We start from the raw sequence: 57,671 nt of genomic DNA on the forward strand, positions 1-57,671 counted from the left end.
GGGCTTCCCTTTAGTCAACATATCCAGCGTTTGCTCAAGCGAAGCGTCCTTGACAACAACTGATACCGGATCTACGGCCAAAATCCCTTCCTTGTCATAGAAGAAATCGACACCTGTTTGCTTACGGATTTCGACAAGCACATCAATTATCTTCGCGTTGCGCTTATCCAGGGTAATCTGCGCACGCGTCGTTAGCGCACTTACCTGTAGGAAGCAGGTTAACATCAATACAATAGTTTTCATAACTGCGAGTAATTCAAGCCGGCAGGTATAAACAGGTTGATGCGCCAGCATTGAAATCTGGTTAAATTTCATACATTTGTTTACGTTTGGGTAAAAGTTAAAAACTGTTCAATCTCTAATTAGCTCAGGCCCAACGCTATCTGGCCGAAGGTATTGGCGTACCTTTGGCCTTTTTCGTTGATGTAATAGATATGTATAGTTTCAATCCATAACAACTACCTCCTTTTCTGTTATCTTGAATTTGATTTTACCGGTAGACTCCAGCATCTGCAGCACGGCAGAAAGTTTCCTGCTGCGGGATATCATCCCGCCGAATGTCCCCTTATTGGCCAGATCGGTTTGATAGACAACTTCCACGTCGTACCATCGGGCGATAACATCCATGATTTCGGGCAGCGTTTCGCCGTCGAAATAAAAATCGCCGTTTCGCCACGCCGTGGCTTTGGCTAAATCGGCATTGCCCCTGCCAATCACATTTGGCACATCAGGTTCGACCTGAGCAAACTCTCCCGGTTTCAGGGTCACCTTACCCGCGGGATTACGGGCCAAACTCACATTCACTGAACCTGACACCAATACAGTTTTGGTGCTTCTACCTCCCGGATAAGCATTCACATTGAACTCCGTACCCAAAACTTCTACCAATTGCTCCCCAACATGCACCCTAAACGGCCGATTCTCATCCCGCGTTACATCAAAATAGGCTTCACCAACGACCGTTACCTCCCGCACATCATCAAAACGAACGGGATAGGTAATGCGAGAATCCGAATTGAGCCAAACCAACGTACCATCGGGTAATGTAAGCTTGTATTGGCCACCCCGTGGAGTCAGCAGCGTATTGGTTGGACTTGGCGCGTCACCATCATTTGTATATTTGGCATCACTGGTCTTACCGATTTGGTAAACGAGGCCACTGTCTGCGGTCTGCCTAATTTCATAATTGTTATGGTTGATGATATTGCCTTCATAGCCGTCGCCTAACGGCACCTGCCTACCGTTTTCCAGTACTAACACCGCCTTATTGCCGCCTGGAGCGTGATCGTGCTGTACAAGTTTCTCGGCGCTCACGTAAGGTCCGGCAACAAAATACAGGGCAACAGCCACAAAGGCCAAAACCACGCTGGCAGCAGCCCAATACCATGCTGGTGCAACGCGTCGTTGCCGCCGGATTGATCCTTGAACATAGGTTTCCAGTTGATCCCCTAAGCGTTCCTCAAGCGCAGCCAACTCGCTGTCAAACGAGTCGACAGATATATCCGAACGGTATTGATGAAACCATCTATATAGCAGTATTTCTTCTTCAGGAGAAATACGCCCATTCCGGAATTTATCCAAAAGCTGTCTTGCTTCTTCTATACGCTTGGGTTCCATCCAGTCTCAGTTAACTTTGGCAGTTAGTTAAGGTTAAGACACCTGAACGATAAAAACTGGGTACTCCAAAATAAAAAAAATTATATTCCCGGGAAATAACCGCTTTTAGCCCGCAGCAAACAGGAAAAGGTATAAGATAAGGACGGTAAACCTTATTTTACTCCGCAAAATCCGCAATGCGCGCTTCATGTGCGTTGCAACGGTATGTTCGGAGATCTCCATTTGCTGGGAAATCTCTTTATTGGAAAAACCATGGTGCAACCTCAATTCGATAGCCTCACGCATTTTCGGCGGGAGCGCCCCAACTTCTTTTGCGATGATGGCGTTGAACTCCGCGTCCAGGATTTTACTGTCTGCGCTTTTGGGGGCTGTTTCCATAAAATCGAGGAGGGAATGGAGGTGTGCTTCAGTTACTTTTTGGTGGCGGAAAACATTTAGGCAGCGGTTCAACGCCTGCCGATACAAATAGGCCGAAAGCGACGACTGGATTTCCAGCGTGGTGCGGGAATCCCAAAGTTTTGTAAAAATATCATGGACAATATCTCTTGAGCCATCTAAATCTCCCAGTTTCTTGAAAACATAACGGATTAAACCAGGGGACAACAAGGAATAAATTGCTGAAAACGCCGATTCATCACCTAATTTCAGCTTATCCACTAATATTTTCTCCTCATTTACGTCATACAACGACATCTTAAGCCTTTCAACAAACAAACTTAGCTAGGTTAACCTATATATACAAGCAACAACAAGTATTCAGCTAACTCTTCAATGACAAATATCAAAAAAATAACCCCGGTCCTTTATTGTAGTAAGCAACGGACCGGGGTTAAACATCTTCTCATGAAAAGACGCGCCCCTTTTGGGGATTCAGGGGCTTTCAACCTAAACCTGAGACTAAGATAGGCAATGAAATTGAATTCATCAAGAACTTCTACGATATCATGGAAAAATAAAAAAATCGTGTGACGCTGAAATCGAATGGTTCCGCCGCATTGCAGTACGGTTTAACGGGCAAAACCCCCGCTATTTTGGGCCAACCGAAAACAATTTGCCTCATCCGTTGTTAACGATTTGCATACACGTTAAAACAGCGAAATATGAAGGCAAAAATCTATGCGTTATTGACAGTAACAGCACTGGCATTCACATTTACATCGCCGGTAGCTGCCAAGGGAACCGATGAAGGCCCCAGAAAGAAGACGGAGCTGACCGAAGAAGAGGTAGCCGCTAAACTGGAAGAAATGCGGGCCCGGGTGGCCGAAATCAAAGCCATGGACAAGTCTGAGCTCAGCAAAACGGAACGCCGGGCGCTGAAAAAAGAACTCCGGGAAATGAACAAACAGGCCAGGGCCATGGGATCGGGCGGTGTTTATCTTTCTGTGGGTGCCATCATCATCATCATTCTGGTATTGATATTGATTCTTTAGTCGCTTAAAACAGCTTCAGTTGCACATCCCTCGCCCCTGATGCAATATCCTGCACTGCCGCGGGGGTTTCCATATTGGAAACCCCCACACCGAGCAGACGGACGCGCTTGCCGCTCAGGTCGGTTCTTTCAAGAATCTGCATGGCCGCATGCAGCAAGCGCTGCTCTTCATTAATCGGTTCAGGAAATGATTGGCTACGGGTGATGATGGTGAAATCATGGAACTTGAATTTGACAGTGACCGTACGTCCGCGTAGTTGGGCTTTGCGCAGCCGGGAAACTAACCTAACGACCAGTTTTCCAAGTTCACCGCGCATTTCTTCGGGCATGGTGAGATCTTCTTGATAAGTGTCCTCAACACTCAATGATTTGGCGGCGCGGTGTGGCTGCACTTCGCGGCGGTCTATCCCCCTTACAATCTGGTAATAGAACTTCCCCGTCTTGCCGAAACGCTGCACCATGGCCGCTTCTGACAGCTCCTTGAGGTCGGCCCCGGTGTGGAACCCCATGGATTTCATCTTTGCTGCCGTGACCTTACCGACACCGAAGAACTTCTCCACGGGCAATTGTTCCATAAAAGCCTCAATTTTTGATGGCCCGATAAAGGTAAGTCCATCAGGCTTATTCATGTCGGATGCAATCTTGGCTACAAATTTGTTGACGGAAACGCCTGCCGATGCGGTAAGTTGCAGTTCGTCGCGGATGGCCTGCTTAATGTGCTTGGCAATAGAGATGGCCGAACCTATCCCCTGCTTGTCATGCGTAACGTCAAGATAAGCTTCATCAAGCGAAAGGGGCTCGATAATATCGGTATAGCGGCGGAAGATTTCGCGGATTTGGCGGGACACGGCTTTGTATGCGTCAAAACGTGGGTAAACGAATATCGCTGCTGGGCAAAGCCGCTGCGCGGTCCGCGAGGGCATGGCCGACCGTATCCCGTACTTACGGGCCTCATAGCTTGCCGTGGCTACCACGCCGCCGCGCCCCTCGGGCGGGCCACCCACAACCAGCGGCTTGCCGCGGTATTCTGGGAAATCGCGCTGCTCTACCGAGGCGTAAAATGCATCCATATCGATGTGAATGATTTTACGGTGTTCTGCCATCCTGTTGAAGCTTCGTTAACCCCAGCCGTCCTTAAACCCATGTGCCTGCAATACGTCCTGCGGCACGCCATCCCACACACCGGGGCGGTTGCCCACATAACCGATGTCTTTTACCCCCATTTCGCTGGTAAAGAACCCGGAGGCCGTGAGGTTACGCATGAGGCTGAAAAATGCGACACCGGGTTCCATTCCGGGTTTGGCTTTGGCGGGGTAGGCAATCTCGTCCACCAGCGCCAGTTGCTCTTGCTCTTCACATTCGGCAAACACGGCGCCATACCGCCGCTGGCTCTGCACATCCAGCCATTTCAATCCGCCACGCAGGGGCGTTTGGTATCCCGGGATGTCTTTGGCCATAAATTCAATGAACTCCGGCACGCCCGCATCTGCGGCGCTGCCTGACACCTCGTCGGCCGGGATGATGATAGCTGCAAGTACCGAAATGGTCTTTAGCTCATGTGCGGTAAAAAACTGTTCACTGTCCAGACGGCTGTTCCGTTCGTGTTCGGTATCTGTGACACCGGGCAGCTTTTCCCGCTCATTGATAGCTTTCTTTGCTTCCGGGCTGGGCCTGCATGCGTCCACAGCCAATAGGGTGCTGCCAGCCGCTGCCAGCCCTAACGCCTTTATCGAGTCTCTCCTATTCATGTCCTTAACTGGTTGTTTCGTTAAACATTGAGCTTATTCCGTTGCTGAAGGATGTATTCGGCTGTGCGCATGGACAGTGCCAGGATGGTCCATGTCAGGTTCTTGTCGCCCTGCTGGACAAAAGGTCCGGCATCTACTACAAATAAATTGCGGCAGTCGTGCGACTGGCACCAGCGGTTAAGTACCGACTTTTTGGGGTCATCGCCCATGCGCGTGGTGCCCCCTTCGTGGATGATTTTGCCGGGGGCTTCCAGCCCATACAGCGTTTCAGGTCCCGGCATCGGGGAAGTGGCAATGGCTCCCATCCCATGCAGGATTTCCCTGAAGGTCTCCTGCATGTGCTTGGCCTGCTCCACCTCTTCGTTGGCCCACTTATAATGGAAACGCAGTACCGGAATTCCATATTTATCTACCCTTGCCGGGTCTATTTCACAGTAATTGTCGTAGCTCGCCAGGGCGGTACCGCGGCCAGCCATGCCGACGCTGGCACCATAGAAGCGCCGGTAATCGTCCTTCAGCGAAGCCCCATAGCCGCCCTGCTCCCGCGACTGTCCGTCTTTAGTGGGCACCAGGTGGTTAACGCGTGGCACCCAGTCCAGAAAGCCGTAAGACGGCATGTGGAGGCCGCCACCGTACTCAATATGGTAGCCGCGCGGGAAACTGAGTTTACGGTTGCCTAACCACCAAGGCGAGTAAATGTGCACACTTCCCACGCCGTCTTCGTTATACCGCTTTCTGTCAAGCAACTGGGGCAAAAAACCTCCCGCGCTTGCTCCCGTGGAGTCGTGAAGGTAACGCCCCACCAAGCCGCTGCTATTGCCCAAGCCGCCGGGATGCACGGCCGATTTCGAATTGAGCATCAGGCGCGCACTTTCACATGCACTGGCGCCCAGCACCACTATTTTGCCTCTCACGGTATACTCCTGCAGGTCCCGCGTGTTCACATAGGAAACACCCGTAGCCAGTCCTTCATCATTGGTAAGCACTTCACGGACCATCGCATGGTCAATCAGCTCCAGGTTGCCTGTACGCATCGCGGGCATCACCAAGCACGACGAAGAAGAAAAATCACCGTATACCCGGCATCCCCGGCCACACTGCCCGCAAAAGAAACAGGTGCCCCGTCCCTCCACGCCCGGCAGTGCTTCGGTCAGCACCGAACCCCTCCCCGGGATAACCGGCACCCCCGCTTTCTGCGCACCGCGTTTGATATACAGCTCATTCAGCCGGGGTTTAGGTGGTTTTAAGAAAATACCGTCCGGTTCATTGGGCAACCCCTCCACGGTGCCATAGATGCCAATCATCCGATCTACACGATCATAGTAGGGTTTTACTTCTTCATAGGTAATGGGCCAAGCGTCGGTTACCCCGTCTTTCGGCTTAAAGTCATCGGGCCCCATCCGCAGCGAGATGCGCCCCCAATGATTGGTGCGCCCGCCCAGCATCCGTGCCCTGAACCATTCAAATGCGGTGCCCGCAGCACGGGTATACGGCTCGCCCTCCAGCTCCCACCCGCCATAGGCGGCATCAAAATCGCCGAAAGGGCGCACCGTACCGGCACCGCGGCGGGGCGACTCCCACGGCCACCGCAGTTGCATGGCATCCTTCGCAGGGTCAAAGAAGGGGCCCGCCTCCAGCATCAACACCTTTAAGCCGGCGTTGGCAAGCACATAACCCGCCATGCCGCCCCCGGCACCGGAGCCCACAACAATGGCGTCATATAGCTCCGGATTTTCCTTAATCTGATAGGAAATCATTCGTTTCGTTTATTTGGTTGTCCTATATGTTGTTTACGTTCCAAACTTAGATAAAGCTGCAAGTCTCTCCGCTAACGCTGAGTGGCAATTTTCATAGCGGAAATATAAGACATTAATCCCAACTAAAAAAAAGTTACTAAAACGTTTAACGCAGCAACAAACTCCGAATTTCATTAAATTCGCGGATGGACTTATTTAATGACGAAGCAGATAGCACCGTCAATGTTTTGCCCAAAGATGGCATTGTAAATTACTACGGGAGTATACTGCCGCTACCGGAAGCCAGCCACTACTTGCAACGGCTGCTGGCGATCGTCCCGTGGAGGCCAGACGAGGCCTTCATCTTCGGCAAACATTACATTACAAAAAGAAAAGTAGCTTGGTATGCCGATGAACCTTACGAATACAGGTATTCCAACATCAGCAAACGGGCGCTGGAATGGATTCCCGAGTTACTGGAGCTGCGCGCGCGGGTAATGCAGTACACCGGCGAACGGTTCAATTCCTGCCTGCTGAACCTCTACCCCACGGGTAATGAAGGCATGGCCTGGCACAGCGACGATGAAAAAGACCTGAAGAAAGATGGAGCGATTGCCTCGCTGAGCCTGGGCGCAACACGCAAATTTGCCTTCCGCCATAAACAAACGAAAGAAACGGTATCGGTTATGCTGCCCCACGGCAGCCTGTTGGTCATGAAGGGCACCACGCAAACCTATTGGCTCCACCGCCTGCCGCCCACTAAACGGGTGACACAGCCTCGGATAAACCTTACGTTCCGGACCATGGTCCGCTGATTGCGGCCTGCGTTTTTGTACCCCCTATCCGGCTTGGTACCTGACTTTCAAAAAAGCTGTTAGCTTCTCCACCGCAATAGCGCGGTGGCTGATGGCGTTTTTTTCGGCTGCGGTCATTTCGGCGAACGTTTGGTCATACCCGTTCGGCGTGAACAAGGGGTCGTAACCGAAACCACCCGTGCCCTGCCTTCCGTAACCGATAACCCCTTCTACAGCCCCCTCAAAAAGGAATTCCTCCCGGCCCAGCCGCAGGGAAATGACCGTACGGAAACGGGCTTTCCGGTTGGGATGGTTGCCCAGCTTGCTAAGTAGCAAATCGATATTCTTCTCCATGTCGCGCGTGCCGGAGTAACGCGCAGAATAGACCCCCGGCTCGTTGTTGAGTGCCTCAACCTCCAAGCCCGAATCATCGGCGAAACAATCGTATCCATACCGTTCTTTAAGGTAGGCGCTTTTCTGGGAGGCGTTCGCCTCAAACGTATCGCCGGTTTCCGGGATATCTTCCGTGCAGCCAATATCGGCAAGGGTAAGCAGACGGATATTATCGCCTACCATTGCCTGCACTTCCTCAAGTTTATGCGCGTTATTGGTGGCAAAGACCAATTCAATCATATCAGTAATGTTTTTACAGTGCTCCAAAACAGCCGCTTCTTTTCGGCATCGGCCAGCATTTCATCAAACGAGAAGGTGTGGAAAACCGTAATGCCGTGATAGGTCAGCACGGTGTTGGGGGCAGGGGTCCCCAACCCCTCCCAAGGCAACGGCACGCCGAGCGAAACCATGATTCTCGGACTGAAAAAGGTGAAAATATCGTCTTGCTTTGGAGACGTGGAAAGCCTGCCGAGGTTCACTAACGCAATATCATCCACCGTCAGTTTCAAGGCAGCCAGTGTCTTCGCCAACGCGTCCAGCGCCGGTGAAGACAGCCATTCGTGCTGCGGTTCGCTGGCCAAAAACAGGTAGTTCCGCCCGTTTTTGCCATAAAACGGAAACTTCGGCGCCACAGCTTCCGCCGCCGGTGCAACCGGAGCAACGGCTAATCCATCACCGGTTTCCTTCACCGGGGCTTCTTCGCTTATACCGAAGAGCGTCTCCGTCATCAGGTAGCGCAGCGCTGCAGGGTCGGTGGTCTGGATGCTCGACATGGCCATGCTATTGTCCCAATACCCAGGCGAATATCAACGGCGCCACGATGGTGGCATCCGATTCAACAATGAATTTAGGGGTATGAATATCCAGTTTCCCCCAGGTGATTTTCTCATTCGGCACGGCTCCGGAATAAGAACCATAAGAGGTGGTGGAATCCGAAATCTGGCAGAAATAGCTCCAAAACGGAATGTTTTCCATCTCCATGTCCTGATAAAGCATGGGTACCACACAGATGGGGAAGTCGCCCGCGATGCCGCCGCCAATCTGGAAGAAGCCCACGCCTTTCCCTTCGGAATTCTTAACGTACCAATCCGCAAGGTAAGTCATGTATTCAATACCGCTTTTCATGGTCGATGCTTTCAGCTCTCCCTTGATGACATACGAGGCAAAGATGTTGCCCATGGTGCTGTCTTCCCAGCCAGGTACCACGATGGGAAGATTCTTCTCCGCTGCGGCCAGCATCCAGGAATTTTTAGGGTCAATTTCGTAATACTGTTCCAGCACACCACTATTGAGCATTTTGTACATGTATTCGTGCGGGAAATAACGCTCACCGGCGTCTTCTGCTTCTTTCCATATCTTATATATATGTTGCTGAATGCGGCGGAACGCTTCTTCTTCCGGAATACAGGTGTCCGTAACCCGGTTATAATGGTTTTCCAGCAACTCCCACTCATCCTGCGGACTCAGATCGCGGTAATTCGGCACCCGCTTGTAATGCGAATGTGCAACCAGGTTCATGATATCTTCTTCGAGGTTAGCTCCCGTACAACTGATGATAGCCACTTTATCCTGACGGATCATCTCGGCCAGCGAAATGCCCAGCTCGGCTGTACTCATGGCTCCGGCCAGCGTAATCATCATTTTTCCTCCGGCATCGAGGTGGGTCTCATAGCCCTTTGCTGCATCCACCAGGGCGGCAGCGTTGAAGTGCAGGTAGTTCTTTTCGATAAACTGGGAAATAGGACCTCTTGTTTTGCTCATCTCTTTTTCTGTGCTTGGTTTCGCTTACAAAGGTAACGTTTTCCACAGGAAGTTGGAAGTGGTTATACCTCCCAGCGTTCGCAGGTCTGCAAGAAAGCCTCATCAGCATCAGCGCCGATGCCAGAGGTATAAGGCAAGGAAAGGTGGAACCCTTCGTACCGTACACCGCCAACCACGGGGTCTGCCCGATGCCCAATCATACAGGTATCCAGGTCAAAAAATTGCACATTGGGTGCCGCGTATGCAAAATGGGCTTTGGCCGACAGGGCAAGACGGGTTTCCAGCATGCCGCCAATCATGCAGGGAATGCCGTATTCCGCCGCGGTTTGCTGGATGCGAAGGGCTTCAGCGATGCCGCCGGATTTGGAAAATTTGATATTGATGGAATCACAGGCACCCTGCGATGCCAACCGGGCGGCATCGCGATGGTCATAGCAGCTTTCATCGGCCATAAGCGGAATGGTGGTCTCTTGGCGGAGCTGCGGAAGCAAGTGGTCGTTATAGCTGCGCATGGGCTGTTCACAGAACTGGATGCCAAATGGCTCCAACCCCCGCAGGGCCGCCACGGCGGCGTCGTAATCCCAGCCCTGATTGGCATCGATGCGGATAAGGAGGTCTGAACCTACGGCGTCACGGATGGCCTTGATGCGGGCGACATCAGATTCGGGGGCCTTGCCCAGCTTTACCTTGACCATCGTTGCACCCCGCTCGCGGTATGCCAAAGCCTTGGCAGCCATTTCCTCCGGCGTGCCAATCCCCACCGTAATATCGGTAACAATATCGCGAACGGCGCCGCCAAGGTATTTATAGAGCGGCACACTGGCGTGCTTGGCCGCCAGGTCGTGCAACGCAATATCAAAGGCGCTTTTAGCCGTGGCGTTCCGGGCGATGAAGGTGTCAAGTTCGGCAAGCCGTTCATCAATGGCCAGCGGGTCCTTACCTTTCCAAAGCCGGGCAAAATCACGGGCAACGGCCAAACAGGTGTCCTGCGTTTCGCCCACAATCATCGGGAACGCGGAACATTCGCCCACACCATAAATCCCGGTATCGGTGTGTATACGGACAAGCATGTTCTGTGCGTAATCCATGGTCCCCGTGGCTATCACAAACGGCTCCATCGGGATGCTGAAACGGTAAATCTCGGTGTGGGTGATTTTCATATTCTTTAATGTTTTCGGCCCCGAAATTAATGTTTTTTAATGAACTACCTACGGATACAAGAAAAGAGGTGTATTTATAAAGTCGGCAACCCAGCCGGTTGTTTATTATCAATTTATCAAAAATAAATCTATATAATAGTTAATTATCAACAAAAGAAATAAAAATTTGAAAAAAAATTAATCAAACCAGAAATTATTACTAATTTAGCAAATTGAATACAGCTAACTAAATAGAATGACTGCTATATTGAGACAACAGGAGGGGCTTTATCAAGCTGATTTTGAACGCGATGCATGTGGCGTAGGCTTTATAGCCAACATCAAGGGCAATAAAACGCACCGGCAGGTCAGAGACGCACTCACCATGCTGGAAAACATGGAACACCGCGGCGCCTGCGGTTGTGATCCGGAGAGTGGAGACGGCGCGGGGATTATGCTCCAATTACCCCATGAGTTCCTTTGGGAAGAATGCATCGCATTGGGCATACAGCTCAGCGAACCGGGATATTACGGCACGGGCATGGCCTTTTTGCCGAAAAAGGCAGAAGCCAATAAACGTTGCCGCGAGATTATCCAGCAGGCAACGGAAGACCGTGGAATGAAATTCCTGGGCTTCAGGCGTGTGCCGGTTAACCCGGAAGGCATCGGCAGCACCGCATTGGGGGTGGAGCCGGAAATCGTACAGTTCTTTGTGTCGCGCCCGGCGGGCGTGACCAATACGACGGATTTTGAACGTAAACTATTTGTGCTGCGGCGGCTGATCGCCAAAATGGTACGGGAAACCAGCGAATTTGCCGACGAACTGTATATCGCCTCGTTATCCTGCAAAGTCATTGTATATAAAGGCCAGCTGACCACGTATCAGGTAGGTACTTATTTCCCTGACCTTGCGGACGAACGGGTTGTATCGGCTTTCGGCCTGGTGCATTCCCGTTTCTCTACCAATACGTTTCCGTCATGGCAGTTGGCACAACCTTTCCGCATGCTGGCACACAACGGTGAAATCAATACACTGACGGGAAATCTTAACTGGTTCTATGCAGGATTGCGATCATTGTCTTCGCCGTATTTCACGGAAGAAGAACTGCAGATATTATTGCCCGTGGTGGACGGGCACCAGTCCGACTCGGCGTGTTTGGATAACGTGGCTGAACTGTTGCTCCACAGCGGGCGGAGCATTGCACACGTCATGCTGATGATGGTTCCCGAAGCATGGGATGGCAACACCCAGATGGATCCGCTGAAAAAAGCGTTCTACGAATACCACGCAACATTAATGGAACCCTGGGATGGCCCGGCGGCGCTCTGCTTCACCGACGGCACAACCATTGGTGCCATGCTCGACCGTAACGGTCTGCGGCCGCTGCGCTTCGCCGTGACATCTGACGACCGTATCATCGTGGCGTCCGAGGCGGGGGCCTTACCCGTGGATGAAAGCCTGATCATCAAAAAGGGCCGCCAGCAGCCGGGTAAAATCCTGCTCATCGACATGGAAAAGGGTGAAATTTTATCGGACGAGCAGGTGAAGAACGAACTCGCCCGCAAACAACCTTATGGCGACTGGCTGAACCAGTATAAAATCCGTATGGAAGAGCTGGCCGAACCGCGGGTGACGTTTACCTACCTCTCCAAAGATTCGGTTTTTAAATACCAACAGATATTCGGCTATTCACGGGAAGATGTAGAAGGCATCATCACTCCCATGGCCCTTGACGGCAAGGAACCTGTGGGCTCCATGGGTACCGATGTGCCGCTGGCCGTGCTTTCCAATCACCCGCAGCACCTATCAAGTTATTTCAAACAATTTTTTGCTCAGGTGACCAACCCGCCCATCGATCCCATCCGGGAGCGCCTGGTGATGAGTCTGGCCACGTTTATCGGCAATGCAGGCAATATACTGGATGAAGACAAGATGCATTGCCATTGCGTGGCGCTGGAGCATCCTATACTCACCAGCCGCGAGCTGGAAAAATTGCGCAGCATCGATACAGGCATATTCCAAGCGAAAACGCTGCAATGCTATTTTAACGCCTCCGGCGAGCCGGGCGCCCTTGAAGACGGGCTGCAACGCCTCTGCCGTTATGCGGAAGACGCGGTGCGGGACGGTTTCGAGGTGATCATCCTTTCTGACCGTGCCATTGATTCGCAACACGCAGCCATCCCCTCGCTACTCGCGGTATCGGCCGTGCACCACCACCTCATTAAAACCGGTCACCGCGGTGCCGTGGGTCTGGTGGTAGAAGGCGGCGATGTATGGGAAGTCCATCACTTCGCATGCTTACTGGCCTTCGGTGCTACGGCTATCAACCCGTACATGGCGCTGGCCTCCATCCGTACGCTCAAAGAACAGGGCGTTTTGGACACGGAGCTGACATGGCCGCAGTTGGCCAAAAATTACGTGAAGGCCGTATGTGGCGGATTGCTCAAAATCTTCTCCAAGATGGGAATCTCCACGTTACAGTCTTACCATGGCGCCCAAATATTTGAAGTACTCGGCATCAACAAGGACGTGGTAGACAAGTATTTCTGCGGCGCGGTTTCCCGCATTGGCGGCCTGGATCTGGACGATATCGCCCGGGAGGTGCTGAGCAAACACAACCGCGGGTTCACCAGTTCCCGCAACACCAAAGATTTATTGCCGGAAGGCGGCATCTATCAATGGAAGCGGAGGGGCGAAGCGCATTTGTTTAACCCGCAGACGGTGCACCTCTTGCAACAGGCATGCCGCACGGGTGACTATGAGACTTATAAAAAATACGCTTCACTTATCAATAATCAAGATGAACGCCGCTATACGCTGCGCGGGCTGCTCGATTTCGCCCGGCACCGGACACCTATCCCGCTCAGCGAAGTGGAACCCGCCGAAAATATCATGAAGCGTTTCGCTACAGGCGCTATGTCTTTTGGCTCCATCTCGCATGAGGCACATAGCACGCTGGCCATTGCCATGAACCGCATCGGCGGCAAGAGCAATACCGGCGAAGGTGGTGAGGATGAAATCCGTTATAAGCCGCTTCCCAATGGCGACTCCATGCGATCGGCCATCAAGCAGGTGGCTTCCGGCCGTTTCGGCGTAACGTCAAACTACCTTACGCAAGCCGATGAACTGCAAATAAAAATGGCACAGGGAGCCAAACCTGGCGAAGGTGGGCAGTTGCCCGGTCATAAGGTGGACGAATGGATTGCCAAGGTGCGGCATTCAACACCGGGCGTGGGACTGATTTCCCCTCCCCCACACCATGACATCTATTCCATTGAGGATTTGGCCCAGCTTATTTTTGACTTGAAAAATGCCAACCGTGAAGCTCGGATAAACGTGAAACTGGTATCCAAAGCCGGGGTAGGCACCATTGCCGCCGGTGTGGCCAAAGCTCACGCAGACGTGATTCTGATTGCAGGGTATGATGGTGGAACCGGCGCTTCGCCCATCAGTTCCATCAAACACGCCGGATTACCCTGGGAACTCGGCTTGGCTGAAACGCACCAAACACTGGTGAAGAACGGTTTACGGAGCCGCGTGGTCCTGCAAACTGATGGACAGCTCAAAACCGGCCGGGATCTGGCCATTGCAACGCTTCTGGGTGCCGAAGAATGGGGCGTAGCTACAGCTGCCCTCGTTGCCGGGGGATGCATCATGATGCGCAAATGCCATCTGAATACCTGTCCTGTGGGTGTAGCTACCCAGGATCCGGAGCTCCGCAAGCTATTTACCGGCAAACCGGAAGACATTGTTAACCTGTTCCGGTTCTTGGCAGAAGAATTGCGTGAAACCATGGCCGAACTGGGATTCCGCACCATCAATGAAATGGTGGGCCGGGCGCAATTTTTAAAGAAAAGGGAAAACATTGACCATTGGAAAATAAACAAACTCGATCTTTCCGGCATCCTCTATGTGGCGCATAGCACCAATGGCGATACGCTATACCAGACGCAACCGCAGGATCATGGATTGGACATGGTATTGGACTGGGGCCTGGTAACTCAAGCCCGCGCCGCATTGGAAAGCAAAACCCCCGTTTTCGGCACGTTCAATGTGAAGAATACCGACCGTACCATCGGCACGCTCCTGTCCAACGAAGTATCTAAGCGCTATGGATCGGAAGGGCTGCCAGATAACACCATCAACTATAAGTTCACCGGATCGGCCGGACAGAGCTTCGGTGCCTTTGCAGCGAAGGGCCTTTCGTTTGAACTTGAGGGAGAGGCCAATGATTACGTAGGCAAGGGACTTTCCGGTGCCCAGCTGGCCATCTACCCACCGGAATCAAGCAGCCGGATCGCACATGAAAACATCATCATCGGCAACGTTGCGTTGTATGGCGCAACATCAGGCCACCTTTTCGTATGCGGGCAGGCGGGCGAACGCTTCGCCGTGCGTAACTCGGGTGCAACGGCCGTGGTGGAAGGCGTAGGCGACCACGGCTGTGAGTACATGACCGGCGGACGCGCCCTGATATTGGGTGCTACCGGCCGCAATTTTGCAGCCGGCATGAGCGGTGGCATTGCGTGGGTTTACGATGCAGAAGGTACCTTCCGGGACAACTGCAACACCGAGATGGTCGATCTTGATCCGCTCGATGCTGAAGATGAAACAGCAATCATTGCCCTGCTAAAACGGCACATTCACCTTACCGGAAGCAAACGGGCCACCGATATCCTGCAAAACTGGAAAACGGAAAAAACCTGCTTCATCAAGGTGTTCCCCCGGGAGTACAAGAATGTACTGCGGAAAAAATTAGTAGAAGCTTAAACAACGATATAAAACAGCAAGAAGATGGGAAAACCAACAGGATTCAAGGAGTTTGAGCGGATGCTTCCGCAGAAGGACGCTGTTGCGAACCGGAAGAAAACATACAACGAATTTGTACAACCCTACAGTGACGACGAACTAAACAAACAGGCGGCCCGCTGCATGAACTGCGGCATACCGTTCTGCCACTCGGGCTGTCCGCTGGGCAATGTCATCCCCGAATTCAATGACGCGGTATATGACGGCAAATGGGAAGAAGCGTATCGCATACTGGCATCCACCAACAACTTCCCCGAGTTTACAGGAAGGATATGCCCCGCACCCTGTGAGTCGGCGTGTGTACTGGGCATCAACCGATCTCCCGTAGCCATTGAAGAGATTGAAAAACACATCATTGAAATTGCCTATAAACGTGAATACGTAAAGGCTCGTCCCACCCACTTAAAAACCGGAAAACGCGTAGCCGTGGTGGGCAGCGGCCCCGCTGGTCTGGCTGCGGCAGCACAACTGATTAAAGTGGGCCATGAAGTGACGGTATACGAACGTGACGATAAACCCGGAGGTTTGCTGCGCTACGGCATTCCGGATTTCAAGCTTGAAAAATGGGTGATAGACCGCCGGATCAAGGTAATGGAAGAAGATGGTGTTATTTTCCGGTGTAATGCCGAGGTAGGAAAAAACGTGCCTGCCAGCGAGCTCGAGGCATATGATGCCGTGGTATTGGCCGGAGGGTCAACGATTCCACGCAACCTTAATATCCCCGGACGGGAACTGAAAGGGGTGCACTTCGCCATGGAATTTTTGAAACAGCAGAATAAGCGGGTGGGCAACTCGGCGTTCGAAGAGGAAGACATCCTGGCCACCGGCAAAAATGTACTGGTTATTGGCGGGGGCGACACTGGATCGGACTGCGTGGGCACCTCCAACCGCCACGGTGCCAAATCGGTTACGCAGTTTGAACTGATGCCACAGCCGCCGAAAACACGCACGGATGCCATGCCTTGGCCGACCTACCCGATGCTGCTCAAAACGACCACTTCGCACGAGGAAGGTTGTGAGCGCTTCTGGAGCATCAGCACCAAAGAGTTTATCGGCGACGGGAACGGCAACCTCAAAGCTGCCCGCGTAGTCGACCTCGAATGGGAATGCGACCATCTGGGCCGTCCGTTGAAGTTCACCGAAGTTGCGGGGTCTGAACGGGAGATTCCTTGTGAACTGGCATTGCTGGCTATGGGGTTCTTGCACCCGCAGCACGATGGGCTGCTGCAGCAACTGGGCGTGGAGCTTGATGAACGCGGCAATGTACGTGCCAAGGAAGGCGAATACAAATCGTCGGCCGACCGGATTTTCGTTGCCGGTGATATGCGGCGCGGCCAGTCGCTCGTCGTATGGGCTATTTCCGAGGGGCGCGAATGCGCCCGGAAAGTGGACGAATACTTGATGGGATATTCTGAATTGGAAAGCAAGGATGCCCTCGTGGATTATGCATGAGTCCAACAGGCGCTTGATAAGCTCCAAGGCCATCGTTTTGGTCGGCATTGAAGCTTATCAAGCCTTTTGTTGGTTGCCGCTATTTGGGAGCCTTATGGAGCAGGTAGAAAGCCAGCGCTCCGAAAATGAGGTTGGGAATAAACACCGCGATGATGGGCGGCAGCCCGCCCTTTAGCGAAAACATGGTAGCAAATTGGATAAACACGATGTAGGTGAAGCTCAATCCGATGCCAATACCCAAGCTCAACCCGATACCCCCCCGAACTTTTTTGGAAGACAGGGCTACCCCCATCAGGGTAAGCACATAAGCCGCCAGGGGCGTCACAAAACGCTTGTATTTTTCCAGAAGCAAATCCGTCATCATCCCCGTACCCCGTATTTTCTCCTTCTCAATCCGCTCATTCAATTCGGTCATGTTCATGGCCGTAAAAATATTGTCGTATACCTCAAAATCACGGGGTGTCATGTCCAGCAACGTATCCATACTCGTCCCCTTGATCATTTCTTCGTCCAAGGAATCTATCTTCCGGATGGTGTAATTTTCAATACGCCAATGGTTCTTCACTGAATCCCATGCAATGCGATCAGCCATAAGCTTTTCAATCATCTCATTGCCATCGAACTTTTCCAGCACAAAATTATATCCTACTTTCCGGTTGTTATCGAAATTATCGATATACACATAACTGTCGTCATCAATCTGCATGTGGGTAGAACTTTTGGTATTGTTCTCCACAGGCTTCACGTAAACGCGCTCAAACCCGACTTTTAATTTATTGGTACGCGGAATAATGTATACACTGAACACGAAATTAAGCGCAAAAATAATGGTGGCCGCAACCATGTAAGGCCTTATAAAGCGGTTAAAGCTCATCCCCCCGCTCAGGATAGGGACAATCTCCGTCTGGTCCGCCATCTTGGCGGTGAAGAAAATAACCGCGATGAAATTGATCAACGGCGACAACATGTTCAGATAGAACGGAACGAACCCCGCGTAATATTCAAAGACAATTTTTGAAAGCGGGGCTTTGTATTTGAGAAAGTCATCCAGCCGTTCCGACACATCGAACACCACCGCTACCACCGTGAATATCCCCATGGTAAACACAAACGTGCTGAGGTATTTCTGGATGACATACCTATCAATAATCTTAAACGACGACTGCAACCACTCCTTCATCTGTCAAAGCCTTTCATCCAATTGCTTTACCATCTTGCTTTTCCATTCATGGAAATCCCCCGCCACAATATGGGCACGGGCCTCCCCTACCAGCCACAGGTAAAAATGCAGGTTATGCAACGATGCTATCTGTGCACCCAAGATCTCCTGCGAACGAATCAGATGCCTTAGGTAAGCCTTACTGTATACCCTATCGGCCAGTAAATCACTCTCGGCATCCAGCGGTGAAAAATCAGTTTCCCACTTTTTATTTTTGATGTTAATGATGCCTTGCCGGGTAAATAGCATTCCATTGCGTGCATTGCGGGTGGGCATCACGCAATCAAACATATCAATACCCAGTGCAATATTCTCCAGGATATTGACCGGCGTACCCACTCCCATCAGATAACGTGGCTTTTCTGCCGGAAGTATACGGCATACCACTTCAGTCATGGCGTACATCTCTTCCGCCGGCTCCCCCACGGAAAGCCCGCCGATAGCATTTCCCTCGCGGCCGAAGGCGGCAATGGTTTCGGCCGACTTTTCCCGCAGGTCGCGGTATACCGAACCCTGGACGATGGGAAAAAGGGTTTGTTCATAACCATATAACGGTTCAGTGGCATCGAACCGTTCGCAACAGCGCTTAAGCCAACGGTGCGTCATGTCGAGCGACCGCCTTGCATACTGATAATCACAGGGGTAAGGGGTACATTCGTCAAAAGCCATCACGATGTCGGCGCCGATCACACGCTGGGTATCCATCACGTTTTCCGGCGTAAAAAGGTGTTTGGACCCATCAATATGGGAACGGAACGTGACACCTTCTTCGCGTATTTTGCGCACTTCGGTAAGCGAATACACCTGATACCCCCCACTGTCTGTCAGGATAGGCTTCTGCCATCCGTTAAATCGGTGGAGCCCTCCTGCACGCTGCAGCACGTCCAGTCCCGGCCGCAGGTAAAGGTGGTACGTATTGCCCAATATGATCTGGGCTTTTATATCGTCCGCAAGTTCATGCTGGTGCACAGCCTTCACCGTGCCCGCCGTACCTACGGGCATAAAAATAGGGGTTTCAATGGTGCCATGGGCTGTTTCCATAATGCCCGCGCGTGCCTGCGTATGCTTATCTGTTGCCTGAAGGGTAAATTTCATTCCGTTTGCGTTGCGCAAACTTAGACAAAATGCTTCGCATTTTCGAACGCATACAATAACAGAAATGTAAATCGTTATCTTTGCCGCACGTATGGAGATATTCAGCCAAGTAGCCGGAATCGGTTTCTTTCTTCTGTTGGGAGGGTGCGGCCTGTTCCTGGTCATCCAATTATACTACCTGCTGGGAGTTTACCGGAAACTGGCGGCCTACACCGTTCCGCAGACACCAGAAAAAACGGCCAACCCACCCCTATCCGTGATTATTTGCGCACGCAACGAAGAAGAAAACTTACGAAAAAACCTTCCGAAAATACTCGACCAGGATTACCCGGAGTTTGAAGTGATTCTGGTGAACGACTTCTCGGAAGATGATACCAAGTGGTTACTTAAGGATTGGAGCCAGCAATACAGCCACCTGAAAACGGTAGAAATTGCTGAACACGTCCGCCTCAAGCATGGCAAAAAGTTTGCGCTCACCCTGGGTATCAAAGCTGCCCGGCATGAACATTTGGTATTTACAGATGCCGACTGTTTCCCGCAATCCGACCAATGGCTCCGGCAAATGGCCGCCGCTTTCAGCGGTGGTGAGGAAATTGTGCTTGGGTATTCGCCCTACTTGAAAAAACGCGGATTCCTGAATGCCCTTATCCGCTTTGAAACGTTCCACACCGCCATGAGTTACCTTTCCTATGCACTCAAAGGGAACCCTTATATGGGGGTCGGCCGCAATATTGCCTACACAAAAAGCCTGTTTTTCCGTGGCAAGGGCTTCGCGGCACACATGCACATCCCTTCGGGGGATGACGACCTTTTTGTGAACCAGAACGCTACACCGCATAATACGGCTATCTGCATTCACCCTGACGCCCATGTATGGAGCGAGCCCAAAACTGCATTCGCGGCCTATGCAAGCCAAAAAACCCGGCATGCCGGTGCATCAAAAGCTTATAAGCCCGCCCATCGGCGGATGCTGGCCACACAACTCATCAGCGCCATACTTTTTTACGCGGTTGCGCTCATTACGGTAGTCCTGTATCCGTCTTACTGGTACATGGTGTTGGGTGCTTACCTGCTGCGGCTGCTCGTCCAGCTTGTTGTCTATTACCCGATCATGAAGAAACTCCAGACCCAAGGGCTTATCTGGGCGTTGCCGATCCTTGATCCGGTTTATTATGGCTATATCTGCATCAACGGTTTCTTCGCACTGTTTAAGAAAGACGTCACATGGAAGTAACGCTTGATCCCTCGGTAGATATCGTTTATCGCTACTTTCCCAGGCTTTCGGCAAAGCAACGGGAACAGTTCGGCCAATTAGGCGAACTGTATCCGCACTGGAATGCGCAGATTAATGTCATTTCCCGTAAAGATATCAGCAGCCTGTACCTTCATCATGTGCTCCATTCACTGGGCATCGCCAAATTCACCAACTTCACGCCGGGCACACGTATCCTTGATGTAGGCACCGGCGGCGGTTTCCCCGGCATCCCCCTGGCCATACTGTTCCCCGACGTGCATTTTGACTTGGTTGATTCCATCGGAAAAAAAATCAAAGTGGTGCGGGAAGTCTCCGCAGCACTGGAACTGGAAAACGTATCCGCATACCACATACGTGCAGAACAACTGGACGAAAAGTACGATTTCGTGGTGTCGCGGGCGGTTACCCGCCTGGCTGAATTTTATCCCTGGGTGGCGAATAAAATTTCACGGAAAACCAAAAACGCCATTCCCAACGGAATCCTCTACCTTAAAGGCGGTGATTTGGGGGAAGAAATACGGGAAGCCCGGTTGCCTGCGGATATATATCCGCTTTCGGACTACTTCAAAGAAGCGTTTTTTGAAACGAAATCTGTGGTTTACGTACCGGTTTAATCGCCCGGACGGAGCCTGGCAAAAACGGCTATTTACTTAATGCGTGCATCGGCATTAAACATGATTTCCGCCAACGGCCGGATAGGTTCTGGACATTCGGCTGCCGAATGATTATTTCAATTGAACAATTTTGTATATTCGCCTATCCAGATGAACCTGCTGCATTACATTGCATTAACCAAAGTCAGAGGTATCGGCCCGGTGATCGGACGGCACCTGATTGATTATTTCGGCGATGCCGCAACTGTGTTTACGGCGCCGGCGCGCGAACTTATGGCCATCCCGGGCATCGGCCCCCGGCTGGCGGAGTCCATAACGGACGCCCGGGCGTTGCACGAGGCAGAAAACGAGCTCAGCTTCATCGAGAAACACAGCATCCAGGCACTCGTGTGGGGAACCCCTGATTACCCCAAGCGTTTGGCGGAATGCAGTGATGCTCCTCTCCTGCTTTATTATAAGGGAGTAGCCGACCTCAACGCCTCGCCAACCGTCAGTATCGTAGGCACCCGTAATGCCACGGCCTATGGCAAATCCATCTGTACGGCGTTGGTGGGCGACCTTAAGCCATACCGTCCGGTCATTGTTAGTGGTTTGGCCTACGGCATCGACAGTTGTGCCCATCGGGCCGCACTGGAGCATGATATACCGACAATAGGTGTATTAGGTCATGGGCTCGACCGCATTTACCCGGCTGCCAACCGCGGAATGGCGGCCAAGATGCTGGAATGCGGAGGCCTGCTCACGGAGTTTCCGTCGGGCACCACACCCGATAGGCAGAACTTTCCGATGCGGAATCGGATTATCGCGGGATTGGCTGATGTAACCATCGTTGTCGAGGCGGCCCACAAAGGCGGAGCATTGATTACAGCAGAAATTGCAAATACGTACAACCGCGATGTATGTGCCTTCCCGGGCAATGTAGGCCAGGCGTCATCTGCCGGATGCAATTACCTCATCAAAACCAACCGGGCACACCTGATTACCGGCGCGAGAGACGTTGAATACCTAATGAACTGGGAACCCCAATCGCAACCGACTGTATCTCAAACGCAATTACTGCAAACAACCCTTACCGACGCGGAACAAGAGGCATACAAAATCATTCAAGAAGCCGGAAAAATAGGTGTAGACGACCTGTCCAGTACACTCCAATGGCCCCAAAGCAAACTGGCCATCACATTGCTTGAAATGGAAATGAAAGGGGTTATCACTGCCTTGCCCGGCAAGGTATACCGTATAATAAGTTAATTTTTATTGCACGGTATTGCCTTTTTCCGTACCTTTGCCGTGGGTAAGTCTTTTACGACCAGCTCCTCGAGAATCCCCCAGGGTGGGAACACAGCAAGGGTATCGGGTTGTAGCGGTGCGATAAAAGGAGCTTGCCCATTTTTTGTTTTGCATATACCCTCAACTTTGCCTAAGTTTGCATCCCATAATTTTCGATTTGAATGAGTTGGTTTAGACGTGAAAAGGCCGGGATAAGCACGGCCACGGAACATAAGAAGGAAGCGCCCGATGGCCTGTGGAACAAATGCCCTTCCTGTAAAAAGCCGTTGCTGAATATCGAGCAGATAGAAAACAAATATGTATGCCACTACTGCGGGTATCACCTGCGCATCGGATCTGCCGCTTACTTTTCCATACTTTTTGACGACAACCAATTCACCGAGCTGTTCGCCAACCTCCGTTCTGGCGACCCGCTTAACTTTGAAGACACCAAAAAATATACGGAAAGGCTGGAAGAAAGTTATGCCAAAACCGGATTGAATGATGCCATCCGCTGTGCACACGGCAAAACCGAAGGGCAGGATATCGTCGTCGCCTGTATGGACTTCACCTTCATTGGAGGCTCCATGGGATCCGTGGTCGGCGAAAAGATTGCCCGTTCAATCGATTATTGCCTGGCAAAGCGTATCCCGTTTATGCTGATATCCAAATCTGGAGGCGCGCGTATGATGGAAGCTGCCTTTTCATTGATGCAGATGGCCAAGACGTCTGCGAAGCTTGCCTTGTTGGCCGAAGCGAAAATTCCGTATATCTGTTTGCTGACGGATCCCACCACGGGCGGTGTAACGGCTTCCTATGCCATGTTAGGCGACATCAACATCGCAGAACCCGGGGCACTGATAGGTTTCGCGGGGCCTCGCGTCATCAAAGAAACCATAAAAAAAGATCTGCCTAAAGGCTTCCAAACGTCGGAGTTTTTGCTGGAGCACGGATTCCTCGATTTCATCGTAGACCGCCGCCAGCTTAAACAGAAGATTGCGCTGTTCCTGAAAATGGTGAATTAACAACTTTTGTTTGAGTTTTAACATTTTTTCACATATTTGCGTAGGCTAACTGATTAGTTTTGTGCCGGACCTCTTCTGCCTTCACCGGCAGGTATCGAAAAAATACGGATGGCTAAAACGAAGTACCATTACAATTCACATACTTTAAAATACGAGCGGGTAAAAACAAGCACAAAAACCTGGGCGTTACGAGCCCTCGGTTTCCTTACCAGTTCCTTTGCCTGTGCCCTTTTTCTGCTTTACGTAGGCTTCACCTTCATCGATTCCCCCAAAGAGAAGCAACTCCAGCGCGAGGTCAACCAGATGGCACTACAGTACAACATCATGAAAGAACGGCTCAAACAGATGGATGCCGCGCTGGAAAACATGCAACATCGGGACGACAACATCTACCGGGTTATCTTTGAGGCTGATCCCATCGATCCGGATATCCGCAAAGCCGGTTTCGGAGGTGTTAACCGCTACAAAAACCTGGAGCATTTCCGACATTCGGATCTGATGATTGAAACGGCCAAGAAACTCGACTACCTGTCCAAGGCATTATACGTGCAATCCAAATCGTATGACGAACTTACGGCAATGGCCAAATCCAAAGCGGAAATGATGGCCTGCATACCGGCTATTCAGCCAGTGGATAGCCGCAAAATACGGGGCGGGATTTCCGGATTCGGCATACGGATACATCCCGTATATAAAATCCGGAAAATGCATGCAGGCATAGACTTCACCGCGCCCGTGGGCACCCCCATCTATGCGACAGGAAACGGCCGGGTAGCAGCAGCCGGCGCGGACGGCGGCTACGGACGCCGCGTAATCATTGACCATGGCTATAGTTACAAAACCCTGTATGGCCATATGAGCCGGTTTACCGTTAAGGAGGGCCAGCGGGTAAAACGGGGCGACCTTATTGGCTATGTGGGCAATACCGGAACCTCAACCGGCCCACACCTGCACTACGAGGTGCATAAAAACGACCAACCCGTAAACCCCATTAATTTTATTTATAATGACCTCACGCCGGCCGAATATTCGGCCATACTGGAAGCTGCTTCGCAGGAAAACCAGTCGTTTGACTGAGTAAATTCGGTTTAGATTACAGAATAATCCAACTGTGTTGTATATTTGCTTTAGAACAACGCATTCCATTGTTGCAATATGCCTTATAAAGAGCGCGAAATAAACAAACTCTATTACACCATGGGTGAGGTAACCGCTATGTTTGGCGTAAACGCTTCGCAAATACGGTTTTACGAGCGGGAGTTTGACATCATCCAGCCAAAAAAGAATAAGAAAGGCAACAGGATGTTTACACCCGACGATGTTGCCAATCTGAAAATCATTTTTAACCTGGTGAAAGATAAGGGATATACACTTCAGGGTGCGCGCGAATACCTCCGGAATAACCGGAACGAAGCCCGCGAGCACCAACGCGTCATCGACTCCCTTCAGCGCTTAAAAGCGTTCCTGCTTGAGGTACGCGACAGCCTTTAAGCACCTGCCGATACGCGGTGCGGCTCGGCAGTCCGGATAAACTCCTCCACTTTCTCTACCATCTCCGTACTGCCAATAAAAATAGGCGTACGCTGGTGAAGACCTTCCGGCTGGATATCCAGTATGCGTCGCTGGCCATCGCTTGCTTTGCCTCCCGCCTGCTCAATAATAAACGCCAGCGGGTTGCATTCATACATCAGTCTGAGCTTACCGTTCGGATGGGATGATGTGGTCGGGTACAGGAAAACCCCGCCCTTAATCAAGTTACGGTGTACATCTGCTACCATTGACCCGATATAACGCGATGTGAACGGCCTCATGGTTGCCCGGTCTTCTACCTGGCAGTATTTTATGTAGTTTTTCACCCCCTGCGGAAATTCGATGTAATTGCCTTCATTGATCGAGTAAATTGTACCGCTGCGCGGGATCTGCATATTGGGATGGGAAAGACAGAACTCGCCGATAGACGGGTCGAGCGTGAAACCATTGACCCCCCGTCCGGTGGTATATACCAACATGGTAGATGAACCGTATATCACATAGCCAGCTGCAACCTGGCAGATGCCTTTCTGCAGAATTTCGTCCGGTTTCACAGCGCCTTCTGTCGCCGTGCGGCGATAGATTGAAAAGATGGTGCCTACCGATACGTTGACATCGATATTTGAAGAACCGTCCAACGGATCAATACAGACAATGTATTTGGCATTCCGGGATATTTCCGAGTGAATGGAAATGCAATCGTCATGCTCTTCCGATGCCACCACACAGCATTCGCCACCACTGCGCAAAGCGGAAATAAACTGCTCATCCGCATAGACATCCAGTTTCTTCTGTCCCTCGCCCTGTACGTTGGTGGTGCCGTTATCGCCAAGGATATCCACCAGCCCAGCTTTGTTAACTTCACGGTTTACAATTTTCGCAGCAATACCAATATCACGCAGCAGTCTCGACAACTCACCCTTTGCATAGGGAAAATCGGCTTGCTTCTCGATAATAAACTGGCCCAGCGTAGTCACTTTTGTCATAGAGCAGAATTTAGTTAGTGTATTTTTTTCAATTCAACCATCGCAAAATAACACAGATTGCCAGTCTAAAACAAGGATTTTAAAAAATCTTAGTGTAAACCTGCTATTATCGAACCGACAGTTCTATAGCTTCCATACCTTCAATGCGGTTATCGTCTATGCTAAATCGTAAAAGTGTTCGAACCTTGTGCCATCCCTGTTTTCCCGCCGCACCCGGGTTCAGGTGCAGGCATTGTAACTTTTGGTCATACATCACCTTGAGTATATGGGAATGTCCGCAGATAAAAAGCTTAGGGGGATGCTGCCGGATTTCCTCCCTGATACCGGGATGGTACCGTCCGGGATAACCGCCGATGTGTGTCATCCACACATCCACGCCTTCGCAACGGAAGCGCAGGTGTTCGGGATATAATGCCCGGATATCCTTCCCGTCAATGTTGCCAAAAACTCCTTTCAACGGTCTAAACGCCGCTAAGGCATCTGCCACGGCGATGGTCCCGAAATCGCCGGCATGCCATATTTCATCACACTGCTCAAAATGTCTGAATATGGCTTCATCGAGGTAGCCATGGGTATCTGAAAGCAATCCTATCCTGGTCATTCAACAGCGAATATAGGGATTCTTAAAATGCCAGGAAAAAGTCCTTCAGCAATTCACGGTAATTTTGGCTGTAAACGCCACGGTGTTCATATATCACCAAATCACGATGCATTTCACCAGCCACGTCGTCAAGAGGGGCCTTTCCGATGGCCAGTATCCGCCGGATAGGTGGTTGAGCGCTAAAAGACCGGATATCCGTCTGCCATTGCACCGTCATACCATACGTGCCTGTTGCCCGGTTTTCAACCCAAGCAGCCAGCGCCACAGGAAGCACCAGTTGCAAACTTCCCCGGGGAGCCAGCCACTTGGCCGCCCGCTCCAGCAATCCGTCGAAAAACCCGGTGTCCGCGTGCCGTGCCACCTGTTTCCTTACATCGTGGCTTTTCAGCGAATGGATAAAAAAGGGTGGGTTGGAAACGATGAGGTGATAAGATACTGTCGCCTCAAACGCGTCCAATGGCACAGGACAGCTTCGCATCCGTTGCGCAAAAGGCGAACCGGCAAAATTCCGGGCGGCCATTTCTGCGGCTGTCTCGTCGATTTCCAAGGCATCCACCAAAGCCGATGGAAAACGCTGGGCCAACATCAGCGCAATGACACCGGTGCCGGTACCGATATCGAGGATGTGGGACGGGCTATCGAATGCTGCCATTGCGCCCAGCAACACGCCATCGGTATTGACTTTCATTGCGCATCCCGTTTGGTCTATGCTGAATTGCTTGAATCTGAAAATTCCTGACATGAAACAAAACTAACCGGTATTTGGATATATAACGAATACTTCCGAACATTGTAACAGCTACCTTCATAATACATGCAGGAATGATGAAAAATTTTCGATACGGCACCGACAGACTTACCATTGGCACAGCCATGGCATTGACCCAGGGAAAACTTAGCGGTTCATTGACAGCCAAAGCTCGCCATAACATAGACCAGTCGGCAAAATGGGTAGCGGATATCGCCAATCACAGCGATGCGGTATATGGCATCAACACCGGGTTCGGGCCGCTCTGCGACACACGCATCTCGGCAGATGACACGGCGAACCTGCAGCATAATCTCCTGAAAAGCCATGCGGTTGGCGTAGGCAGCCCTATTCCGCCCGCTATCGCCAAAACAATGATGATTATTAAGGCCCAAGCACTGGCGCAGGGCTATTCCGGCATACGGTTGCGCACGCTGGAACGGATCATCTGGATGGCCGAGCAAGACATCATCCCGGTTGTCCCGCAGCAGGGATCTGTGGGTGCTTCGGGCGATCTGGCACCGCTTTCGCACCTTTTTCTTCCGCTGATAGGCCATGGCGAGGTTTATTACAAAGGCGAAACCGTACCCGCTGCAGATGCCCTGCAAGCACTGGGCATGCCGCCGCTGCAATTAGGGCCCAAAGAAGGCTTGGCGCTGATTAACGGCACGCAATTCATTGCCGCCCACGCCGTACATGCACTGTACCGTCTGCACAACGCATTGGAAGCCGCAGACATCATCGGCGCCATGTCGCTTGAAGGCTTGATGGGTTCATATCAGCCGTTTGACCCGCGCCTGCACCATATCCGCCCCTTCCCCGGCAACCAGTTGGTTGCCCACCGTCTCTGGGAGCTGCTCCATACATCGGAAATTGCCAACTCCCATCCCGATTGCGGGCGTGTGCAGGATCCATACTCCCTGCGCTGCATGCCGCAGGTGCACGGTGCATCGCGCACGGCTTGGCTGCACCTGAAAGAACTTACCGAAATTGAAATCAACGCAGTGACCGACAATCCGATTCTGCTGGGACCGCATGACACCATCAGCGGTGGTAATTTCCATGGCCAGCCGTTGGCTATGGCACTGGACTACGCCACGGTGGCCGCAGCAGAAATAGGCAATATTTCCGACAGGCGGAGTTACCTCATTATCGAAGGCAGGTACGGGTTGCCCAAGTTACTCATCCAGGATGCGGGACTGAACTCCGGATTTATGATCCCCCAGTATACCACGGCGGCCCTCGCATCGGAAAACAAAACCCTTTGTTTCCCTGCCAGCGCCGATAGCATACCAACTTCGCTGGGTCAGGAAGACCACGTATCCATGGGATCCATCAGTGGCCGGAAATTAATCCAAGTGATTGATAACCTGGAATACATCCTCGCCATCGAATTGCTGTACGCCGCCCAAGCCATCGATTTCCGTCGACCGCTGAAGTCATCGGCCGTACTGGAAGCCTGCCATGCACTGGTGCGTTCTGAAGTTCCGTTCACCGATCAGGATCGGGTTTTCGCATACGATATCAAGAAACTCCAGTACCTTATCCACAGCGGCAGGCTCGTGGACGAAGCGAATCACGCCGCACGGATGTACGATTGTCCCCTCGACAAAGCCGTTTACGGAGCGTTCAACCTGCCGTAGCCGGCGAGAAGTGGTTAAGCCTCGAATTTGTATCCGACACCCTTTACCGTGGAAACGTAGTTTTCACCGATTTTTTCACGCAGCTTGCGGATATGTACGTCGATGGTCCGGTTAGTTACCACCACCGAATCTTCCCAGATGTTTTTGAGGATAACCTCACGGGTATACACCTTCCCAGGTTTGGAAGCGAGTAAGTAAAGCAACTCAAATTCTTTCTTGGCCAGCACGATTTTTTCGCCGTCCTTGAACACCAGGAAAGCCTCCCTGTCAATCACTAAATCGGCAATTTCCAATTTTTCATTGGGCAATTCTTCACTGTGTGCATTACGGCGCAGAATCGCGTTGATGCGACTTAACAGCGCACGGGGCTTGATGGGTTTAGCGATATAGTCATCTGCTCCAACGTTGAAGCCTGCTATTTCAGAATATTCTTCACTACGTGCGGTAAGGAACACCATGAACGTGCTTTTGAATTCCGGCATCGCCCGCATGATGCGGCACGCTTCTATTCCGTCCATTTTGGGCATCATCACGTCAAGGATGATCAAATCGGGCATGATTTTCTTTGCCGTCGATACCGCCTCTTGCCCGTTTGATGCGGTGTGCACCTGGTAGCCCTCGCGTTTAAGGTTATAGGCAATAAGTTCTACGATATCAGGCTCATCATCTACCACCAATATTTTTTGTTTTGCAGTGCTCATGGTGTTTTTTTTTGCTAAAATATGTACTTAATGGTAAATAACGGTTAATTTGATATTAACAAATTATTAAACAGCACATTACATTAACATAAAATAAGCACTAATCCAATGTTTTCTTTAAAAAGGATCCGAGCTCATCGCCGCGCAGGTTTTTGGCAATAATGATGCCTTCGGGGTCCAACAAGTACGAGGCCGGGATGGCCTGTATCCGGTACAGCCCCACCACTTCGCTGCCCCATTGCTGCAAATCCGAAACCTGCGTCCACTCCAGCCCATCGTCCTTTATGGCGCGCATCCACGCCCCGGGGTTTCCGTCAAGCGACACGCCCAATACGGTAAATCCCTTATCCTTATACGCTTGGTATTGCTTCACGATATTCGGGTTCTCCTGACGGCAGGGCACACACCAGGATGCCCAGAAGTCCACCAATGTGTATTTCCCCCTGAAATCCGATAGCTTTACAGGTTTGTTGTCCGGCGTCAGCGAACTGAAGTCCGGTGCGGGCTGCCCCACAGCAAGGCGTTTAAGCTGCGCCATTTCGGCAAGAAATTGCCTTACCTGCGCATTATCATCCCAACGGCCCGCTATACGGTCGGCATAAGCAATCAATTCTACTTCTGCCGATTCGCGATCCAGTGTGTTCATGGCATAAAATCCGGCAAGATCATCATGCTGCTGGGCAAACAGGATTATCTTATCCGTATAGCCCTGTATTCCGGCGCGGTATTTCGCGATATACTCCTGGCGGAGCGCCATCAGCGCCTTGTCGTCCAATCCGGATGCCTCAGCAGCAAACGCTTCTTCCAGTTCCGCTTCAAACCGCTGTTTCTCAGCAAGCGTTGCGGCTACCTGTTTAATTTTTACTGATAATGGAGACCCCGACACTTCATAATCATCACTTTCTTGCGCAAGGTCTGCCCGGAGCACAACCTGATCACCCGGTTGCAGGACAAGGTGGTACCGGTTTTCTCCGGCAGCCAGGGTGAGCAACCGCGGGTGAGTGGCTGTACGGCGGAAACGGAACTCGCCCCGCTCATTCAGGAAAACGGAATCGAGTTTCCGGTCGCCGTCATAAAGCACCGCGGTACGGACGTTTCCGGTATTACTCAATTGGCCTTCAAGCGTAAACCCTGTGTTGTCCGCGCAGGCCAGCAGCAGGAGCAAGATTCCACTGATGATTAGCGTATGCGTTCTCATATCTTCCTTGGATTAAGAAATTACTATTTCCTTCGATTTGGCCAATGCACGATCCAGGCCGCTCGCATCCTTGCCTCCCGCCGTGGCGAAAAAGGGTTGTCCGCCGCCCCCCCCCTGGATTTCACGGGCCAATTCACGGACAATCGCACCGGCATTCCAACCGCGTTCGTTGACGAGGTGTTCTGCAATGGCCACGGTAAGACTGGGTTTTCCGTTGATTTCAGCACCTAATACGAGAAACAGGTTTTCCACCTGCCCTTTCAGCGCATATGCAAGGGTTTTTATTGCGTCGGCATTGGGCAGCGCTACCCGCTCGGTAATAACGTTAACGCCGTTGATCTGCACCGCTTTCGCTGCCAGTTCATCTTTCAGCCGGAGTGCTTTATCGGCAACGGCACGTTCCACCTCCTTTTTCAGCAGGCTGTTTTCTTCCAGCAAGCGCTCCAATGCCGGCACCACATCCTTGGGGTTGTTGAGTAGCGCCTTGATTTTTTCAACGGCAACCACCTGGTCGTGAATAAACTGTTCCGCCCGCGCTCCGGTAATGGCTTCAATCCGTCTTACGCCAGCGGCAACAGCACTTTCCGAAATGATCTTGAAAAAGCCGATCTGCCCCGTGGCCCGCACGTGCGTACCGCCGCACAGCTCCTTGGAGAAATCATCATCAAAGGTAACGACACGCACGTAATCGCCGTATTTCTCACCAAACAAGGCCGTCACTCCCGCCTCGATGGCTTGCTGATACGGCACCTGGCGTTCTTCCTTCAACGGTATGTTCGCCCGGATCTTAGCATTCACCAGCCGTTCTATTTCCTGCAATTCTTCATCGGCCAATTTGGCAAAATGCGAAAAATCGAACCGCAGGTAATCCTGGTTTACCAGCGATCCCTTCTGGTTTACATGGCTGCCCAACACCTGCTTAAGTGCCGCATGCAGCAGGTGGGTCGCCGAATGGTTATTTTCGGCATCGTGCCGTTTCGCCGCATCTACCTTGGCGTGGAAGGTCGCATGCGGTGTGCTGGGCAGGGTTTGCGTATAGTGGACAATCAGGCCATTTTCTTTCTTAGTATCGATAATGGATAGCGACTCCCCGGTATCGGCATCGGTCAGCCACCCTGTGTCGCCCACCTGGCCGCCGCCCTCGGCATAGAACGGCGTTACCGACAGTACCAGCTGGTACTGATCTTTGCCTTTGGTGGTTACTTTGCGGTATTTCAATAGCGCTGTGGCACATTCCAACCGGTCGTATCCCACGAAATCCACTTGCTCGGTGTCTTGCAACACCACCCAGTCTCCGGTATCGACCGCTGTAGCGGCCCGGGAACGGTTTTTCTGCACTTCCAATGCCTCGTGGAACCCGGCCATGTCTACGTGCAACCCTTTCTCCCGGGCGAGCAGCTCGGTCAAATCTATCGGAAAGCCAAATGTATCGTAAAGCTCAAACGCGAAATCGCCCGCTACGGTCCGGTTTTCTGCGGTATAGCTCTCGAAGCGCTGCACCCCTGTAACCAGTGTACGCAGGAAAGACTGCTCCTCTTCCAGCACCACTTTCTGTACGAAGTCCTGCTGCGCGATCAGTTCATCAAACACCCCTTCAAATTGCTTGGCCAACAAGGGCACCAGCTCGTGCAGGAACGGCTCCTTAAAGCCCAGGAAGGTATACGCGTACCGCGCCGCGCGGCGCAGGATACGGCGGATAACATATCCCGCTTTATTGTTAGACGGCAACTGGCCATCGGCAATGGCGAAGCTGATGGCCCGGATGTGATCGGCCAATACCCGCATGGCGATATCGGTTTGCTCGTTGCTGCCGTACGGTGTGCCAGCCCGCTGAGCGATGTAACCGATCATTGGTTGGAACACATCGGTATCGTAATTGGACGTCTTGCCCTGGATAACCCGCACCAACCGTTCAAACCCCATGCCCGTATCAACATGCTGAGCGGGCAACGGCTTCAACGAGCCGTCTTTCTGCCGGTTGAATTGCATGAAAACGAGGTTCCAGATTTCAATGACCTGCGGATGGTCGGCATTCACGAGGTTTTTTCCGTCTACCGCCTTCCGCTCTTCTTCCGGCCGGCAGTCCACATGGATTTCCGAACAGGGTCCGCAGGGCCCGGTATCTCCCATTTCCCAGAAATTATCCTTCTTATTGCCCAGCAGGATGCGATCTTCGGCAACAAATGTTTTCCAGAAGCCATATGCTTCTTCGTCCCTGGGCAGTCCATCTGTTTCGTCTCCTTCAAAGATGGTCACATAAAGCCGGTCCTTGTCCAACTGGTACACCTCGGTGAGCAGTTCCCACGCCCAGGCGATGGCGTCCTTCTTGAAATAATCACCGAAGCTCCAGTTGCCCAGCATCTCAAACAAGGTATGGTGGTAGGTATCTATCCCTACCTCATCCAAATCGTTATGCTTACCCGATACCCGCAGGCAGCGCTGGGTATCTGCCACTCGGGGGTATTGCGCTCGTGCCTCGCCCAGGAAAATATCTTTGAACTGATTCATCCCTGCATTGGTAAACATCAATGTGGGGTCGTTCTTGACCACTACCGGAGCCGACGGTACAATCTGGTGACCTTTATTTTTGAAGAAAGTTAAAAAAGCTTCGCGGATTTCCCTGCTTGTCATTACCCAAAATTTTGGGCAAACTTAGGCAAAATTAGCTGCTTATGCAATTGTGACCTGCCGCCCGCAGGCGGGATTCGTGGTGCGCCGCTGGCGTAATCAAAGTCACCCAATATCTGCCTAAAAGCAGATATACAAAAATATCTGTTTACAAGCAGATAAATTTAATTATCTGTTTAAATGCAGATAATTTGGTTAGGTCAGCTATAACGTCTATCTTTGGGTAAACCCCAACGATAACTATGATAGGCGTTATAACCGGTGATATCATTAACTCCGAAAAATTTGCCCAACCGGACGAATGGCTAACCCAGCTAAAGGCGCTGTTCGGCACTATCGGTCCGGAACCGGGAACCTGGGAGATTATGCGAGGCGACAGCTTCCAGGTGCAAATCGCACGGGCCGAAACCGTGCTGGCCACTGCCCTGTATATCAAAGCAACCATCAAACGTAACGCCGGATTGGATGCGAGGATGGCCATCGGCATCGGGACGAAAAGCTACGATGCCCCGAAGGTCAGCGAGGCCAACGGCGAAGCCTTCATCCATTCAGGCAGGCTGTTCGATCAATTGAAAAAAAATACATTGGCGGTCAAATCGCCCTGGCAGGCGTTTGACAGCACCATCAACCTATGCCTGGAACTGGCTTCCCTGACCATGGATAAATGGACGGCCAACTCTGCGGAAATCATGGCACTTTCTCTGGAAAACCCCGGAAAAACCCAGGCCGAGCTGGCCAATATGCTCGGGATTAGCCAGGGCCGGGTGAGCGAGCGGCAACAGCGTGCCGGATACGACGCCATCATGAAACTGGAAACGTTTTTCCGCGAATCGGTACAACAACAGCTAAACAAATGATCGTATTCCTTAAATTGTTACTGGCCCATCTCCTCGGCGACTTCTGTTTCCAGCCCAGCCGGTGGATAGCGGACAAGCAGCGGTATAAAATCAAATCCAAGAGCTTATATTTCCATATCCTGCTGCATGCGGTGCTGCTGGCCCTGCTCCTCGGTCTTGATCCGGTGTATTGGCAGGCCGTCGTTTTCATCACCATATCGCATTACCTGATCGATGTGGCCAAGCTGTACATACAGAACAGCAAAAACGCCGTATTTTGCTTTTTTGCGGACCAAGCGCTGCATATCATTGCCATCGCCGCTGTTGCCAACTGGTACGAGCCTTTCGGGTGGTCGCTCTCCGGCCTGCTTTCGCCATCCGTGCTGCTGCTGGTTACCGCCCTGGTGCTCGTCACGTTCGTCCCCACCGTACTCATCAGCATGCTGATTGCCCAATGGAGACCGGAAACCAAAGACAAGCGCCCGATATTGTATGACGAAGAGTCATTAATCCGAGCCGGACGGTTCATCGGCATACTGGAACGCCTGCTTGTGTTCCTGTTCATCCTCATCAACCGCTGGGAAGCCATCGGCTTCCTGCTCGCAGCAAAATCCATCTTCCGGTTCGGCGACCTGCGGCAGGGCAAAGACCGCAAACTAACCGAGTATGTGCTGATCGGGACATTGCTCAGTTTCGGCATCGCCATCCTTGCCGGGTTGGGTTACGTGCATCTGGCAGCTAAGCTGAACGGAAAATAATAAAGCTTACTTCGTTTTTAATTGTCATTTAATATCCGTATCTTTGCGCCGCCTTAGGCAATAGTGCCTATTGTATATTTACATATTCATGAACCCATTTATTGAACTGGGGATCCGTCATGATATTGTTAATGCCATCACTGAGTTAGGGTTCGAGAAACCCACTCCCATTCAGGAACAAGCCGTTCCCGTACTTTTGACAGGCAGCAACGATTTTGTCGGATTAGCCCAAACCGGTACCGGCAAAACCGCAGCATTTGGCTTGCCATTATTAGAACTATTGGACTTTTCGCAGAAGCACCCCCAGGCGTTGGTATTATGCCCAACCCGTGAGCTGTGTCTGCAGATTGCCAAAGACATCGAGAAATTTGCCAAGAACATTCCGAATGTGCATGTTGTCGCCGTTTACGGCGGTGCAAGCATCAGCGACCAGTTGCGGCAGATACGTCGTGGCGTGCAAATCGTGGTGGCTACACCCGGCCGCATGCTCGACATCATCGGCCGCAATGCCATCGATTTCTCCAATGTAAAGTACGTTGTACTGGACGAAGCTGATGAAATGCTCAACATGGGCTTTCAGGAAGACATCAACAATATCCTTTCCACCACTCCGGAAGAGAAGAAAACCTGGCTGTTTTCGGCCACCATGCCCGCCGAGGTAAGGCGGATCGCCAAAAATTACATGACCGATCCGTTTGAGCTGACCGTAGGCACCAAAAACAGTGGTAATGCGAACATCGAACACCACTACTACGTAGTACGTGCCCGCGATAAGTATGCGGCATTCAAGCGCATCGTGGATTCCAATCCTGAGATATTCGGCATCGTATTCTGCCGCACGAAGGTGGAAACACAGGAGATCGCCGAGTCGCTCATCAAGGACGGTTACAATGCCGATTCCCTGCATGGCGACCTGTCGCAGCAACAGCGCGACAAAGTAATGAAACGTTACCGTGAACGCAGCCTGCAGTTGCTGATTGCTACGGACGTTGCTGCACGTGGCATAGACGTCAATGACGTGACTCACGTTATCAACTTCTCGTTGCCCGACGAAATCGAGAACTATACCCACCGCAGCGGCCGTACGGCACGCGCCGGAAAAACAGGTATCTCCATTTCGCTGGTAAACCTGAAAGAACTGGGCAAAATCAGGCAGATCGAAAAAGTCATCGGCAAGCCGTTCATCAAAATGGACGTGCCCCGTGGTGAAACCGTGGTCGAAAAGCAACTTTTCGCACTCATCAACAAAGTGCAACAGGTGGCCGTTAACGATGACCATATCGATCCTTACCTGCCCAAAATCATGGAGAGTTTTGCCGATCTGAGCAAAGAGGAAATTATCAAGCGGTTCGCTTCCCTTGAGTTCAACCGGTTCCTGGAATACTACCAGAACGCACCGGATCTCAACGTGGATGCCCGTGATGGTTTTACGGCAGACCGCAAAGGCAAAGCCGATCGCTTTGGCAGAGACGGATACAAGTCTGACTACACCCGCCTGTTCATCAACTTGGGCTCGGTAGACGATTTTACCCGTGGAGATATACTGGGCTATATCTGCAATACTTCCAACATCAGCGGCAAGGCCATCGGGAAAATCGACCTCAAAGGTGTCTATACGTTTTTTGAGGTGGAGAACGCGTGGGTAGACAAAGTGTTCAAGGGATTCCAGGATGTCGACTACAACGGCCGTTCGGTACGCATCGAGAATGCCAGCGACGGACGTGGGGAAGGCCGCAGCGAAAGGAACAACAACCGATCGTTCCGCAACGGCGACGGCAATCGCAGAAAACGCGACCATGGTGGTTACCGCGACTTTTCCGGGGGGAAACGCCGGGAAAAAAGCCGCTGGTAGCGCTCCCATTTTTCTGAAATAAAAAAACCTTGGCTCACCGCCAAGGTTTTTTTTGTGATACCCCTGCCCCGGACCGCTATGCGATATCCGTTATCGGCGTATAGCGCGGCACCAAGCTTTTCATGATCAGCCAGCCAATCAGATACGCTACGGCACAGATGGAAAAAATGATAAAGTAGCCTGCTTCTATGCCTACGAATCCCATAAATCGCATTTGTGTATCAGTGGTGTAGTCAAACAGCATACCGGACCCTTTATTGATAAAGAATGACCCTACACCGCCAGCCATGCCCCCTATGCCGGTGATTGTGGCCACGCTCGACCGCGGGAACATGTCGCCCACGGTAGAGAAGATATTGGCCGACCACGACTGGTGGGCTGCGCCGGCGATGCCGATGATGATAACCGGAATCCATACGGAGACACTCCCTAAGGGCTGCGCCAGCAACGTCAACAGCGGAAAAAAAGCAAAAATAAGCATCGCCTTCATCCGCCCCGCATAGGGGTTCATGCCCTTTTTATCGACAAAATAGGTCGGCAGCCAACCGCCGATGATAGACAGCAGGGTAAGGGCATACAGCACAAAAATATGCAGCGCACTTTCGGTTGAATCCATGTTATAGACCGAACTCAAGTAAGCCGGTGTCCAGAAAAGGAAAAACCACCAAACGCCATCGGTCATGAATTTCCCCACGGCAAAAGCCCAGGTCTGCCGGTAACCGAAGGCCTGGAGGAAAGACATCTTCCGCTTCACCGAAAGCTCACCGTCTGCCGGCTTCAGGTCAACCAGATCGTCCTGCTGGATATAAGCCAGCTCCGCCTCGTTCACCTTGGGATGCTCATGCGGCTTCTTATACATGAAGATCCAGAATCCCATCCAGACAAAGCCGAGTGCACCGATAATGATAAAAGACGCTTCCCAGCCATATGCGGCGGCAATAAACGGAATGGTAACCGGCGCTGCCAACGCCCCCACAGTGGCCCCCGCATTAAAGATACTGGTCGCGAATCCCCGGTCTTTCTTCGGGAAATACTCCGCCGTCGCCTTGATGGCTGCGGGAAAATTCCCCGCCTCGCCGATAGCCAGGACAATCCGGGCAAAAATGAATAACGTTACGCTTACCGACACTATCCGGCTCACATCCCCTACGGTAGCGATTATATCCTTAGCCCCTTCAAATCCCACCAGCCAATTGCCGGTTAATATCCCCGCCGTAGCAATGCCGCAGTAAGCATGGATACATGCCCCCACAGACCAAACGCCGATAGCCCACAGAAAACCCTTTTTGGTATCCAGCCAATCCACAAACCTTCCGGCGAAAAGCATGGACACCGCATATACGATGGAAAAGATGGCTGTGATGTTACCGTAATCATTATTCCGCCAATGGAATTCAGGAACAATAAAATCCTTCCAGGTCAAGGAAAGTACCTGCCTGTCCAAATAGTTGATAGTCGTCGCAAAAAACAATAAGGCACAAACACTCCATCGGTAATTGGTCATCTTTCGGGAAGCAGTCATAATACAAGTTTCAAGTGATTAGATTTATAAGTGTAAACGTTTACAACTTCCAAATATAGAAAGACTTGCTTAAATGCCATCCCTTTCTGTCCGAAATTCTTCGAAATCGTTTTCGTTGCCTGGGTTTCATGCTGCGCTTCAGTCATCCCAACCAAAATAGCGGCTGGCATTATTGTAGCAGATATCTTGAATCACCTGTCCTATCCACTCGATGTCGTCGGGTAACTCCCCGCGTTCGATTTCGCTGCCGAACAAGTCGCATAACAACCTGCGGAAATATTCATGCCGTGGAAACGACAGGAAACTCCGGGAGTCAGTCAGCATCCCCACGAAACGGCTCAACAGTCCCATATTAGACAACGCATTGATCTGTTTGGTCATTCCATCCTTCTGGTCGAGGAACCACCATGCCGAACCGAACTGCAGTTTTCCGGCCACCGAACCGTCGTTGAAATTACCAATCATGGTAGCCATCAGTTCATTGTCGGCCGGATTGAGATTATACAGGATGGTTTTCGCCAGCTTATCCTGCCGGTCCAGGCGATCCAGGAATTTCGCCAGCGCTTTCCCTTGGGGGAAGTCGCCGATGGAGTCCCACCCCGTATCGGGCCCGAGCTTACTCATCATCCGTGAGTTATTGTTACGGAGTGCCCCCAGGTGATACTGCTGCACCCATCCGCGCTCCGCGTCCCATTCGGCAAATTTCACCAGCATGGCCGACTTAAACTTGCGGTGGTCAAGCGGCGTGATGTCCCTACCCGCCAGTGCCGCCTCAAAAATCCGGGCCACTTCATCTTCGGTGTAGTCCTCTGCATAAACCTCTTCCAGGCCGTGGTCCGATACTCGGCACCCCATGGCCACAAAAAAGTCGTGCCGTAACCGCAAGGCGCCCAGGTAATCGCCAAACGAAGCAATGGGAGCTTCCACGATACGTTCAAGCCGTTTCACGTAGGCGGCAAACTTTTCCACATTGCCCAGCTCCATCGCCGCATCCGGCCGGAATGCCGGATACACGGGGATTTCATACCCTTCGTCGGATAACTGCCGGTGGTTTTCGAGCGCATCCAGCGGGTCGTCCGTGGTGCAGATGACCTTCACGTTCATTTTACGGAGCAGTCCGCGTACCCGGTATTCGGGCGATTGCAGCTTTTCCCGGGTTTCGTCAAAAATGCGATCTGCCGTATCCCTGTTCAGCAATTCCGTGATGCCGAAGTACCGCTGAAGCTCCAGGTGTGTCCAATGGTATAGCGGATTCCTCAACGTATAGGGCACGGTTTCCGCCCATTTGCGGAACTTCTCCCGGTCGGGCTCGTCGCCCGTGATGTATCGCTCATCCACGCCGTTGGTCCGCATGGCCCGCCATTTATAATGATCGCCATTAAGCCATACCTGCGTGATGTTTTCAAACTGGGTGTTTTCTGCAATCTGCGCCGGTGGCAGGTGACAGTGATAATCGATAATCGGCATACCCGCCGCATAGTCATGATACAGCTGCTGTGCTGTTTTCGTGCTCAAAAGAAAATGTTCGTCTAAAAACTTCTTCATGATTGTAAATCGGTGTTATTCGCTGAATGTTTGCGATGTTTCCTGTTGTTTAATCAGCTCCAGGGCGTTGCCTTCAAGCAATTGCCCCAGGCCGTGCTTCACCAAACCGGCAAATGCTTCCCATTGGCTCAGGTCGACGCCCCATAACGACTCGTTACGCAGTACCGTATCCACCACTTGCCGGTGGTCGCCGCCATTCCAGGCATCCGCAAAATATCCGGCGTGCTCATCCTGGATGGCATACGGCTCCTCGCCCCCTGCGGCTGTACCCTTCATAAAGAGCAGGTAAGCCGAAAAACCCAGTGCCATGCGCTTCGGCGGTTGTTGCCGCCTATCGATGTACCGCTGCAAAAGCGCCACATTGCGCATCCGCATTTTGGAGGTAAAATTCATGCTGATGCTCAGCCAGCGGTGGTCGAGAAAAGGATTGCTGAACCGATCGATCACCGAATCAGCAAACGCCAGTGCTTCCCCTTCGCTGATCGGTCCGCCCACAATCGCTGGCACAATTTCCCGGCGCATCAGCTGGCTCACATACCGCGCAAACACCGCATCCTGCATCGCCTCTTTCACGGTGGTGAAACCGCACAATATGGCCAGTGCACAAGAAAACGTATGCGTTCCGTTCAGCAGCCGCAATTTCAGCTCCTTGAATTTCCGGATGTCCGGAGCGATTACCATACCCGCATCGGCCGCCGCAAAAGACAGCCGCCGGCGCACCCGCTCACTGTCGGCCTCAACCGCCCACAGCCGGAACGGCTCGGCCATGATGGCAAGCTCATCGCGGTAACCCAACTGCGCTTCCTGCGCTGCGGCATCAGCTGGCGTTAGCTTACCCGGCACGATGCGATCCACCAGCGTATTGCAGAAATCACAAGCTTCTTCCAGCCATGCAGTAAATGCATCGCCCAGGTTATGCCGCTGCGCCAGCTGCAACACGATGTGTTTCAACTGGCTGCCGTTGTCGCTAATCAGTTCAGTGGGCAGTATCACCCAGCCCATTTCCGGATCGCCGTTGAAATGCCGGAAACGGTGGTAGAGCAATGCCGTCAGCTTACCCGGAAACGAAGACGGCGGCGCCGCCCCGAGGTCATCTTTCTCGTCCAATACGATCCCCACCTCGGTCGTATTGGAGACAACCACGCTTACCTCCGGACTAACCGCTACCTTTTTAATCTCTTCCCATTGGCTGGCCGCATGCAATACCCTGCTGATGGCCGATACCAGCATCCGCTCCTGCACCGCTTTGCCATGTTGCAGGCCCTTGATGTGCAGCGTATACAGTCCATCCTGCCGCTCAAACTCGTCAGTTGTGCCCTGGCCGGTTGATTTCACCACAACAATCCGGCCGTTGAACAATCCCTGCCGGTTTGCTTGCTCGATAAAATAATCTGGCAATCCGCGCAGCAGCACCCCCGTGCCGAATTGCAGCACCTTCTCAGGCAGCTTTCCGGGCGTACCGTTTTCCAGCATACCCTTATTCAATATTTCCACCATATGGTTTATCGTTTTCCTTTCGCATTTGCCAGCAGCCACCGCACCCATGCTTCAGCAGCCTCGTAGTTTTCAAAATCCGGCGTGAGCTTGCGCCCGTCGATGTATTCGTTATATATCCAGGGGTCGCCCAGCGCAAATACGGTTCCCTTGCCGTACCTGGCCGTTGCCATCAGGGTTTTGCCTTCATGCTGGACGAGCGGCCGTGCCGGCGCAGTCAGTTCCAGCGTGCTCACTTCTTTCAGAAAAAGCCTGTAAGGCTTTCTGAATACACGGTTCCCGTTTTCCAATTGAACAGCTCCCTGCGGGAAATGGTCGTTTTTCACGAGCAGCTCATTATCCTCATTAAAGCGGATACCGAATGTGCCTGCCAGCCGGTTAAAATGCGTAAACTCCGCATTCCCGGCATCGTTCCCCAACAGTACCAGCATACCGCCCCGGCGCACCCAGTCGGCGATGGCATCGATTTCCGGCTGCTCCAGCACGTGTGGCGAGTCGGTTTCCTTATCCGTGTCGGGGTCAACGATGATATATACATCGGCACTGCTCAGTGCCGCGGCCCCCGGCCGGGTTTCCAGCGATACGGTGGCCGCCCCATAGCGGTTGAAAAGGTGCCCGAGAAACGAATACCCCCCGTTCGACTGATCTTCCCATATATAGTGGTAGCGCACACGCCTGCCCGTTGCTGCATCCTTGCGGTATTCGTTGTTGTAATAGTAATCGAGCACCACGGTCTTGCCGCGGCCGTGCCCGAGTGTCGGCAGCATTTCCATCTCTGCCGCACATTTGATGAATGCGCCCATCCCTTTCGGGTCGTTCTGAATCACCGGTTCGCTCATGTAATATTCAAAGCTGCCATCGCGGTACCGGCCCGTGCCACCAAGCCCTGAAACCATCACCGTGCCCTCGAGGTTGATGCCCCCGTCGTCGCGCTTGGAGATAAACGTTCTCAGGATACCCCGGTAACCCTTCCGGGCAGGCTTGAGGTAGCTGTCCGGCAGGTAGCCCAGGCGCACACCCTTGGCCAGCATATACACCAGCATACAGGAAGCCGACGCTTCGAGGTAATTCTCCGGGCGGTGCGCCATGTCCACCACATCATACCATACTCCCGAACGTTTGTCCTGGAAGGCAACCACCGCCTTGGCAAGGCGCTGCAGGATGCCCGCGAGCGAATCAACGCCGGGGTGCCCCTCCGGAAAATGTTCAATGGCATCCACCAGCGCCATGCCGTACCAGCCCAGTGACCGCCCCCAGAAATTGGGCGACCGGCCCGTAACCTTGTCGGCCCATGCCTGTTCGCGGCTTTCGTCCCAGCCGTGGTACAGCAGCCCCGTCTTATCATCGCGGCTATGCCGCTCCATCAGCACAAACTGGTTGGTGATGTCGTCAAACGCTTCCGGTTCGCCGAACACCTTTGCATACTCGGCATAGAATGGCTGCCCCATATACAACCCGTCCAGCCACATCTGATGCGGATATATTTTCTTATGCCAGAACCCGCCTTCCGACGTCCTCGGATGCGTGCGGAGCTGGTCGCGCAGCAGGGCCGCCGCCTTATAATATTTCGTTTTGCCGGTTACCTGGTACAACAGCAGCAGCAGTTTACCGTTGTTGATAAAGTCGATATTGTAATCTTCGCGCTTATACGCCTTGATGCGGCCATCCTCCTGCACATAGTGATCCATTTGCTTTTGGATATAATCGAACCACCGGGCATCGCCCGACGCTTTCCATACCGCTTCCATGCCTTTGAGAATCACCCCCAAATCATAGCTCCATTTCGCCGGCGTCCCCGGCTTTCCCAAGCTGAACGAGTCGGGCCATAATTTTACGGCCGTTTCCGCCAGCTGTTCGCTGTACCGCGGTGGTTGCGCCTGGCTCCAGCCTGCCGAAATCAGCAGTATACTGCATAATAATAAGATATACTTCATAATAAGATATACTTCATGGGTTAATTAATTTAACATTGTTTTCATTGGCGCCGTAATCGGCTTTCAACTGTTTCTCCGCACGCCCCGTGTCGGTATTCCGTATCACCACGCCGTTGGTCCTTTCGCCTTGCGCATGGAGCAAGGTTGCTGCATGAGTACCATATGACAACCCGTCGACCAGCACGTTCCTGCCGTTGAGCACGTATAGCAATGGATCCGTTTCTGTGGCGTCAATGACCGATTGCTTGATGGTAATATCAGCACCCTCCTGAATATCGATACCCCCTGTTGTTTTCATCCGCAGTTCCGAAAAGTGGATGCCACGGATAGGCATTTCCGGCAATCCGCGGATGAAGACCGCCTTCTTGGCACCGTCGCAATGGATATTGCTGATGTGGAAATTCCGGAACTGGGGCGTTTCTTCCGATACAGGCAGCGTCTCCACTTTCGGTGGCTGGCGCACCTCTCCCGCCGCCGGCACCGGGTCTTTAGCCTCGTAATACATATCAAACAGGATAGCCTCGCCGGGAATGTCTTTCATATAGATATTCCGGATGTGTACATCTTCCACGATCCCTCCCCGTCCGCGGGTGGTCTTGAAGCGCAGGCCGATGTCCGTACCGATAAACGTCAAGTCAGACACGTAGAGGTTGCGCGCGCCCCCGCTCATCTCGCTGCCCACCACGAAGCCCCCATGAGCATGGAATACCGTGCAATTGCGCACCCACAGGTTTTCCGTGGGCATGCCCAGCTTCCTTCCATGCGCATTTTTCCCGCTCTTCACGCAGATTGCATCATCGCCCACATCAAAGGAACTGCCTTCCACCAACACGTTCGTGCACGACTCGATGTCCAGTCCGTCGCCGTTCTGCGAGTACCACGGGTTTCTAACCGTAATGTTGCGGATGGTGACATCCCGGCTCATCAGCGGATGGATGTTCCACGCCCCTGAGTTCTGGAAGGTCACCCCTTCCAGCAGGACCCGCTCACACCGCTCCAGCACCACCAGGTTGGGGCGCAGGAAATCCGCTATTTCTTCAAAGAACGCCGCCGTCTTGTCGGGCGTAATCAATCCCGCGTCCCGGTATTGCCTTCCCTTCAGTGCACTTGCTGTCGGGTACCATTCTTTGCCGTCCGGGGTCAGCACACCGCCGGAAGCAACCAGGTTTTTCCACTGCGATTCCGTCATCTTTCCTTTTTTCACGTAACGCCATGCATCACCGTTGCCGTCGATGATCCCTTCGCCGGTAATCGCGATGTCCCGCTGCCCCTCTGCCCGGATGGGCGAATGGCGCCTTACCTGCGGCAGCCCTTCCCACCAGGTTTCAATCAACGGGTAATCCTCGAAATCCCGGGAAAACTGCAACAGCGCATTGCGCATCAGGTGCAGGTTAACCTTGCTTTTCAGCGACAGCGGGCCCGATGTCCACACACCCCGGGGAATCAAAACCACGCCACCGCCCTGTTTATGGCAGGCGTCGATGGCCGACTGGATTGCCCCCGTGTTCAGGAAATCAGCGGCAGTTGATGCCCCGAAATCGCGTATATCAAACGTATCCGTTTTGAAAACCGGCACCGGAATATCCGGTTCCGGCCACGTATCCCCGGTATGGCCGGCAGCGACCGCTCCGCTTGCCCAGCAGACGGCCGCAACGGCCACCCATCCTATTCTTCGCATCGTTCTTTGCATTTCCTGCAATTTTATTGTTATCCAATAAGCATCAAAAACATTTCACGCCCTTTATTTGCGGAATCGTTGCCGGAAACGATTCATCCGCCGGTTGCCTACGGCCTGAAATGCACCGCCAGCTCCGGCAGGCAGCGTTTCATCTCAGCCACGGCCAGATCACAGATTTTGAAAGCCCCTGTGCCTGACAGGTGCGTGTCGTCCGTGGCACCTTTGGGCAACGCTTCATATTGCCCCGGCATCAGGTGCAGGAATAACGCTTTCGAGCGTTCCGGCCCCCATTCCAGCAGCAGCTCCCGGGTCAGCGCATGCAGGTCGAGCAGCGCTGTCCCCGTCTCGTCCGCTACCCGGCGCACCACCTCCGGGTAGTCGCCATGCGTTTCTTGCAGGTACCCACGGTCGTCGAACTTGCGGCGCACGATGGGCGTAGCCAGCACTGGGGTACCGCCCCGTTCACGGGTTTCACTGATGTAGCGTTTCAGCTGCTGCGGATACTCCACTTCCGGATCGGCATAACGTTCAGGGCTGTTCGCCTTCTGGTCGTTGTGGCCGAACTCAATAATCACATAATCCCCGGGCTTTATCCGTGACCTCACCTTATCCCAATGCCCTTCGTCGCGGAAGCTCTTCGTACTCCGGCCGTTAAGCGCGTGGTTTTCCACCCGCACGTTTTCGTCGACATACAGGGGCAGCACCTGCCCCCATCCTTTTTCCGGGTTGCTTACCCGGTAAGGTTTATTGGCTACCGTTGAATCACCTATCAAGAACACGGTCACCCGCTGCTCGCCGTCCCACACAAAAGCCACCAATAACGCCACACATGGAATAAGCGCCCACTTCCAGCTATTTTTCTTCCGTCTTGATCGCAGTCCTGATCTCATCCCCGCCACATTGTTAAGCCATACGTTTAGGCATGGGTTTCAAATCCGTCAATGAAGCAATCTTAACCGGCGCACCTTGCTCGATGCTTCGCCTTGCGGCGACCCCCACGAGGATAGACATGGCGCCATCGCGCACACCTGCCGTATGGCCGTACGGGTCCGGCGCATCTTTATCCCTGAAGAGCTTGTCGTGCAGCCGCCGGTCGCCTCCACCGTGGCCACCCCGCTCGCTGGCCACCTGGATAATCTTATAGTCCGTCCAGTTCTTATAAAGCACAAGCGGCTCATGGATCACATCATCGCGCGTCTGATCCATTTCTGCCGCGTGCAGGCTTTCCTGATCCAGTTCACCGTTTTTCATCCACGGGATATCCAGCCATGCCTCGATCCGCCCCTTGTGGCCGTTGAAGGCGATGCGCCACCCCTCGAAAGGTGAATACGTGGTCAGGGAGTAGTTGGCCACCACATTGTTGGCATACTTGATTTGGGCAGACATTTTATCGTAGATATCAATCTCATGCCGGTATACGCAGCCGTCGCGGACGTAGCCATCGTGCGCTTCGTTTTCCACATACAGGTTCATGCTGTGCCGGTCTTTGGTAATATCCCAATAATAAGCGCACTCCTGCTTATGCGGGCAGCTGCGGCAGCTCTTGCCACGGAAGGGTCCATTGCTTCCGTAATGTTCGAGCGCACCATAGGCGAAGACCTCCTCCGGCTCCGAATCGAGCCACCAGTTCAGCAGATCGAAGTGATGGGTAGCTTTATGCACCCATAGGGATCCGCCGCTGTCCATCAGTCCATGCCAGCGTCTGAAATACGAAGCGCCGTGATGCACGTTCAGGTACCAATTAAAATCCACCGAAGTAACATCACCTATTTCTCCATTTTGGAGCAACTCCTTGATTTTCGTCATGTACGGACTCCAACGGTAGTTGAAGCCCACAATCAGGTTTTTATCGTATTTGCGTTCGGCATCCAGGATGGCCTGGGCCTTTGCCTCATCGGTAGTGAGCGGTTTCTCAGTCAGCACGTCGCAGCCCGCCGCCAGTCCTTTGATGATAAATTCATGGTGCGTCGAGTCTTTGGTGCATACGATAACCAGGTCGGGCTTCACCTTGCGCAGCAGCTCATCAAAATCGACAAACGTGGGGCAATTTACCCCCATATAACGCTTAGCATAGGCCAGCCTGCCCGGGTTGATATCACTGAGCCCGACGAATTCCAGCAAATCCGGATATTGCTCTACCAGCCTTCTGCCCCAGAACGAAATGCCGCGCACGCCTGTTCCCACCAGCACAACCCGAAGTTTACGCTGCATGCCGAATGTGTTAAGCGGCACCTGCGCCGCTGCACCCGCTGCGAGTGCCGCCAGTGCGGTGAGGAATTCCTTTCGTGAAAGTGATGTGTTCATAGTTGTTGTTTGTTAGTATAAATCCGTTGTTTTTTCCGTATTGTTGTCTCCTATTGTCCATCCCGGCAGGGACACCGTCGCTTGATAATTGGAATAGTTATAAAGTCCGTTGCGCTCTGGCTTGTACAACCTTTTTTCCGCACCGAAATGCCTGTCTTGTGTATATATCCATATTTCATATTGGTCCCACACAACAATTTCATCACGCACATCGCCCAAGATATCGAGCACGGCATAACACATATCGGGGTGTCCGTCATCAGGAAAATCCATAACCTTCTGACCATAACCGTTGAAAACGCCACCGATTTCGGGGTTGGCCGACAGGATAAAATATTCTTCGCCAGTGCCCGTCCAGTTGAGCGGGAGGCACATGCTGCCGTGGTGCGCAGGCTCCATGCTGTGATACAGCTCGCCCGAAGCATCAAAAAAATGGATAATTCCCTGATTACCCCAGAAATTGATGCTCACCGTTTCCAGTCCGGGCATATCGTCGCGATAGTTGGCCACTGAAGGGTTTTGCACGTGCCCGAGGTAATGATGGTGCTTTATTTTCCCGTCCGTACCGATAAACAGCATCCCCTCATCGCTTGCCGCATTCATCATCATCCATTGCCCATTCCCGGAGTAGTCAACCAATGCCACTCCGTCAGAATGATCGCCCAATTCCTCGTCCAGCGACCACAGCAACCTGCCGTCATGGGTATACATGGAATATCCAATGGCCAGTTCATCACGACCGTCGCCGTCAATATCACGGGCATACGGATAATGCCCGGTCTTGCAGCTTGCAGACCATAGGATATTCAGGTGTTCATCCATCACCCAGAAATGATTATACCGGTCTTTCACCACCACATCCGAATTCCGCCCCTTCCCGCTGAAATCGGCAAAGAATACCGCATCGCCCAGCAGCCGTTTTGGCGGCTTGCCCGGTCCGCCCGGTACTTGCGGCAATGCCCGGCTGCGCAACAGCTTTCCGGTCTTTCCCTCCACCACATAGATATGGCCATCCTTGCAATACACGACCTCATTTTTACCATCGCCATCCAGATCATGTATCTGAACACCGACATCGTTGGTCAGATGATATTTCCAGGGGTCGGGCTCGCCTTTCTGCCATAAAACATTACCCTCCAAATCAACCGCCGTCAGCACGCCGACCTCACTGTTGCGGTCCTTGGGACCATGGTGAAGCGGCTGGCAGATTAAGATATCGATCACCCCGTCGCCATCCAGATCGCCGAACCGCAGGTTCCTGCCCGTACCGAACCCAAACGTGTTGATTTTTTTGACCACTTCCATTTTCGGATTCCGGGCGGCCAGTTCACGCTGTTCACGGATCAACGCTTGGGCCCGGTCTCGTACGCGTTCGGCTTCCTTCCGGCTCGACGTAACCCTGATATTCCTGAAAAAGGCCGGTCCATCCGCTAAGAGCCCCACTTTGCCACCAACAAACGCACTATCTTGCACTTCTCCGATTGGTGTGCCGTTGATTTTCAACCCGATTTGGTTGCCCTGCGCCATCACTTCAAGTTTCAGATAGGCGGTATCCGAATAATGAAATGGCTTAGCCAGCAACGTTTGCTCATCCGCTTCACGGAAAGCCCTGTGGTACCGGTTCCTTTTCAGCACCGCCTGCCCGCGCTCCACCCCGAAAAAATAATAGCAGTTGCTGTTTACGTACCGGAACGCCAGCCCCGTTTGCAGCGAATCCAATGGGCGGACAAGCAGCGCCACCTGATAATCGCGCCAAAGGGAGTCGCCAGCCACCAACATTGGATGCGTAAACGCACTTTTCTGGAAGCGGTTACGCTGTGCGATCACCTTTTTCCCGCCGTCAGTAAGCACCTTCCAGGCGGTATATGATTGTTCGTCATGGTAAAACGCGGCAATATTCCAGTTACCCACCGGGTATGCGCTCGGGTCGAAATGATACTCGGTATGCGCCCCTTTATCGGAGCTGATGTAACCGCTTTTCAATAGCGAGAAATCATCCTCCAACAGCACCACTTCACCGCTGCCTGCGCATCGGCACAATAAACAGGCTATTACAACCGCAGCCCAACCTAAATAGGTATCCCTTGGCTTCATAGACCAACGATTATCTTGGATACCCCGGGTTCTGTTCAATTTGCGCTTCGTTGAGCGTAATAGCATCGATGGGAATAGGCCGGTACAGTTTATCCTGGCCATCCAGTCCGCGGAACGCCTGCTCCAGGCCGATCTGCCTGACATCGTAATTATAGTGTCCTACAAACTCCTTCAGCTTCTTGGTGCGCCGCAGTTCCGGCCAGCGCAGGTATTCGCCAACAAATTCCTTTGCACTTTCAATGAGGTAAGCGTCGAGCGCTTCGCTTTGACTGGCGGCGCCAGCGATATCAAGGTTGGGACGCAACCGGCCTCCATCTTTCGCATTACCGGGCCTATCCAGCACCTGCTGCACGTATTGCGCTGCCGTACCAAAATCATTCAGGCCTATGCAGGCCTCGGCATACAGGAAGTAAGTTTCCGCGAGCCGCGCAAGCACCACATCCCTCACACTGGCGGTCTGGCTGAAAACATGCCGGGTGACCGGACTGTCGAACTTCCGCACCACCGGCATGTGGAAATCCATCTCAAACGCAGCCCGGTAGGCTTCCTCATCATATTTAAACGGGAAATACCGGAAATTGCTCGCTATCTGGTGCTCCTTGCCCTCAACCCAAGCCAGCGAGTCCGCCCTGGTAAACTCCCTTCCCCAAACACGCGGATAATAAGCCCGGATGGGGATCTGGGTTTTATCCTTACCCTGGTCATAATAATCGAAATATTGGTCGTATATGGTCAGCATAAACGTGGCCTCATACCGCGCATCATTTTCCTGAAAGAAATTGTGCAGGTTCCAAGAAGGGAACAATGACGCGCTCATGTATTTATGATTAAGTTCAGCGCCACCCAAATAAGGCCCGAAAATACCCTGTTGCGCATTCCCGTCCTGTTCGGTTGCGATAGATCCTATGCTATATTGTACCGCAAAGATGACCTCCTCATTGTTGTCATTGTCCGGATGCCAGAGCGTCTCAAAGGGAATACTTATCGCTCTACCCCCTATTGCGTCGGCAGCATACTGCTTTGCACGCTGGAAATCTTCTTCATTCCCCAAGTCCCACGCCCGGGTCAAATATACTTTGGCCAAATAATGATTCGCTGCCGTTTTGTTCACCCGCGCCCTATCGTTGCCCAGGTCAGGGAGGGCAGCCTCCATCTCCGTGATTACGAAATCGTACGAGGTTTCCAACGAAGCGCGCGGCAGATCCATACGGGCCGCCAAAGTCGGCTCGTTGTTGATGACAATGCCTCCGAACTGTTCAATCAGCAGAAAATGATAAAAAGCCCTTAAAAAAGCAAATTCCGCCCGAAGCCGTGCCCGGGTCTGATCGTCAACTTCAGCCACATCGTTGTAGTATAGCCCAACGTTGGTAACCTGGATGGCATTATAGCAATTCCGGTAAAACGTAAGTACCGTTCCGTTATCGGGGAAGAGCTGCTCGTATTGCATCAATGGCCGCTCTGCAAAGCCCCGGGCCATGTTATACATGTCCGTGCCCGCAATTTGCAGCCAAGGTATCCCGCCAAATACGGTACGGAGGGTATTGTAAGCCGCCACCACCAACGTTTGGTAGCCCGCGGGCGTCCGGTAAAACTCATCGTTATTCGTTCCCCCTTTATTGTCTTCTTCCAAAAATTTCTCGCATCCGGACAGCGCAAACAGGCCGATAAACGCAAAAACAACTATCTTTTTCATGGTTCTAAGGTTCCTCCTAAATTTAAAATCTCACATTAAGCCCGAACTGATAAGTCACATTGCTGGGCCCGTTTCCTTCAGCCAACGCCGTGGTGGCATATTCTGGATCCCATCCCGGATACTTGGTAAAAACAAACGGATTCAGTACATTCGCATATACCCGCAGCTGTGACAATCCCCACTTACTGATGAGGGCGTCAGGCAACGAGTAACCCAGAATGATATTTCGCAGTTTCACGAAAGATGCATCCGTATACATCCCGTTGTTACCATAGAACGGTCCCCTGTTTATATAGTGCGGATACCTGGCATTTTCGTTTCCTTCGCCGCTGGTTCCCCATGTCGCCTGCGGATTTCCGTCAGCGCTGGTTCCCCAGGTGGTCCAGTCATACCGCGTCACATTGGGTGGTATATAATAATCAAAGTTGATTTTCGGTCGGCCACGTTGGTTATTATGCGGGCCGAACTCTTCCAGGAAACGGTCAGCCACAAAGCTTCCCTGGCGGGCATAAAGGTTGAATGAAAAATCCCAGTTTTTAAACCGGATATTGGAAGTGATACTACCGGTCCAATCCGGATCCACACTTCCTAAAATAACACGGTCGTCGCCCGTAATGGCTCCGTTACCGTCAACATCCTGTGCGATTGCCTGCCCAGGCTGCTGGCCCCATTCCGCAGCTTCCGCCGCCTGATCCATCCGCCAGATACCGATAATACGGTAATCATAAATAACGTTGATGGGGTGCCCGATGAAACGTGCCTGGCCCGGTACATCCTCGCGTTTCCCATACAAGGTACGGATGGCGTTTTTGTTATGGGCAAATACCACTCCGGTTGTCCATTCAAATTGGTCTTTACGTATGTTCACGGTATTCAGTCCGACTTCCACTCCCCGGTTGTTTACGGAGCCAATGTTATCTGTCATCGAAGGCACGCCCGATTCAATGGCCAACGAGCGGTCCATCAGTAATTTGTCGGAAAGTTTATCGTACACATCCACGGTGCCGGAAATCCGCCCATTGAGCAGGCCAAAATCCAGGCCGAAATTCAGTTCGCGTGTCCGTTCCCACGTCAATACCGGGTTTACCGGCCTGCCGGGCATAAACCCGGAGACCGGGTCGTGTCCGAAATCATACCAGACAATCTGGTTGGTTGCCGGGGCCAGTTGAGCCGTAAACGGTTCGATGTTGTTATTCCCGGAGTAGCCGATACTGCCCCTCACCTTTAAATCAGACACCAAACTTCCTTGCATGAAATCCTCTTCTGATATCCGCCATGCCACAGCCGCCGAAGGGAAAGCCGACCACTTGTCCCTCAGCAGGGAACTGCCGTCGTACCGGATGGTGGCTGTCAGCAGGTATTTGCCCCTGAAATCGTAATTGGCACGCGCCGCAAAAGACAGCAACGCTGATTCGGAATAGCTGGTTCCCATGGCGTCCTTAATGGTTTCGCCCGCAGCGATGTTATACCACCAGGATGGGTAAGGCAAGTTATTCGATCCCATACGGATACCTTCGAATCTCGTCTTATAGGCACTCTGTATCAACGAAACATTCAGGTTATGCGCACTGTTAAATGTTCTGGAATAGTTAACCACATTGTCCCACGTCCACTCAAAATCTTCACCATTGGTCTGGCGTGCCTGGTCTTGGTTCCGCTGGCCGGGCACCACGCCATAGTACGCGCCCGTACGCGTACGGTTCAAGCGCGGGTAAAACGTACTCCGGATACTCAGGCCATCCAGTGGCCGCAGTTCAGCGAAGATATTGCCCAGCACATCAAACCGCCTGATTTCTTCTGTACCACTGTTGATTTCGTTCAGCGGATTCGGTGAGCTGGTAAAGTTTCCAATTCCCTGTATAGCTGCCGCAATGCCCGGCTGGGCAATTAGGTTCCCATTATCATCATACGCGTACAGAATAGGCGGCATCCGCAGAATATCACGGTATCCAAACTCACTTCCCGAGTTGACAATCCCGTGAACCATATTTACACTGGCACCGGCAGAAAACCGGTCTGAAACCCGGTGTTCCACCGACAGTTTGACGTTGTAACGATTCAGGTTCTCGTTGATAAAATTACCTTCTTCGTTCTGATAGCCCACCCCAAGGTTGTAAGACAGTTTTTCCGTGCTTCCGCCTATACCGATGTAGTGATTCTGCTGCTGTCCGCTTTGGGTACCGAGCGCCAGCCAGTCCTCGTAGCGTTCCTCATACAGGCGCCTTTCCAGCAACGGACTTTGCTGCAAAATCACATTGGGGTTAGGCAGCACATACCGGCCGTCCCGGTATTCGTAAAACGCCGACGTCCGGAAATCCACCCATTCCCTTCCGTCCATGAAGTCAGGAATACGCGCAAGCGTCCTTACGCCATAAAATCCATCATATGTCACCGTGGTGCGCAGTGCACCGGGCGCCCCCGCGCCTTTCGTTTTTACGATAATCACGCCGTTGGATCCGCGTGAACCGTAGATAGCCGTCGAAGAAGCGTCTTTAAGCACGTCCATCTGCTCGATATCCGCGGGATTAAGGAAGTCGATATTATCGGTAACCACACCGTCCACCACGTAAAGCGGCGTACCTCCCTGTATTGAATTCTGCCCCCGGATCTGGATATTGAATCCGCCCCCCGGACGCGTGGACGTATTACTGATGTCTACCCCCGCCACAGCCCCCTGCAAGGCCGCCATCGGCGAGGTGGTACCGCGTGCCAGCAAGGTTTCAGAGCCCACAGAGCCAACCGCACCAGTCAGGTCGCCCTTGCGCACCGTACCATACCCCACGGCCACCGCCTCGTCCAGCATGGCCGCTTCTTCGCCCTCCAGCACAATGTCCAGCACCTGCTGATCGCCCAGCGGCACCTCCTGCGCTTTAAATCCCAGGTACCTAACTTCCAAAACCACGCCTTCCGACGCCGGAACAGCCAGGGTAAACGTTCCGTTCTCTGCAGTGCTGGTTCCCTGCGTTCCTCCGGCAACCCGTATACTTACCCCGCCAAGAGGTTCCCCCGCGGCATCGCGCACGGTTCCTTTTATTGACTTCGTCTGCCCAAAAACCCAAAGGGCTTGGCAAAGCGCAAACGTAATTAGACAAAGCTTCCTCATAGATATCATATTGTTGAATTGGTTATTTCTCTCCTCGGTGCACCGCTACGGGCACCCACCCGCGCAATACATGTTCAGCGGCATACACATCGGCCTGCCCGGTATCTGGCCTACTCATCCAACGCACCCGGTCAGTCACTGCTGCGCCCGCACCGGTGTTGCCGTGCTCTACATATTCAGCGGTGACTTCATTGATTTCCCTTCCCCAGTTGTGCCATCCTGCCGGATGGATGTGCCCTCCAAGCTCGCACCAGACGAATGCCGTCTTCGCATAAGGCCGCCACGGCCGGCCGAGATATGCCGTTTTCACATCGTTGTCTGCGGTGAGCCGGCAGTTCCGGAAGACAAAGCCAAAACGGGCTGTATCTGGGGTCGAAGCGGCTGTGATGTATGATCCTCCTGATTTACTATGAATCGTGCAAGCCTCAAAATAAGCCGTTGCCGCCCCGAAAATAAAGTCGGTCGTCCCCTCGATGTAACAGTTTTCATAATATTGCCGGCTCCCTGCCCGTTCGGGATAGAGCGTATCCTGATGCCCCAAAAAACGGCAGTTCCGGAAATAAACCCGGTCGGCGCTCACCCGCACCGCCACTGCCTGGCCAACAGGTCCGGCGCTGTTCTCAAAGGTGATATTTTCGGCATAGAAGCCGTCGCCAAAAACAAAGAAAGAAGCCGAACCTGACGTACCCATCGCTTCGCCGAACCGGTTCTTCCGGTCGGCGTAATCATCATAGGTCAATACCGTAGCCTTGGCGTCTTCTCCTATCAGGGAAACATTGGTTTTCGAAGACGGCAGCACCAACTTTTCGCGGTATACCCCCGGCCGGATACGGATAACCGTGCGCTGACGGCGCATATCCGGCACCGCCATCAGCGCTTCCTGCACCGAGCGGAAGTCACCCGTACCGTCCTGCGCTATCACCCATTCGGTAGTCTGCACGCCTGCGTCCAACCCCAATGGAATAAATAAAAAAACAAGGTAGAAACATTTCCAGTAGGACATCGCAACGTAATAGATTCAACTAATTGGTGCAAGGCGCGGCTTATCCGCTGCGCCTACTCATCTACAATTATAAGTGCATTCAGGCTTATCCAAAAGCATTGATCGGGGATAAATCTACGCAAACGATACCGGTATCGTTTCCATATTTATTCGGCCACCAATTCCTTCCGATTTCCGATGGAACTCCTTATTCTTGCATCAATGTGCTAATTGACAAACCAATAACGCTTGGCGTAATGAATAAACTGATGATCACCGCAGGGCTTATCGCCCTTTGTTGCAGAACGCATGTCTATGCCCAGGCCCCAGCAGACCAGCAGCCGTCTGCGGTGTGGGTAGCCGACCGCGGCGATGGCACCTATAAAAACCCCATTCTGCATGCCGATTATTCCGACCCCGATGTGGTTCGGGTAGGGCGCGATTATTACATGACCGCTTCCAGCTTTGATGCCGTCCCCGGCCTGCCTATCCTGCACTCCCATGATCTGGTCAACTGGACGCTCGTGGGCCATGCGCTGCGGCGCCAGCCGCCGTACGACCATTTCAGCAAGACCCAGCATGGCAACGGTGTATGGGCACCATCCATCCGTTACCACAACGGCGAATATTACATTTTCTGGGGCGACCCGGATTTCGGCATATACCGCGTAAAGACCAAAGACCCGCAGGGCGAATGGGAGCCGCCGGTGCTGCTGGAAAGCGTCAAGGGCATCATTGACGTATGCCCCCTGTGGGACGACGACGGGCAGGCCTACATCGCATACGCCTATGCCGGAAGCCGGTCAGGCATCAAGAGTGTCATCGCCATCAAGCGTATGGATGCCGAGGCTACCCGCACGCTGGACGAAGGGACAATCATTTATGACGGCCATGAACTGGATCCGACGATAGAAGGACCGAAATTCTACAAACATCAAGGATATTACTACATCTTTGCACCCGGCGGGGGCGTCGCCACCGGCTGGCAGACCGTGCTGCGCGCCAAGCAGATCTACGGGCCTTACGAACGCCGCATGGTGATGCACCAGGGCAGTACCGCCATCAATGGCCCCCACCAGGGAGGCTGGGTAGATACGCCCACGGGCGAACACTGGTTTATCCATTTCCAGGACAAAGGTGTATACGGACGGGTCACCCACCTGCAGCCCATGGAATGGCGGAGCGACGGCTGGCCGGTCATCGGCACCGACCGCGAAGGAACGGGCCGCGGCGAACCCGTGCTCACCCACCGGAAACCGGACGTAGGCAATACCTATCCGGTGGCCACACCTGCCGAGAACGACGAGTTCAATGGCATACGCATGGGGCTGCAATGGCAGTGGCAGGCCAACCCCCAGGCCACCTGGGCATTCTGCTATCCGGAAAAAGGCGTGTTGCGCCTGTACGCCCAGCAAATTCCCGAAGATAGCCGCAACCTCTATGAAACCCCCAATGTGCTGATGCAGAAGTTCCCCGCACCGGCATTCACAGCCACGGCGAAAGTCGAGTTCGCACCCCATCCCGATAAGGTACTGGGTGAGCGCGCCGGACTGGTCGTCATGGGTCGCAGTTACGCCGCCCTCGCACTGCAGAAAGACCCCGACGGCCTCTCGCTGGTACAAGGCATCGCCAATGGAGCGCACCAAGGCAAGCCGGAAAACGAGCAAGTGATTACCCGGTTAGAAAACGGTTCGTTGTATCTGCGTGTATCCGTGGAAGAAGGTGGCCTGTGCCGCTTTTATTACAGCACGGACGGCACCACATACCGTGAAGCCGGGAAGCCATTCCAAGCCGTTGAAGGGCATTGGATAGGCGCCAAGGTCGGCCTCTTCAGCACCCGCACAACCACGATAAACGATGCTGGATGGATGGACGTGGATTGGTTCCGAGTAACCCCGTTATTACCATAAACATACAATGGCTACAACAAACAACGTACTTACGCGCCACCTTTGGCACATCATAACCGTACTTGCTGCGGCGATAGGCACCGCAGCGGCCCAGCCACCGGCAACAGACAGCATAGCTGAACGGATGCTGGTGCTCCAGCGCTCGTACGGCGGCTGGTCAAAAACATTCAACGGCAAAGCTGCAGATTACCGCAAGCCGTTTGATGACGCCGCGCTCCGGCTGGCCGGGGAGCAAAAGGACGCCCGTGATGCCACCATTGACAATGGTGCCACATCCAAGGAAATCACCTATCTATTGGATGCCTATCAGAAAACCGGCAACGCCCGGTACGCCGATGCCGCCAGGCGCGGGGTTGATTACCTGCTGGAGGCCCAGTACCCCGGCGGGGGGTGGCCCCAATACTATCCAGACGCCCGCCTGTACCGCTCGCAGATTACCTATAATGACGATGCCATCATCAACGTGCTGAACCTGCTGAAGGCCATCGCCGACGGCATCCATGGCGATGTGTTCGACACGGATTACCGCAAAAAAGCCCAGCATGCCGTTGACCGGGGCGTGCAGAATATCCTCGCCA

45 protein-coding genes and 1 other RNA gene (2 of these 46 cut by a window edge) are annotated in these 57,671 nt (G+C 52.7%); 17 read left to right on the top strand and 29 right to left on the bottom strand.

The genetic code is table 11. The features are described from left to right. The 3 genes from BM030_RS09510 to BM030_RS09520 form a co-directional block, all read right to left on the bottom strand. Window positions 1-243 carry the 5' end (the start) of a SusC/RagA family TonB-linked outer membrane protein gene (locus tag BM030_RS09510; RefSeq protein WP_244518818.1) on the bottom strand. 3,123 nt of this gene lie to the left of the window's left edge, so 243 of the gene's 3,366 nt are visible here — the first part of the coding sequence; its start codon is at window positions 241-243; its stop codon lies beyond the left edge, outside the window. 201 nt (window positions 244-444) lie between these two features. Beyond that, window positions 445-1,617 carry a FecR family protein gene (locus BM030_RS09515; protein ID WP_090973357.1) on the bottom strand — a complete coding sequence of 391 codons (1,173 nt, stop codon included), beginning with the start codon at window positions 1,615-1,617 and terminating at the stop codon, window positions 445-447. 105 nt (window positions 1,618-1,722) lie between these two features. After that, a complete protein-coding gene (locus BM030_RS09520) occupies window positions 1,723-2,331 on the bottom strand; it encodes an RNA polymerase sigma factor (RefSeq protein ID WP_211657566.1) in 609 nt (202 codons plus the stop codon). A 386-nt stretch (window positions 2,332-2,717) separates the two neighbouring features. Between BM030_RS09520 and BM030_RS09525 the strand changes: the two genes are divergently transcribed. Then, the gene (locus BM030_RS09525) at window positions 2,718-3,047 is read left to right on the top strand and encodes a hypothetical protein (protein WP_090973359.1); all 330 of its coding nucleotides are present in this window, start codon (window positions 2,718-2,720) and stop codon (window positions 3,045-3,047) included. A gap of 4 nt (window positions 3,048-3,051) precedes the next feature. On the opposite strand, the gene dinB is transcribed toward BM030_RS09525, so the two are convergent. Genes dinB through BM030_RS09540 form a run of 3 tightly spaced genes read right to left on the bottom strand, consistent with a single transcriptional unit; the run spans window position 3,052 to window position 6,551 of the window. Beyond that, entirely contained in the window at window positions 3,052-4,149 is a 1,098-nt protein-coding gene (dinB, locus tag BM030_RS09530; protein ID WP_090973360.1) for a DNA polymerase IV, read from the bottom strand. Between the two features lie 15 nt (window positions 4,150-4,164). Next, window positions 4,165-4,794 (bottom strand): gluconate 2-dehydrogenase subunit 3 family protein, encoded by a 630-nt coding sequence (locus tag BM030_RS09535; protein WP_090973361.1) that lies wholly within the window; start codon window positions 4,792-4,794, stop codon window positions 4,165-4,167. Window positions 4,795-4,814: 20 nt separating this feature from the next. Beyond that, the gene (locus BM030_RS09540; protein WP_090973362.1) at window positions 4,815-6,551 is read right to left on the bottom strand and encodes a GMC family oxidoreductase; all 1,737 of its coding nucleotides are present in this window, start codon (window positions 6,549-6,551) and stop codon (window positions 4,815-4,817) included. A 185-nt stretch (window positions 6,552-6,736) separates the two neighbouring features. On the opposite strand from BM030_RS09540, the gene BM030_RS09545 reads away from it, so the two are divergent. Then, on the top strand, window positions 6,737-7,345 hold the full coding sequence (locus BM030_RS09545; RefSeq protein WP_090973363.1) for an alpha-ketoglutarate-dependent dioxygenase AlkB family protein: 609 nt from the start codon (window positions 6,737-6,739) through the stop codon (window positions 7,343-7,345). A gap of 24 nt (window positions 7,346-7,369) precedes the next feature. Here the strand turns inward: BM030_RS09545 and BM030_RS09550 are convergent, their stop codons facing one another. The 4 genes from BM030_RS09550 to BM030_RS09565 form a co-directional block, all read right to left on the bottom strand. Next, complete coding sequence (locus BM030_RS09550; RefSeq protein WP_090973364.1) at window positions 7,370-7,957, bottom strand: non-canonical purine NTP diphosphatase; 588 nt, start codon at window positions 7,955-7,957, stop codon at window positions 7,370-7,372. After that, window positions 7,954-8,496 carry a hypothetical protein gene (locus BM030_RS09555; RefSeq protein ID WP_090973365.1) on the bottom strand — a complete coding sequence of 181 codons (543 nt, stop codon included), beginning with the start codon at window positions 8,494-8,496 and terminating at the stop codon, window positions 7,954-7,956. The genes BM030_RS09550 and BM030_RS09555 overlap by 4 nt, the downstream gene beginning before the upstream one ends. 1 nt (window position 8,497) lies before the next feature. Then, window positions 8,498-9,478 (bottom strand): deoxyhypusine synthase family protein, encoded by a 981-nt coding sequence (locus BM030_RS09560; protein ID WP_090973366.1) that lies wholly within the window; start codon window positions 9,476-9,478, stop codon window positions 8,498-8,500. Window positions 9,479-9,540: 62 nt separating this feature from the next. Beyond that, a complete protein-coding gene (locus BM030_RS09565) occupies window positions 9,541-10,638 on the bottom strand; it encodes a mandelate racemase/muconate lactonizing enzyme family protein (protein ID WP_090973367.1) in 1,098 nt (365 codons plus the stop codon). Between the two features lie 235 nt (window positions 10,639-10,873). Between BM030_RS09565 and gltB the strand changes: the two genes are divergently transcribed. Both gltB and BM030_RS09575 read left to right on the top strand, forming a co-directional pair. Next, entirely contained in the window at window positions 10,874-15,388 is a 4,515-nt protein-coding gene (gene gltB, locus BM030_RS09570; RefSeq protein WP_090973368.1) for a glutamate synthase large subunit, read from the top strand. A gap of 24 nt (window positions 15,389-15,412) precedes the next feature. Continuing rightward, entirely contained in the window at window positions 15,413-16,879 is a 1,467-nt protein-coding gene (locus tag BM030_RS09575; protein WP_090973369.1) for a glutamate synthase subunit beta, read from the top strand. Between the two features lie 79 nt (window positions 16,880-16,958). Here BM030_RS09575 and BM030_RS09580 read toward each other — a convergent pair whose 3' ends face one another. Both BM030_RS09580 and tgt read right to left on the bottom strand, forming a co-directional pair. Then, window positions 16,959-18,059 carry an LptF/LptG family permease gene (locus BM030_RS09580; protein ID WP_090973370.1) on the bottom strand — a complete coding sequence of 367 codons (1,101 nt, stop codon included), beginning with the start codon at window positions 18,057-18,059 and terminating at the stop codon, window positions 16,959-16,961. A 3-nt stretch (window positions 18,060-18,062) separates the two neighbouring features. Beyond that, window positions 18,063-19,193 carry a tRNA guanosine(34) transglycosylase Tgt gene (gene tgt / locus BM030_RS09585; protein ID WP_090973371.1) on the bottom strand — a complete coding sequence of 377 codons (1,131 nt, stop codon included), beginning with the start codon at window positions 19,191-19,193 and terminating at the stop codon, window positions 18,063-18,065. A gap of 91 nt (window positions 19,194-19,284) precedes the next feature. Here tgt and BM030_RS09590 point away from each other — a divergent pair, with 91 nt between their 5' ends. The 7 genes from BM030_RS09590 (at window position 19,285) to BM030_RS09620 (ending at window position 24,844) form a co-directional block, all read left to right on the top strand. After that, entirely contained in the window at window positions 19,285-20,427 is a 1,143-nt protein-coding gene (locus BM030_RS09590) for a glycosyltransferase (protein WP_090973372.1), read from the top strand. After that, entirely contained in the window at window positions 20,418-21,062 is a 645-nt protein-coding gene (gene rsmG, locus BM030_RS09595) for a 16S rRNA (guanine(527)-N(7))-methyltransferase RsmG (protein WP_090973373.1), read from the top strand. Before BM030_RS09590 ends, rsmG begins: the two co-directional genes overlap by 10 nt. 120 nt (window positions 21,063-21,182) lie before the next feature. Continuing rightward, entirely contained in the window at window positions 21,183-22,310 is a 1,128-nt protein-coding gene (gene dprA / locus BM030_RS09600) for a DNA-processing protein DprA (protein WP_317615106.1), read from the top strand. Between the two features lie 41 nt (window positions 22,311-22,351). Continuing rightward, an RNA gene (gene ffs / locus BM030_RS09605) (signal recognition particle sRNA small type) lies at window positions 22,352-22,450 on the top strand. A gap of 60 nt (window positions 22,451-22,510) precedes the next feature. Beyond that, window positions 22,511-23,353, top strand: a complete 843-nt coding sequence (gene accD, locus BM030_RS09610; RefSeq protein WP_090973375.1) for an acetyl-CoA carboxylase, carboxyltransferase subunit beta — start codon at window positions 22,511-22,513, stop codon at window positions 23,351-23,353. Between the two features lie 108 nt (window positions 23,354-23,461). Continuing rightward, on the top strand, window positions 23,462-24,430 hold the full coding sequence (locus BM030_RS09615; RefSeq protein WP_090973376.1) for a M23 family metallopeptidase: 969 nt from the start codon (window positions 23,462-23,464) through the stop codon (window positions 24,428-24,430). A gap of 78 nt (window positions 24,431-24,508) precedes the next feature. After that, window positions 24,509-24,844 carry a MerR family transcriptional regulator gene (locus BM030_RS09620; protein ID WP_090973377.1) on the top strand — a complete coding sequence of 112 codons (336 nt, stop codon included), beginning with the start codon at window positions 24,509-24,511 and terminating at the stop codon, window positions 24,842-24,844. Here the strand turns inward: BM030_RS09620 and fbp are convergent. The 3 genes from fbp to BM030_RS09635 form a co-directional block, all read right to left on the bottom strand. Next, on the bottom strand, window positions 24,841-25,869 hold the full coding sequence (gene fbp / locus BM030_RS09625; RefSeq protein ID WP_090973378.1) for a class 1 fructose-bisphosphatase: 1,029 nt from the start codon (window positions 25,867-25,869) through the stop codon (window positions 24,841-24,843). The two genes, BM030_RS09620 and fbp, sit on opposite strands and share 4 nt — an antisense overlap. Before the next feature lie 106 nt (window positions 25,870-25,975). Further along, the gene (locus BM030_RS09630) at window positions 25,976-26,470 is read right to left on the bottom strand and encodes a metallophosphoesterase family protein (protein ID WP_090973379.1); all 495 of its coding nucleotides are present in this window, start codon (window positions 26,468-26,470) and stop codon (window positions 25,976-25,978) included. Window positions 26,471-26,492: 22 nt separating this feature from the next. Then, window positions 26,493-27,212 (bottom strand): tRNA1(Val) (adenine(37)-N6)-methyltransferase, encoded by a 720-nt coding sequence (locus BM030_RS09635; protein ID WP_090973380.1) that lies wholly within the window; start codon window positions 27,210-27,212, stop codon window positions 26,493-26,495. Between the two features lie 80 nt (window positions 27,213-27,292). Here BM030_RS09635 and hutH point away from each other — a divergent pair, with 80 nt between their 5' ends. Then, the gene (gene hutH, locus BM030_RS09640) at window positions 27,293-28,861 is read left to right on the top strand and encodes a histidine ammonia-lyase (RefSeq protein ID WP_090973381.1); all 1,569 of its coding nucleotides are present in this window, start codon (window positions 27,293-27,295) and stop codon (window positions 28,859-28,861) included. A gap of 14 nt (window positions 28,862-28,875) precedes the next feature. On the opposite strand, the gene BM030_RS09645 is transcribed toward hutH, so the two are convergent. The 3 genes from BM030_RS09645 to alaS all read right to left on the bottom strand — a co-directional run bounded on the left by BM030_RS09645 (window position 28,876) and on the right by alaS (window position 33,391). Beyond that, entirely contained in the window at window positions 28,876-29,562 is a 687-nt protein-coding gene (locus BM030_RS09645) for a response regulator transcription factor (RefSeq protein ID WP_090973382.1), read from the bottom strand. Window positions 29,563-29,662: 100 nt separating this feature from the next. Further along, on the bottom strand, window positions 29,663-30,760 hold the full coding sequence (locus BM030_RS09650; RefSeq protein ID WP_090973383.1) for a TlpA disulfide reductase family protein: 1,098 nt from the start codon (window positions 30,758-30,760) through the stop codon (window positions 29,663-29,665). Between the two features lie 12 nt (window positions 30,761-30,772). After that, window positions 30,773-33,391: an alanine--tRNA ligase gene (gene alaS / locus BM030_RS09655; RefSeq protein WP_090973384.1), complete on the bottom strand. Its 2,619-nt coding sequence runs from the start codon at window positions 33,389-33,391 to the stop codon at window positions 30,773-30,775. Between the two features lie 239 nt (window positions 33,392-33,630). Between alaS and BM030_RS09660 the strand changes: the two genes are divergently transcribed. The 3 genes from BM030_RS09660 (at window position 33,631) to BM030_RS09670 (ending at window position 36,834) form a co-directional block, all read left to right on the top strand. After that, window positions 33,631-34,245, top strand: a complete 615-nt coding sequence (locus BM030_RS09660) for a sigma factor-like helix-turn-helix DNA-binding protein (protein ID WP_090973385.1) — start codon at window positions 33,631-33,633, stop codon at window positions 34,243-34,245. Continuing rightward, window positions 34,242-34,982 carry a DUF3307 domain-containing protein gene (locus BM030_RS09665; RefSeq protein ID WP_090973386.1) on the top strand — a complete coding sequence of 247 codons (741 nt, stop codon included), beginning with the start codon at window positions 34,242-34,244 and terminating at the stop codon, window positions 34,980-34,982. Before BM030_RS09660 ends, BM030_RS09665 begins: the two co-directional genes overlap by 4 nt. An 88-nt stretch (window positions 34,983-35,070) precedes the next feature. Continuing rightward, window positions 35,071-36,834: a DEAD/DEAH box helicase gene (locus BM030_RS09670; protein ID WP_090973422.1), complete on the top strand. Its 1,764-nt coding sequence runs from the start codon at window positions 35,071-35,073 to the stop codon at window positions 36,832-36,834. Window positions 36,835-36,910: 76 nt separating this feature from the next. Here BM030_RS09670 and BM030_RS09675 read toward each other — a convergent pair whose 3' ends face one another. From BM030_RS09675 to BM030_RS09725, 11 genes are all read right to left on the bottom strand, one after another. After that, window positions 36,911-38,356 (bottom strand): MFS transporter, encoded by a 1,446-nt coding sequence (locus tag BM030_RS09675; RefSeq protein ID WP_090973387.1) that lies wholly within the window; start codon window positions 38,354-38,356, stop codon window positions 36,911-36,913. Window positions 38,357-38,494: 138 nt separating this feature from the next. After that, window positions 38,495-39,901: a glucuronate isomerase gene (uxaC, locus tag BM030_RS09680; protein WP_090973388.1), complete on the bottom strand. Its 1,407-nt coding sequence runs from the start codon at window positions 39,899-39,901 to the stop codon at window positions 38,495-38,497. 15 nt (window positions 39,902-39,916) lie between these two features. Further along, on the bottom strand, window positions 39,917-41,398 hold the full coding sequence (locus BM030_RS09685; RefSeq protein WP_090973423.1) for a tagaturonate reductase: 1,482 nt from the start codon (window positions 41,396-41,398) through the stop codon (window positions 39,917-39,919). A gap of 5 nt (window positions 41,399-41,403) precedes the next feature. After that, the gene (locus BM030_RS09690; protein WP_090973389.1) at window positions 41,404-43,329 is read right to left on the bottom strand and encodes a glycoside hydrolase family 88 protein; all 1,926 of its coding nucleotides are present in this window, start codon (window positions 43,327-43,329) and stop codon (window positions 41,404-41,406) included. 13 nt (window positions 43,330-43,342) lie between these two features. After that, window positions 43,343-45,007 carry a glycoside hydrolase family 28 protein gene (locus BM030_RS09695; RefSeq protein ID WP_090973390.1) on the bottom strand — a complete coding sequence of 555 codons (1,665 nt, stop codon included), beginning with the start codon at window positions 45,005-45,007 and terminating at the stop codon, window positions 43,343-43,345. A 107-nt stretch (window positions 45,008-45,114) separates the two neighbouring features. Then, on the bottom strand, window positions 45,115-45,897 hold the full coding sequence (locus tag BM030_RS09700; RefSeq protein WP_090973391.1) for a rhamnogalacturonan acetylesterase: 783 nt from the start codon (window positions 45,895-45,897) through the stop codon (window positions 45,115-45,117). Window positions 45,898-45,910: 13 nt separating this feature from the next. After that, on the bottom strand, window positions 45,911-47,311 hold the full coding sequence (locus BM030_RS09705; protein ID WP_090973392.1) for a Gfo/Idh/MocA family protein: 1,401 nt from the start codon (window positions 47,309-47,311) through the stop codon (window positions 45,911-45,913). Window positions 47,312-47,323: 12 nt separating this feature from the next. Further along, on the bottom strand, window positions 47,324-49,405 hold the full coding sequence (locus BM030_RS09710) for a hypothetical protein (protein WP_139215867.1): 2,082 nt from the start codon (window positions 49,403-49,405) through the stop codon (window positions 47,324-47,326). 10 nt (window positions 49,406-49,415) lie between these two features. Further along, window positions 49,416-51,098: a RagB/SusD family nutrient uptake outer membrane protein gene (locus tag BM030_RS09715; protein WP_090973394.1), complete on the bottom strand. Its 1,683-nt coding sequence runs from the start codon at window positions 51,096-51,098 to the stop codon at window positions 49,416-49,418. A gap of 22 nt (window positions 51,099-51,120) precedes the next feature. Beyond that, window positions 51,121-54,201, bottom strand: a complete 3,081-nt coding sequence (locus tag BM030_RS09720) for a SusC/RagA family TonB-linked outer membrane protein (RefSeq protein ID WP_170845691.1) — start codon at window positions 54,199-54,201, stop codon at window positions 51,121-51,123. 22 nt (window positions 54,202-54,223) lie between these two features. Next, a complete protein-coding gene (locus BM030_RS09725) occupies window positions 54,224-55,204 on the bottom strand; it encodes a pectinesterase family protein (RefSeq protein WP_090973396.1) in 981 nt (326 codons plus the stop codon). Between the two features lie 236 nt (window positions 55,205-55,440). On the opposite strand from BM030_RS09725, the gene BM030_RS09730 reads away from it, so the two are divergent. Together BM030_RS09730 and pelA are read left to right on the top strand one after the other, a co-directional pair. Further along, window positions 55,441-57,093, top strand: coding sequence for a glycoside hydrolase family 43 protein (locus BM030_RS09730; RefSeq protein ID WP_090973424.1), 1,653 nt, complete (start codon window positions 55,441-55,443; stop codon window positions 57,091-57,093). A 7-nt stretch (window positions 57,094-57,100) separates the two neighbouring features. Further along, window positions 57,101-57,671: the 5' portion of a pectate lyase gene (gene pelA, locus BM030_RS09735; protein ID WP_090973397.1), read on the top strand. It continues 491 nt past the right edge of the window; the window shows 571 of its 1,062 coding nt (coding positions 1-571); it begins with the start codon at window positions 57,101-57,103; its stop codon lies beyond the right edge, outside the window.

Source organism: Parapedobacter composti (assembly GCF_900112315.1).
Classification (GTDB): Bacteria; Bacteroidota; Bacteroidia; order Sphingobacteriales; family Sphingobacteriaceae; genus Parapedobacter; species Parapedobacter composti.

Bases quoted from the DNA above. Each gene is read 5' to 3' on its own strand.
- BM030_RS09515 (WP_090973357.1), bottom strand. From the start codon at position 1,617: ATGGAACCCAAGCGTATAGAAGAAGCAAGACAGCTTTTGGATAAATTC.
- BM030_RS09525 (WP_090973359.1), top strand. From the start codon at position 2,718: ATGAAGGCAAAAATCTATGCGTTATTGACAGTAACAGCACTGGCATTC.
- dinB (WP_090973360.1), bottom strand. From the start codon at position 4,149: ATGGCAGAACACCGTAAAATCATTCACATCGATATGGATGCATTTTAC.
- BM030_RS09535 (WP_090973361.1), bottom strand. From the start codon at position 4,794: ATGAATAGGAGAGACTCGATAAAGGCGTTAGGGCTGGCAGCGGCTGGC.
- BM030_RS09540 (WP_090973362.1), bottom strand. From the start codon at position 6,551: ATGATTTCCTATCAGATTAAGGAAAATCCGGAGCTATATGACGCCATT.
- BM030_RS09545 (WP_090973363.1), top strand. From the start codon at position 6,737: ATGGACTTATTTAATGACGAAGCAGATAGCACCGTCAATGTTTTGCCC.
- BM030_RS09550 (WP_090973364.1), bottom strand. From the start codon at position 7,957: ATGATTGAATTGGTCTTTGCCACCAATAACGCGCATAAACTTGAGGAA.
- BM030_RS09555 (WP_090973365.1), bottom strand. From the start codon at position 8,496: ATGGCCATGTCGAGCATCCAGACCACCGACCCTGCAGCGCTGCGCTAC.
- BM030_RS09560 (WP_090973366.1), bottom strand. From the start codon at position 9,478: ATGAGCAAAACAAGAGGTCCTATTTCCCAGTTTATCGAAAAGAACTAC.
- BM030_RS09565 (WP_090973367.1), bottom strand. From the start codon at position 10,638: ATGAAAATCACCCACACCGAGATTTACCGTTTCAGCATCCCGATGGAG.
- gltB (WP_090973368.1), top strand. From the start codon at position 10,874: ATGACTGCTATATTGAGACAACAGGAGGGGCTTTATCAAGCTGATTTT.
- BM030_RS09575 (WP_090973369.1), top strand. From the start codon at position 15,413: ATGGGAAAACCAACAGGATTCAAGGAGTTTGAGCGGATGCTTCCGCAG.
- BM030_RS09580 (WP_090973370.1), bottom strand. From the start codon at position 18,059: ATGAAGGAGTGGTTGCAGTCGTCGTTTAAGATTATTGATAGGTATGTC.
- tgt (WP_090973371.1), bottom strand. From the start codon at position 19,193: ATGAAATTTACCCTTCAGGCAACAGATAAGCATACGCAGGCACGCGCG.
- BM030_RS09590 (WP_090973372.1), top strand. From the start codon at position 19,285: ATGGAGATATTCAGCCAAGTAGCCGGAATCGGTTTCTTTCTTCTGTTG.
- rsmG (WP_090973373.1), top strand. From the start codon at position 20,418: ATGGAAGTAACGCTTGATCCCTCGGTAGATATCGTTTATCGCTACTTT.
- accD (WP_090973375.1), top strand. From the start codon at position 22,511: ATGAGTTGGTTTAGACGTGAAAAGGCCGGGATAAGCACGGCCACGGAA.
- BM030_RS09615 (WP_090973376.1), top strand. From the start codon at position 23,462: ATGGCTAAAACGAAGTACCATTACAATTCACATACTTTAAAATACGAG.
- BM030_RS09620 (WP_090973377.1), top strand. From the start codon at position 24,509: ATGCCTTATAAAGAGCGCGAAATAAACAAACTCTATTACACCATGGGT.
- fbp (WP_090973378.1), bottom strand. From the start codon at position 25,869: ATGACAAAAGTGACTACGCTGGGCCAGTTTATTATCGAGAAGCAAGCC.
- BM030_RS09630 (WP_090973379.1), bottom strand. From the start codon at position 26,470: ATGACCAGGATAGGATTGCTTTCAGATACCCATGGCTACCTCGATGAA.
- BM030_RS09635 (WP_090973380.1), bottom strand. From the start codon at position 27,212: ATGTCAGGAATTTTCAGATTCAAGCAATTCAGCATAGACCAAACGGGA.
- hutH (WP_090973381.1), top strand. From the start codon at position 27,293: ATGATGAAAAATTTTCGATACGGCACCGACAGACTTACCATTGGCACA.
- BM030_RS09645 (WP_090973382.1), bottom strand. From the start codon at position 29,562: ATGAGCACTGCAAAACAAAAAATATTGGTGGTAGATGATGAGCCTGAT.
- BM030_RS09650 (WP_090973383.1), bottom strand. From the start codon at position 30,760: ATGAGAACGCATACGCTAATCATCAGTGGAATCTTGCTCCTGCTGCTG.
- alaS (WP_090973384.1), bottom strand. From the start codon at position 33,391: ATGACAAGCAGGGAAATCCGCGAAGCTTTTTTAACTTTCTTCAAAAAT.
- BM030_RS09660 (WP_090973385.1), top strand. From the start codon at position 33,631: ATGATAGGCGTTATAACCGGTGATATCATTAACTCCGAAAAATTTGCC.
- BM030_RS09665 (WP_090973386.1), top strand. From the start codon at position 34,242: ATGATCGTATTCCTTAAATTGTTACTGGCCCATCTCCTCGGCGACTTC.
- BM030_RS09670 (WP_090973422.1), top strand. From the start codon at position 35,071: ATGAACCCATTTATTGAACTGGGGATCCGTCATGATATTGTTAATGCC.
- BM030_RS09675 (WP_090973387.1), bottom strand. From the start codon at position 38,356: ATGACTGCTTCCCGAAAGATGACCAATTACCGATGGAGTGTTTGTGCC.
- uxaC (WP_090973388.1), bottom strand. From the start codon at position 39,901: ATGAAGAAGTTTTTAGACGAACATTTTCTTTTGAGCACGAAAACAGCA.
- BM030_RS09685 (WP_090973423.1), bottom strand. From the start codon at position 41,398: ATGGTGGAAATATTGAATAAGGGTATGCTGGAAAACGGTACGCCCGGA.
- BM030_RS09690 (WP_090973389.1), bottom strand. From the start codon at position 43,329: ATGAAGTATATCTTATTATTATGCAGTATACTGCTGATTTCGGCAGGC.
- BM030_RS09695 (WP_090973390.1), bottom strand. From the start codon at position 45,007: ATGCGAAGAATAGGATGGGTGGCCGTTGCGGCCGTCTGCTGGGCAAGC.
- BM030_RS09700 (WP_090973391.1), bottom strand. From the start codon at position 45,897: ATGAGATCAGGACTGCGATCAAGACGGAAGAAAAATAGCTGGAAGTGG.
- BM030_RS09705 (WP_090973392.1), bottom strand. From the start codon at position 47,311: ATGAACACATCACTTTCACGAAAGGAATTCCTCACCGCACTGGCGGCA.
- BM030_RS09710 (WP_139215867.1), bottom strand. From the start codon at position 49,405: ATGAAGCCAAGGGATACCTATTTAGGTTGGGCTGCGGTTGTAATAGCC.
- BM030_RS09715 (WP_090973394.1), bottom strand. From the start codon at position 51,098: ATGAAAAAGATAGTTGTTTTTGCGTTTATCGGCCTGTTTGCGCTGTCC.
- BM030_RS09720 (WP_170845691.1), bottom strand. From the start codon at position 54,201: ATGAGGAAGCTTTGTCTAATTACGTTTGCGCTTTGCCAAGCCCTTTGG.
- BM030_RS09725 (WP_090973396.1), bottom strand. From the start codon at position 55,204: ATGTCCTACTGGAAATGTTTCTACCTTGTTTTTTTATTTATTCCATTG.
- BM030_RS09730 (WP_090973424.1), top strand. From the start codon at position 55,441: ATGAATAAACTGATGATCACCGCAGGGCTTATCGCCCTTTGTTGCAGA.